General features: G+C 72.8%; 58 protein-coding genes and 1 pseudogene (1 of these 59 only partly in view). 24 read left to right on the forward strand and 35 right to left on the reverse strand.

The window, feature by feature from the left end:
- Positions 1-126 precede the first annotated feature (126 nt).
- The 3 genes from AB0O21_RS31475 to AB0O21_RS31485 all read left to right on the forward strand — a co-directional run bounded on the left by AB0O21_RS31475 (position 127) and on the right by AB0O21_RS31485 (position 5,142).
- Positions 127-1,251, forward strand: a complete 1,125-nt coding sequence (locus AB0O21_RS31475; protein WP_365176422.1) for a serine hydrolase domain-containing protein — start codon at positions 127-129, stop codon at positions 1,249-1,251.
- A gap of 156 nt (positions 1,252-1,407) precedes the next feature.
- Positions 1,408-4,395 (forward strand): carbohydrate binding domain-containing protein, encoded by a 2,988-nt coding sequence (locus AB0O21_RS31480; protein ID WP_365176424.1) that lies wholly within the window; start codon positions 1,408-1,410, stop codon positions 4,393-4,395.
- Positions 4,396-4,449: 54 nt separating this feature from the next.
- A complete protein-coding gene (locus AB0O21_RS31485) occupies positions 4,450-5,142 on the forward strand; it encodes a ribonuclease H (RefSeq protein WP_365176426.1) in 693 nt (230 codons plus the stop codon).
- A gap of 22 nt (positions 5,143-5,164) precedes the next feature.
- On the opposite strand, the gene AB0O21_RS31490 is transcribed toward AB0O21_RS31485, so the two are convergent.
- Positions 5,165-5,890: a beta-glucanase gene (locus tag AB0O21_RS31490; RefSeq protein ID WP_365176428.1), complete on the reverse strand. Its 726-nt coding sequence runs from the start codon at positions 5,888-5,890 to the stop codon at positions 5,165-5,167.
- Between the two features lie 100 nt (positions 5,891-5,990).
- Here AB0O21_RS31490 and AB0O21_RS31495 point away from each other — a divergent pair, with 100 nt between their 5' ends.
- Positions 5,991-6,425 carry a MarR family transcriptional regulator gene (locus AB0O21_RS31495; RefSeq protein WP_365176430.1) on the forward strand — a complete coding sequence of 145 codons (435 nt, stop codon included), beginning with the start codon at positions 5,991-5,993 and terminating at the stop codon, positions 6,423-6,425.
- Entirely contained in the window at positions 6,422-6,838 is a 417-nt protein-coding gene (locus tag AB0O21_RS31500) for a hypothetical protein (protein ID WP_365176432.1), read from the forward strand. The genes AB0O21_RS31495 and AB0O21_RS31500 overlap by 4 nt, the downstream gene beginning before the upstream one ends.
- On the opposite strand, the gene AB0O21_RS31505 is transcribed toward AB0O21_RS31500, so the two are convergent.
- Complete coding sequence (locus AB0O21_RS31505; RefSeq protein ID WP_365176434.1) at positions 6,831-8,921, reverse strand: SpoIIE family protein phosphatase; 2,091 nt, start codon at positions 8,919-8,921, stop codon at positions 6,831-6,833. The genes AB0O21_RS31500 and AB0O21_RS31505 overlap by 8 nt on opposite strands.
- A 429-nt stretch (positions 8,922-9,350) precedes the next feature.
- On the opposite strand from AB0O21_RS31505, the gene AB0O21_RS31510 reads away from it, so the two are divergent.
- On the forward strand, positions 9,351-9,797 hold the full coding sequence (locus AB0O21_RS31510) for a hypothetical protein (RefSeq protein ID WP_365176436.1): 447 nt from the start codon (positions 9,351-9,353) through the stop codon (positions 9,795-9,797).
- Positions 9,798-9,817: 20 nt separating this feature from the next.
- On the opposite strand, the gene AB0O21_RS31515 is transcribed toward AB0O21_RS31510, so the two are convergent.
- Positions 9,818-10,348: an isochorismatase family protein gene (locus tag AB0O21_RS31515; protein WP_365176438.1), complete on the reverse strand. Its 531-nt coding sequence runs from the start codon at positions 10,346-10,348 to the stop codon at positions 9,818-9,820.
- A 39-nt stretch (positions 10,349-10,387) separates the two neighbouring features.
- On the reverse strand, positions 10,388-11,014 hold the full coding sequence (locus AB0O21_RS31520) for an L-threonylcarbamoyladenylate synthase (RefSeq protein WP_365176440.1): 627 nt from the start codon (positions 11,012-11,014) through the stop codon (positions 10,388-10,390).
- An 87-nt stretch (positions 11,015-11,101) separates the two neighbouring features.
- On the opposite strand from AB0O21_RS31520, the gene AB0O21_RS31525 reads away from it, so the two are divergent.
- A complete protein-coding gene (locus AB0O21_RS31525) occupies positions 11,102-11,893 on the forward strand; it encodes a class I SAM-dependent methyltransferase (RefSeq protein ID WP_365176442.1) in 792 nt (263 codons plus the stop codon).
- A gap of 2 nt (positions 11,894-11,895) precedes the next feature.
- Here AB0O21_RS31525 and AB0O21_RS31530 read toward each other — a convergent pair whose 3' ends face one another.
- Together AB0O21_RS31530 and AB0O21_RS31535 are read right to left on the reverse strand one after the other, a co-directional pair.
- On the reverse strand, positions 11,896-13,143 hold the full coding sequence (locus tag AB0O21_RS31530; protein WP_365176444.1) for a serine hydrolase domain-containing protein: 1,248 nt from the start codon (positions 13,141-13,143) through the stop codon (positions 11,896-11,898).
- 127 nt (positions 13,144-13,270) lie between these two features.
- On the reverse strand, positions 13,271-14,041 hold the full coding sequence (locus AB0O21_RS31535) for a hypothetical protein (protein WP_365176445.1): 771 nt from the start codon (positions 14,039-14,041) through the stop codon (positions 13,271-13,273).
- Between the two features lie 110 nt (positions 14,042-14,151).
- Between AB0O21_RS31535 and AB0O21_RS31540 the strand changes: the two genes are divergently transcribed.
- The 3 genes from AB0O21_RS31540 (at position 14,152) to AB0O21_RS31550 (ending at position 16,759) form a co-directional block, all read left to right on the forward strand.
- Positions 14,152-14,550 (forward strand): RidA family protein, encoded by a 399-nt coding sequence (locus tag AB0O21_RS31540; protein WP_365176447.1) that lies wholly within the window; start codon positions 14,152-14,154, stop codon positions 14,548-14,550.
- Between the two features lie 140 nt (positions 14,551-14,690).
- Positions 14,691-16,106 carry an Ig-like domain-containing protein gene (locus AB0O21_RS31545; protein ID WP_365176449.1) on the forward strand — a complete coding sequence of 472 codons (1,416 nt, stop codon included), beginning with the start codon at positions 14,691-14,693 and terminating at the stop codon, positions 16,104-16,106.
- Between the two features lie 56 nt (positions 16,107-16,162).
- Positions 16,163-16,759, forward strand: coding sequence for a hypothetical protein (locus tag AB0O21_RS31550; RefSeq protein ID WP_365176451.1), 597 nt, complete (start codon positions 16,163-16,165; stop codon positions 16,757-16,759).
- On the opposite strand, the gene AB0O21_RS31555 is transcribed toward AB0O21_RS31550, so the two are convergent.
- Positions 16,698-17,240: a 2'-5' RNA ligase family protein gene (locus tag AB0O21_RS31555; protein WP_365176453.1), complete on the reverse strand. Its 543-nt coding sequence runs from the start codon at positions 17,238-17,240 to the stop codon at positions 16,698-16,700. The genes AB0O21_RS31550 and AB0O21_RS31555 overlap by 62 nt on opposite strands.
- A gap of 68 nt (positions 17,241-17,308) precedes the next feature.
- Positions 17,309-17,893: an RNA 2',3'-cyclic phosphodiesterase gene (gene thpR, locus AB0O21_RS31560; protein ID WP_365176455.1), complete on the reverse strand. Its 585-nt coding sequence runs from the start codon at positions 17,891-17,893 to the stop codon at positions 17,309-17,311.
- Positions 17,894-18,086: 193 nt separating this feature from the next.
- Between thpR and AB0O21_RS31565 the strand changes: the two genes are divergently transcribed.
- The gene (locus AB0O21_RS31565; protein WP_365176457.1) at positions 18,087-19,415 is read left to right on the forward strand and encodes a phytase; all 1,329 of its coding nucleotides are present in this window, start codon (positions 18,087-18,089) and stop codon (positions 19,413-19,415) included.
- Positions 19,416-19,455: 40 nt separating this feature from the next.
- Here the strand turns inward: AB0O21_RS31565 and polX are convergent, their stop codons facing one another.
- The 6 genes from polX to AB0O21_RS31595 all read right to left on the reverse strand — a co-directional run bounded on the left by polX (position 19,456) and on the right by AB0O21_RS31595 (position 24,365).
- Positions 19,456-21,171 (reverse strand): DNA polymerase/3'-5' exonuclease PolX, encoded by a 1,716-nt coding sequence (gene polX, locus AB0O21_RS31570; RefSeq protein ID WP_365176459.1) that lies wholly within the window; start codon positions 21,169-21,171, stop codon positions 19,456-19,458.
- Positions 21,172-21,211: 40 nt separating this feature from the next.
- Positions 21,212-21,778: a hypothetical protein gene (locus AB0O21_RS31575; RefSeq protein WP_365176461.1), complete on the reverse strand. Its 567-nt coding sequence runs from the start codon at positions 21,776-21,778 to the stop codon at positions 21,212-21,214.
- Positions 21,778-22,350 carry a M57 family metalloprotease gene (locus AB0O21_RS31580; RefSeq protein WP_365176463.1) on the reverse strand — a complete coding sequence of 191 codons (573 nt, stop codon included), beginning with the start codon at positions 22,348-22,350 and terminating at the stop codon, positions 21,778-21,780. Before AB0O21_RS31580 ends, AB0O21_RS31575 begins: the two co-directional genes overlap by 1 nt.
- A gap of 75 nt (positions 22,351-22,425) precedes the next feature.
- Positions 22,426-23,247, reverse strand: a complete 822-nt coding sequence (locus AB0O21_RS31585; protein WP_365176465.1) for a methyltransferase domain-containing protein — start codon at positions 23,245-23,247, stop codon at positions 22,426-22,428.
- Positions 23,207-23,599 (reverse strand): hypothetical protein, encoded by a 393-nt coding sequence (locus AB0O21_RS31590; RefSeq protein ID WP_365176467.1) that lies wholly within the window; start codon positions 23,597-23,599, stop codon positions 23,207-23,209. Before AB0O21_RS31590 ends, AB0O21_RS31585 begins: the two co-directional genes overlap by 41 nt.
- Before the next feature lie 280 nt (positions 23,600-23,879).
- Entirely contained in the window at positions 23,880-24,365 is a 486-nt protein-coding gene (locus AB0O21_RS31595; RefSeq protein ID WP_365176469.1) for a VOC family protein, read from the reverse strand.
- Between the two features lie 217 nt (positions 24,366-24,582).
- On the opposite strand from AB0O21_RS31595, the gene AB0O21_RS31600 reads away from it, so the two are divergent.
- Positions 24,583-24,999, forward strand: a complete 417-nt coding sequence (locus tag AB0O21_RS31600) for a VOC family protein (protein WP_365176471.1) — start codon at positions 24,583-24,585, stop codon at positions 24,997-24,999.
- Positions 25,000-25,083: 84 nt separating this feature from the next.
- On the opposite strand, the gene AB0O21_RS31605 is transcribed toward AB0O21_RS31600, so the two are convergent.
- The 8 genes from AB0O21_RS31605 to AB0O21_RS31640 form a co-directional block, all read right to left on the reverse strand.
- The gene (locus AB0O21_RS31605) at positions 25,084-26,472 is read right to left on the reverse strand and encodes an aldehyde dehydrogenase family protein (protein ID WP_365176473.1); all 1,389 of its coding nucleotides are present in this window, start codon (positions 26,470-26,472) and stop codon (positions 25,084-25,086) included.
- A 39-nt stretch (positions 26,473-26,511) separates the two neighbouring features.
- Positions 26,512-28,299, reverse strand: a complete 1,788-nt coding sequence (locus AB0O21_RS31610) for an asparagine synthase-related protein (RefSeq protein WP_365176475.1) — start codon at positions 28,297-28,299, stop codon at positions 26,512-26,514.
- Between the two features lie 110 nt (positions 28,300-28,409).
- Complete coding sequence (locus AB0O21_RS31615; RefSeq protein WP_365176477.1) at positions 28,410-28,949, reverse strand: hypothetical protein; 540 nt, start codon at positions 28,947-28,949, stop codon at positions 28,410-28,412.
- Between the two features lie 43 nt (positions 28,950-28,992).
- Positions 28,993-29,883: a hypothetical protein gene (locus AB0O21_RS31620; RefSeq protein ID WP_365176479.1), complete on the reverse strand. Its 891-nt coding sequence runs from the start codon at positions 29,881-29,883 to the stop codon at positions 28,993-28,995.
- On the reverse strand, positions 29,880-31,007 hold the full coding sequence (locus AB0O21_RS31625; protein ID WP_365176481.1) for a hypothetical protein: 1,128 nt from the start codon (positions 31,005-31,007) through the stop codon (positions 29,880-29,882). The genes AB0O21_RS31620 and AB0O21_RS31625 overlap by 4 nt, the downstream gene beginning before the upstream one ends.
- Entirely contained in the window at positions 31,004-32,083 is a 1,080-nt protein-coding gene (locus AB0O21_RS31630) for a hypothetical protein (protein ID WP_365176483.1), read from the reverse strand. The genes AB0O21_RS31625 and AB0O21_RS31630 overlap by 4 nt, the downstream gene beginning before the upstream one ends.
- Positions 32,080-32,844, reverse strand: a complete 765-nt coding sequence (locus AB0O21_RS31635; RefSeq protein WP_365176485.1) for a cupin domain-containing protein — start codon at positions 32,842-32,844, stop codon at positions 32,080-32,082. The genes AB0O21_RS31630 and AB0O21_RS31635 overlap by 4 nt, the downstream gene beginning before the upstream one ends.
- Positions 32,845-32,969: 125 nt before the next feature.
- Positions 32,970-33,377, reverse strand: a complete 408-nt coding sequence (locus tag AB0O21_RS31640; RefSeq protein WP_365176558.1) for a DUF3224 domain-containing protein — start codon at positions 33,375-33,377, stop codon at positions 32,970-32,972.
- Between the two features lie 57 nt (positions 33,378-33,434).
- Here AB0O21_RS31640 and AB0O21_RS31645 point away from each other — a divergent pair.
- From AB0O21_RS31645 to AB0O21_RS31670, 6 genes and pseudogenes are all read left to right on the forward strand, one after another.
- Positions 33,435-33,761 (forward strand): annotated as a pseudogene (locus AB0O21_RS31645) (VOC family protein); the annotation flags it as partial.
- Between the two features lie 60 nt (positions 33,762-33,821).
- Positions 33,822-34,211 (forward strand): GntR family transcriptional regulator, encoded by a 390-nt coding sequence (locus AB0O21_RS31650; RefSeq protein ID WP_365176487.1) that lies wholly within the window; start codon positions 33,822-33,824, stop codon positions 34,209-34,211.
- Positions 34,208-35,098 (forward strand): ABC transporter ATP-binding protein, encoded by an 891-nt coding sequence (locus tag AB0O21_RS31655; protein WP_365176489.1) that lies wholly within the window; start codon positions 34,208-34,210, stop codon positions 35,096-35,098. The genes AB0O21_RS31650 and AB0O21_RS31655 overlap by 4 nt, the downstream gene beginning before the upstream one ends.
- Entirely contained in the window at positions 35,095-36,021 is a 927-nt protein-coding gene (locus AB0O21_RS31660) for an ABC transporter permease (RefSeq protein WP_365176491.1), read from the forward strand. The genes AB0O21_RS31655 and AB0O21_RS31660 overlap by 4 nt, the downstream gene beginning before the upstream one ends.
- A 54-nt stretch (positions 36,022-36,075) precedes the next feature.
- Positions 36,076-38,136, forward strand: a complete 2,061-nt coding sequence (gene ligA / locus AB0O21_RS31665) for an NAD-dependent DNA ligase LigA (RefSeq protein WP_365176492.1) — start codon at positions 36,076-36,078, stop codon at positions 38,134-38,136.
- A 96-nt stretch (positions 38,137-38,232) separates the two neighbouring features.
- Positions 38,233-38,883 (forward strand): CatB-related O-acetyltransferase, encoded by a 651-nt coding sequence (locus AB0O21_RS31670; protein ID WP_365176493.1) that lies wholly within the window; start codon positions 38,233-38,235, stop codon positions 38,881-38,883.
- Here AB0O21_RS31670 and AB0O21_RS31675 read toward each other — a convergent pair.
- The 4 genes from AB0O21_RS31675 to AB0O21_RS31690 all read right to left on the reverse strand — a co-directional run bounded on the left by AB0O21_RS31675 (position 38,880) and on the right by AB0O21_RS31690 (position 40,670).
- The gene (locus AB0O21_RS31675) at positions 38,880-39,143 is read right to left on the reverse strand and encodes a hypothetical protein (RefSeq protein WP_365176494.1); all 264 of its coding nucleotides are present in this window, start codon (positions 39,141-39,143) and stop codon (positions 38,880-38,882) included. The genes AB0O21_RS31670 and AB0O21_RS31675 overlap by 4 nt on opposite strands.
- A complete protein-coding gene (locus AB0O21_RS31680; RefSeq protein ID WP_365176495.1) occupies positions 39,130-39,423 on the reverse strand; it encodes a DUF6400 family protein in 294 nt (97 codons plus the stop codon). Before AB0O21_RS31680 ends, AB0O21_RS31675 begins: the two co-directional genes overlap by 14 nt.
- Positions 39,424-39,533: 110 nt before the next feature.
- Complete coding sequence (locus tag AB0O21_RS31685) at positions 39,534-40,151, reverse strand: TOPRIM nucleotidyl transferase/hydrolase domain-containing protein (protein ID WP_365176496.1); 618 nt, start codon at positions 40,149-40,151, stop codon at positions 39,534-39,536.
- Between the two features lie 51 nt (positions 40,152-40,202).
- On the reverse strand, positions 40,203-40,670 hold the full coding sequence (locus AB0O21_RS31690; RefSeq protein ID WP_365176498.1) for a hypothetical protein: 468 nt from the start codon (positions 40,668-40,670) through the stop codon (positions 40,203-40,205).
- Positions 40,671-40,825: 155 nt separating this feature from the next.
- On the opposite strand from AB0O21_RS31690, the gene AB0O21_RS31695 reads away from it, so the two are divergent.
- The gene (locus AB0O21_RS31695) at positions 40,826-41,284 is read left to right on the forward strand and encodes a hypothetical protein (protein ID WP_365176500.1); all 459 of its coding nucleotides are present in this window, start codon (positions 40,826-40,828) and stop codon (positions 41,282-41,284) included.
- A 57-nt stretch (positions 41,285-41,341) separates the two neighbouring features.
- On the opposite strand, the gene AB0O21_RS31700 is transcribed toward AB0O21_RS31695, so the two are convergent.
- Positions 41,342-41,683, reverse strand: coding sequence for a hypothetical protein (locus AB0O21_RS31700; RefSeq protein WP_365176502.1), 342 nt, complete (start codon positions 41,681-41,683; stop codon positions 41,342-41,344).
- A 46-nt stretch (positions 41,684-41,729) separates the two neighbouring features.
- On the opposite strand from AB0O21_RS31700, the gene AB0O21_RS31705 reads away from it, so the two are divergent.
- A complete protein-coding gene (locus AB0O21_RS31705) occupies positions 41,730-43,268 on the forward strand; it encodes an immunity 49 family protein (RefSeq protein ID WP_365176504.1) in 1,539 nt (512 codons plus the stop codon).
- Between the two features lie 17 nt (positions 43,269-43,285).
- Here AB0O21_RS31705 and AB0O21_RS31710 read toward each other — a convergent pair whose 3' ends face one another.
- Positions 43,286-44,902, reverse strand: a complete 1,617-nt coding sequence (locus tag AB0O21_RS31710; protein ID WP_365176506.1) for an FAD-binding oxidoreductase — start codon at positions 44,900-44,902, stop codon at positions 43,286-43,288.
- A 64-nt stretch (positions 44,903-44,966) separates the two neighbouring features.
- Here AB0O21_RS31710 and AB0O21_RS31715 point away from each other — a divergent pair, with 64 nt between their 5' ends.
- Positions 44,967-45,644 (forward strand): TetR/AcrR family transcriptional regulator, encoded by a 678-nt coding sequence (locus AB0O21_RS31715; RefSeq protein WP_365176508.1) that lies wholly within the window; start codon positions 44,967-44,969, stop codon positions 45,642-45,644.
- A 51-nt stretch (positions 45,645-45,695) separates the two neighbouring features.
- Here AB0O21_RS31715 and AB0O21_RS31720 read toward each other — a convergent pair whose 3' ends face one another.
- On the reverse strand, positions 45,696-46,154 hold the full coding sequence (locus AB0O21_RS31720) for a MarR family winged helix-turn-helix transcriptional regulator (RefSeq protein WP_365176510.1): 459 nt from the start codon (positions 46,152-46,154) through the stop codon (positions 45,696-45,698).
- A 98-nt stretch (positions 46,155-46,252) separates the two neighbouring features.
- Between AB0O21_RS31720 and AB0O21_RS31725 the strand changes: the two genes are divergently transcribed.
- The 3 genes from AB0O21_RS31725 (at position 46,253) to AB0O21_RS31735 (ending at position 49,822) form a co-directional block, all read left to right on the forward strand.
- Complete coding sequence (locus AB0O21_RS31725; protein ID WP_365176512.1) at positions 46,253-47,119, forward strand: SDR family oxidoreductase; 867 nt, start codon at positions 46,253-46,255, stop codon at positions 47,117-47,119.
- A 617-nt stretch (positions 47,120-47,736) separates the two neighbouring features.
- Complete coding sequence (locus AB0O21_RS31730; RefSeq protein WP_365176514.1) at positions 47,737-48,504, forward strand: NPP1 family protein; 768 nt, start codon at positions 47,737-47,739, stop codon at positions 48,502-48,504.
- A 136-nt stretch (positions 48,505-48,640) separates the two neighbouring features.
- Positions 48,641-49,822: an FAD-dependent monooxygenase gene (locus AB0O21_RS31735; protein ID WP_365176516.1), complete on the forward strand. Its 1,182-nt coding sequence runs from the start codon at positions 48,641-48,643 to the stop codon at positions 49,820-49,822.
- Positions 49,823-49,841: 19 nt separating this feature from the next.
- On the opposite strand, the gene AB0O21_RS31740 is transcribed toward AB0O21_RS31735, so the two are convergent.
- The 6 genes from AB0O21_RS31740 to AB0O21_RS31765 form a co-directional block, all read right to left on the reverse strand.
- Positions 49,842-50,369, reverse strand: a complete 528-nt coding sequence (locus tag AB0O21_RS31740; RefSeq protein ID WP_365176560.1) for an NUDIX hydrolase family protein — start codon at positions 50,367-50,369, stop codon at positions 49,842-49,844.
- Between the two features lie 75 nt (positions 50,370-50,444).
- On the reverse strand, positions 50,445-50,963 hold the full coding sequence (locus AB0O21_RS31745; protein WP_365176518.1) for a hypothetical protein: 519 nt from the start codon (positions 50,961-50,963) through the stop codon (positions 50,445-50,447).
- A gap of 81 nt (positions 50,964-51,044) precedes the next feature.
- Entirely contained in the window at positions 51,045-52,637 is a 1,593-nt protein-coding gene (locus AB0O21_RS31750; protein ID WP_365176520.1) for an FAD-dependent monooxygenase, read from the reverse strand.
- Positions 52,628-54,106, reverse strand: coding sequence for a methyltransferase domain-containing protein (locus AB0O21_RS31755; protein ID WP_365176522.1), 1,479 nt, complete (start codon positions 54,104-54,106; stop codon positions 52,628-52,630). Before AB0O21_RS31755 ends, AB0O21_RS31750 begins: the two co-directional genes overlap by 10 nt.
- Positions 54,107-54,276: 170 nt before the next feature.
- The gene (locus AB0O21_RS31760; protein ID WP_365176524.1) at positions 54,277-54,708 is read right to left on the reverse strand and encodes a DUF5958 family protein; all 432 of its coding nucleotides are present in this window, start codon (positions 54,706-54,708) and stop codon (positions 54,277-54,279) included.
- Positions 54,709-54,989: 281 nt separating this feature from the next.
- Positions 54,990-55,221: the 3' portion of a hypothetical protein gene (locus AB0O21_RS31765; RefSeq protein WP_365176526.1), read on the reverse strand. The gene runs 95 nt beyond the window's last position; 232 of the gene's 327 nt are visible here — the last part of the coding sequence; its start codon lies off the right edge, out of view; the stop codon is at positions 54,990-54,992.

The raw sequence follows: 55,221 nt of genomic DNA on the forward strand, positions 1-55,221 counted from the left end.
AAAAACCCCCCACATTCCCCGCGCGCGCGCTAAAACTTTTCTCCCAACAAATCCCCCCAAAAATAAATCACCCCCCGGGGGGGGGGGCCCCCCCCCCCCCCCGGCCCCGGTGCCATGATGGCGCACGTGAAGCGCAGGGCGAACGCGGACGTACGGGCGAAGGTCGACGCCATCCTCGCGGGCCTCGTGGAGTCGGGGGCCGAGAGCGGCCTCCAGGTCGCGGCCTACCTGGACGGCGAGCCGATCGTGGACGCGTCCGCCGGCTGGGCCGACCGGAGCGCGGGCCGCCGCCTCGGCCCCGACGTGCCGATCCACGGCTTCTCGACCGGCAAGGGCTTCACCGCCACCCTCGTCCACGTGCTCGCCGAGCGCGGGCTGATCGAGTACGACACCCCGATCGCGCACTACTGGCCCGAGTTCGGGGCGCAGGGCAAGGAGCGGGCCACCGTACGGCACGCCCTGACGCACACCCTCGGCATCCCGCAGCTGCCCCCCGCCCTCACCCCGGCCGAGCTGTGCGACTGGGACACCATGTGCGCCTTCGTCGCCGGGGCGCGGCCCTTGTGGGAGCCGGGCTCCGCGAGCGGCTACCACGGCTGGACCTTCGGCTGGATCCTCGGCGAGACCGTGCGCCGGATCACCGGCCTGACCCCGGCCGAGGCTCTGCGCACGTACGTGAGCGAACCGCTCGGGGTGGGCGGCGAGCTCTACTTCGGGCTTCCCGCGAGCGAACTCGACCGCGTGGCACCTCTCGTGGAGGGGAACTGGGCCGCCTGGCTGGAAACCCTCCCGGCCGACGCGCCCTTCCGCCGGTTCGTCGTCCCGAACCGCGCCGTGTGGACGACGGCCGATCTCGCCAACCGCCGCGACTACCTCCTCGCCGACCTGCCCGCCTGCGGCACCACCACCGCGCGCGCCGCGGCCCGGATGTACGCGGCGCTGCTCGGCGAGGTGGACGGGGTGCGGCTGCTGTCCCCGGAGCGCGTGGCGCTCGTCGCGGAGGCCGCCGTCGACGGCAAGGACCGGATGCTGCTGGGCCGGTACGCCAAGGGGCTCGGGTACTTCCTCGGCATGCCCGAGATGGCCGGGGAACCGACCTCCTTCGGCCACCACGGCAGCGGCGGCAGCATCGCCTTCGCCGACCGCGCACGCGGCCTGTCCTTCTGCCTCACCCGCACCCGCCTGGTCGCGGGCCCGCAGGCCGCCGCGGCCGGGCTCCTGGCGGACGAGATCCGCTCCGCCGTCTCCTAGCGCAGGCCCTTTACGGCGTTGTCATGTGCGGGTAACTTCCTGCCGCAGACCGCAAGAACTTGCAGCAACATTCCGGCTGGCATTTCACTCCAACCATCCCCGTCCGCTTGGCCCTTGAGGCGTGTCAGGGACCAGGCGGGAAGCCTGGAGACACGAATGAAGCGCACCCCCCACCGGCCGCTGAGACGGGCCCTCGCGGCCGCCACCGCCGCGACCGGCCTGCTCGGCCTCCTCGCGGCGCTCCCCGGCGCCGGAGCCGCCGCGGCGAACGCCCAGGTGAACGCCGCGGCCGCCGAGACCTCGGCCACGGTCTTCTACTACACGAAGACGAAGAACTGGTCCGCCTACAACCTCCACTTCGCACCGGACGGCGGCTCCTGGACCTCCGTCCCCGGTGTGGCCATGGAGGCCGCCTGCACCGACTGGGTCAAGAAGACCGTCCCGTTGGGTACCGCGGCCGGACTCCAGGCCACGTTCAACAACGGCAACGGCGTCTGGGACAACAACGGGGGCCGCAACTACGCCCTCGGCACCGGGGTCATCACCGTCAAGGACGGGGTCGTCGCCCACAGCGACCCGTGCGCGGGCGGTGGCGGCGGCACCGGCACGAACACCGCATCCGTCTACTACTCGACCGCGACCGTCGGCTGGACCACGACGAACCTGCACTACAAGCCCGAGGGCGGCGCCTGGACGGCCGTCCCGGGCGTGGGCATGGAACCCGCCTGCACGGGCTGGGTGAAAAAGACCGTCGACCTCGGCGCCGCCACGAAGATGCAGGCCGCCTTCAACAACGGCAACGGCGTCTGGGACAACAACAACGGCGCCGACTACACCGTCCCCACCGGCCGCAGCACCCTCAAGGACCGCGTGCTCGTCCCGAACGCCGCCGACCCCTGCGCCGCCGAAGTCCCGGACGTCCAGGCCCCGACGGCCCCGACCCAGGTCACCGCGAAGGCCGACGGCGTGGCCGTCATCCTGACCTGGGGACCCTCCACCGACGACAAGGCCGTCACCAAGTACCAGGTCACCCGCACCGGAGGCACCAGGGGAACCGTCGTCACCGACGTGACCTCGACCGTGCTGACCGAGTCGAACCTGGAGGAGAACACCGCCTACGCCTACACCGTCAAGGCGGTGGACGCCGCCGGCAACACCTCCGCCGCCTCGGCCCCGGCCACCGCGACCACCGGGGCCAAGCCGCCGGCCGCGCCCGCCGGCACCCCGCTGGGCACCGACCCCCGCAAGGACCCGATCTACTTCGTGCTCACCGCCCGCTTCAACGACGGCGACGCGAGCAACAACCGGGGCGGCAGCCAGCACGTCAAATCCGGCAACGCCGTCAACAACGACCCCATGTTCCGAGGCGACTTCAAGGGCCTGATCGAGAAGCTCGACTACATCAAGAGCCTCGGCATGTCCGCCGTCTGGATCACCCCGGTCGTGCTGAACCGCTCCGATTACGACTACCACGGATACCACGGCTACGACTTCTACAAGGTCGACCCCCGCCTGGAATCCGCCGGCGCCTCCTACCAGGACCTGATCAACGCCGCCCACGCCAAGGGCATGAAGATCTACCAGGATGTCGTCTACAACCACTCCTCGCGCTGGGGCGCCAAGGGCCTCTTCACCCCGACCGTCTTCGGCGTCCGGGACGCGTCCTGGTCCTGGTACTACGACGAGAAGAACGAGGGCTTCGAGTACGACGGCCTGACCGTCGACCCGAAGAGCGGCAAGTCGTACTACAACGGCGACCACTGGTCCACGCAGGCACCCGCGGGCAACACCTGCGTCGACTGGGGCAAGGCCACCCCGTACACCTCGCCCGAGGGCTACCGCATCTACAACTGCCAGTGGCCGAGCCCCACGTCCGGCATGTTCCCGAAGCAGTACTTCCACACCTGCTGGATCGGCAACTGGGAGGGCGAGGACTCCCGCTCCTGCTGGCTCCACGAGGACCTCGCGGACCTCAACACCGAGTCCGCCGCCGTCCAGAACCACCTCATCGGCGCCTACAACAAGTACATCGACATGGGCGTCGACGGCTTCCGCGTCGACACGGCCGTGCACGTGCCCCGCACCACCTGGAACCGCCGCTTCCTGCCCGCCATCCAGGAACGCGTGACCCAGCGGTTCGGCGCGGAGGCGGCGAAGAACTTCCTGGTCTTCGGCGAGGTCGGCGCCTTCGTCAACGACAAGTGGAACCGCGGCTCCGTCAACCACTCCGCCCAGTTCTTCACGTGGAAGGAGCGCAAGGAGTACAGCGCGGACGACGCGACGGCCGCCCTGGAGATGTACGCGTACGAGAACGGCGCGGGCCCGGCCGGCCAGCCGGTCTCGACGAACGCCTTCCTCGACGGCAACGACTACCACGCTCCCGACCACAGCGCGTTCTCCGGCATGAACATCATCGACATGCGGATGCACATGAACTTCGGCGACGCGGCCAACGCCTTCACCAACGGCAAGGACTCCGACGACTCCACCAACGACGCCAGTTACAACGTCGTCTACGTCGACAGCCACGACTTCGGCCCCAACAAGAGCTCCGAGCGCTACGCGGGCGGCACCGACGCCTGGGCCGAGAACATGTCCCTGATGTGGACCTTCCGCGGCATCCCCACCCTCTACTACGGATCCGAGATCGAGTTCCAGAAGGGCAAGAAGATCGACTGCGGTCCGAGCTGCCCGCTGGCGGGCACCGGCCGCGCCTACTACGGGGACCACCTCGCCGGCGACGTACGGGCCTCCGAGTTCGGCCGGGCCGACTCCGCCACCGGCGAGGTCGCGAACACCCTCGCCATGCCGCTCGTCCGGCACCTCCAGCGCCTGAACGCGATCCGCCGGGCCGTGCCCGCCCTGCAGTCGGGCCAGTACTCCACCCAGGGCATCTCGGGCCAGATGGCCTTCAAGCGCCGCTACACCAGTGCCGGCACGGACAGCTTCGCGCTGGTCACCGTCACCGGCGGGGCCACCTACACGGGCATCCCCAACGGCACCTACCGGGACGCCGTCACCGGGGACACCCGCGTCGTCACCGACGGGAACCTCACCGTGGCCGCCCCGGGCAAGGGCAACCTGCGCGTCTACGTCCTGAACGGACCCGGCCGGATCGGCGACGCCGGGCCCTACCTGAAGTAGGACCCCACCCGGACCGGGAAACCGGGCCCCGTCCGGATGGGGCATGATCGGGGGATGTCCGAACGCATCATTGCCGCCTGTGACGGAGCGGCGAAAGGTAATCCCGGCCCCGCCGGATGGGGCTGGGTCATCGCCGACCCCCAGGGCCGCCCCGAGCGCTGGGAGGCGGGCCCGCTGGGCCGGGCCACCAACAACATCGGGGAGCTGACCGCCCTCCAGCGCGTGCTGGAGGCGGTCGCTCCCGGGACGTCGATGCAGGTACGGATGGACTCGCAGTACGCGATGAAGGCCGTCACGCAGTGGCTCCCGGGCTGGAAGCGCAACGGCTGGAAGACCTCCTCGGGCCAGCCCGTCGCGAACCGCGAACTCGTCGAGCGCATCGACGAGCTGCTGGCCGACCGCGACGTGACGTTCCTCTACGTCCCCGCCCACCGCGAGGACGGCGACCACCTGAACGCCATCGCAGACCAGGCCGCCAGTGACGCGGCGGTGACCCAGCAGGCCGCCGGCACCGCCCACGGGCACGCGGACATGCCGGTCCCCGCGCCGGTCGCACCCGCGCGCCGCAAGTCCGCCGCGCCGAAGAAGCGTACGTCCGACGGCACGTCCACGGGCCGCGCGTCCCGGGCCATCAAGGCGAAGTTCCCGGGCAGCTGCCCGTGCGGGAAGCCCTACGCGGCCGGAGACATGATCGCCAAGAACGGCAGCCGCTGGGGCCACGAGGCCTGCGCCACGGCCGCGTCCTGAGGTGCTCTGCCCAGGGGCGCCGCTACGGCCGGCGCACGCGCAGGTGCGCCACCTCGAAGGACATCCGTGACACGTCCGCGTCGGGCGCCGGGTGGTAACGCCCGGCGCACACGGACAGGTTGACGATCAGGTACGCCCGCCAGTCGCGCCCCACGCCCCGCCGGTCGGCGAAGACCCGGGAGCCGTCGACCCACCACACCACCGAGCGCGCACCGAACTCGACCTCCAGGTCCACCCAGCCGCCGGGCCGGACGGCGGGGTCCCGGTGGTAGCGCTGCCCCCCTCTGACGTGGTTGGAGAGTTCGAGCAGGTCGGGGTTGTCGGGGTGGTATTCGAAGACGTCGACCTCGTTGCCGCCGTCCCGCCAGGTCCAGACCGCCGGCCAGGCCCCGGTCTCGACGGGCAGCCGTACCCGGGTCTCCAGCACGTCCCCACTGAGGACCATGAAGCCCTCCTCGCTGTCCTCCGTCGTCAGCAGGCCGGCGTCCCAGTCGCCGTCCGTCCGGCGGGTGGCCAGGAAGGTGCCGGTGCGGCTGTAGGAGGGGTCCTCCACCAGGTGGTCGAGCTTGTTGTCCCCGGGGTTGGTGGGCCCCCCGTCCGGATAGGCCCAGGAGCGGCCGGCGACCCACTGGGCGGTCGAGGTGAAATCGGCGGTGAACACCACGGCGCCGCGACCCCGGCGGGGGCGGCCCCCGAGTCGTCGGACGAGACGGGCGAGGAGCTGAGCGGCCATGGCGTTCCCTTCCATGCTGCGGACGCCTTCGTCATGCCCGGCCCGCGTGGGAGCGCATACCGGCGCACGGGTGCTCGCTTGCAGCAGATGGTACGAAATCGTATAGTCCGAAATTATGCATTCCGAATTCGTGCCATCCGGCTGGTCGGCCCTCCTCGCCCTGCAGAGGGCCACGCACGCCACCTTGCAGGTGCTCGCCGCGGAACTCGTCGACCTGGACCTGACCGCGTCCGAGATCAACGCGCTGGCCAACCTGGCGGACGGCCGCGGCCGGACCGTGTCCGAACTCGGTGCGGCCGTCGGTACCCGTCCCACGACGCTGACCAGCGTCCTCGACCGCCTGGAACGGCGCGGCCACATCACCCGCGGCACCCGCCCGGGCGACCGCCGCGCGGTCCTGATCGAGCTCACCGACTCCGGGCGGGCGGCCGCCGCCACCATCCGGGAGACCATCGCGGCCCTGGAACAGCGCGCACTGGCCGCCCTGCCGCCCGAGGCGCTCGCCGGTCTGCGGGCCGCCCTGCAGGCCCTGACGGAGGTGTCCGCATGACCGCCGGAACCGCCGCGTTCGACGCGCTGCTGGCCGAGGTCACCGCCGCCGCCGGACGCTTCGGCCACCGCGAACACGTCCACCTCACCTGGCTCGCGGTACGGCGGTTCGGCATGCCCGATGCGCTGCGCCTGATCGACGAAGGCATCCGGAGCACCGCCGCCAAGGCGGGAGCGCCGGAGAAGTACCACGTCACGCTCACCCGGGCCTGGGCGGAACTGGTGGCCCACCACGCGGCCGGGAGCGGCGAGGGCGACTTCACCGCCTTCACCGACCGCCACCCCGAGCTCCTCGACAAGCACCTGCCGGCGCGCTTCTACCGCCCCGGGACACTGGCCGCACCCCGCGCCAGGACCGACTGGGTCGAGCCCGATCTTGCCCCGTTCCCCTGGCAGCAGCCGGGTCTCAGCTGACCTCCGCCGCATGCGTGCGGGCGATGAGCAGGGCCACGTCGTCGTGGGTGTCGGGGCGGCGCAGGGCCGCGAGGAGGAGGTCGCAGGTCTCCTCGATCGGGCGTTGCGGGCCCGCGAGGAGATCCGTCAGGGTCTGGATGCGGGCGTAGATGTCCTGGTCGCGGGTCTCGACGAGCCCGTCGGTGTACAGGACGAGCCCGTCCCCGGGCCCCAGCCCGATCGTGGTGGTGCTGAACGGGATGCCTCCCACGCCCAGCGGAACCGCCGTCGCGATCTCCACGAGCTGCGGCTGGCGCCCCGAGAGCAGGTGGATCGGCGGCAGGTGCCCGGCGGTGGAGATGTGGCAGAGCCGGGTGTGCGGGTCGTAGACGGCGTAGATGCAGGTTGCTATCGCGTCACCCAGGTCGGCAGTGGCCTCGTCGAGGTGGCTGAGCACCGTCGCCGGCTCCAGCCCGAGCCGCGCCAGGGTGCGGGCGGCCGTGCGCAACTGGCCCATGGTGGCCGCCGCGTTGATGCCGCTGCCCATCACGTCCCCGACGACCAGTGCCGTACGGTCGCCGTCGAGCGGGACGACGTCGAACCAGTCCCCGCCGGTCTCGTCCGCCGCGCCGGCCGGCTGGTAGCGGTAGGCGATGTCCAGCCCGGCGGCCGTGGGCGGGGGCTGCGGCAGGAGGTGGCGCTGGAGGGCGAGCGCGGTGTGGCGCTGGTGCTGGAACCAGCGGGCGTTGTCCACCGACACCGCGGCGCGGGCGGCGAGTTCGGAGGCGAGCAGCACGTCGTCCGGGCCGAACGGCTCCGGATTGCGGGCCCGCTTGAGGTCCAGCGCGCCCAGCACCTGGCCGCGCGCGATCAGCGGCACCGCCAGGTACGAGTGGACCCCGGCCTCGGCGAGGAGCCGCACCGCGTCCGCGTCGCGGGCGATGCGCGGCAGGTCCTCGGGCCGTACGCGCGGCACCAGTACCGGACGGCCCGTGCTCGCGCAGCGCGACACCAGCCGGGTGGGCCCGTACAGCGCCACGTCCCCGACCGGGTCCGCCGCGTCCTCGGCCGGGGTGCGGTAGGCCGATTTCACCGCCAGCGCCCGGAACCGTACGGCCTCGCCGTCCGCTCCCTCCCCGGGCCGGGGGCCCGCGAGGACGGTGTCGAGCACGTCGACGGCGGCGATGTCGGCCACCTCGGGGACCGCCACGTCCGCGAGCTCCCGGGCGGTCACGTCCAGGTCGAGGGTGGTGCCGATGCGGACGGACGCGTCCGCGATCAAGGACAGCCGGCGGCGGGCATGGGCGGCCGACACGGCGGCCAGGTGCTGCTCCGTGACGTCCACGACCGAGACGGCCACCCCGATCACCCGGGAGGCCTGGTCCTCCAGCCGGTACACCGAGGACAGCCAGGCGTGGTCACTCTCCGCCTCCGGGGAGATCCGCCCGGTGGTGAAGTCGTCGAGCAGCGGCACGCCCGACTCCATGACCTCGCGCATCCGCGCCTCGATGCCCGCCCCGTCCAGGAACGGCAGGACCTCGGTGATCCGCCGCCCCAGGTGCCGGGCGGCCGGCACCCCGTTGATCCGCTCCAGCGCCGGGTTCACCAGCACGTACCGCAGGTCCGTGTCCAGGACGGCCAGCCCGATCGGGGACTGGTCGACCAGGCGCAGGGAGAGGGCCAGGTCCCGCTCGACCCGGAGCAGCGTGGCCCGGTCGGAGGCGAGTCCCAGCGCGAAGGCGGCGCCGCTGTCCGCCTCCAGCCGCATGTTGCGGAACTCCACCAGCACGGTCGTCCCGTCCCGGCGCCGGACGGGGAAGGCCCCGGCCCACGCGCCGTGGCCCGCCATGACCTGGCCGAACAGACCCAGCACCACGTCCCGGTGCCGTTCCTCGACCAGCAGCTGCGCGGCGTACTGGCCCCATGCCTCCTTCGCGGAGTAACCGAACAACTGCTCGGCCTGGGGGCTCCACAGCGTGATCCGCCCCTCACCGTCCAGGACGATCGCCGCCACTCCCAGTACGTCGAGGAGGCCGCCCGCCTCGAGCGCCACGTCCCCCGCCCCGGAGCCAGGGGCCGACGGAAGGGACTGGTCAGCGGCCATCACCGGCCTCCTCACCCGAGCGCGCCGGGCAGCCCGGACGGGCCCGGGCCTCCTTCCATGCTGCGACCCCGCGCAAGGCCCCGCGACCTAGGGACGTCCGGCGGATCACGGCCCGGGCCCGGGCTCCCGACGCCCGGCGTCAACGCGGCGCCCGGCGTCGTCCCCTTCGTACAGGACCGCACCCCGCCGCCGGCCATGGCGTTCACCGTCCGGGACGGCAGGATCACCGCGCTGGACATCCGCGCCGATCCGGAGCGCCTCGCGCGCATCGATCCGGGCGTCCTCGACGGCCGGCGGCCCGGGCCCGCGCCCGCCCGCCCCGCGCCGCCGGAGCGGGCCCGGCCGCCGGACGGGAACGCGGACAGTAGGGTCCGTCCCGTTCCGTGCCGTTCCGCTCGGCGCCGGTCACCCACCCATCAGGGGAAAGACATGACGATGCGCAACCCGAAGCTCAAGGCGGTGCTCGTCACCGCGGCCGCAGGTCTCGGCATCCTCGCCACGGCGGCGTGCGGAAAGGACGCCGGGGACTCCGGGCCCCCCGCCCCCAGCCTCGGCACGCCGCCCGCCGCCTCGCCCTCGGCCTCTTCCCACTCCCGGTCCGCGGCCCCCGCCACCACGGCGGCGGCCGCGCCCACCGGCGACAGGCCGCAGGTCAAGCTCACCGACGACCCGGACGCGGCCGGCGACGAGCTGGTCCGGCTCCGGAAGGCCGGCTGGTTCAACCCGAACAAGATCGAGTACGCGGACGACGCGGTCATCGCCCTCCAGCAGTTCAAGCGCTGGCTCGACGCGGGCTACATCGCGCGCGACGGCGGCTGGACCCCCGAGGGACTGGCCGCGGTGGAACGCGCGAACAAGTCCGGCACACCGCTGTAGCGAGCGGGCCGACGGCCGGGCTAGAGGCTGCCGCCGCCCTCGGCCGCGCTGGTGTACGAGGCCGTGTCCCGTACCTCGCCGAACCGGGGGAAGATCCGGCTCACCGCGAACTCGTGCTCGTCCGCGGCCATGGCGGACATGGCGTCCTCGACGAACTCGAGCTCGTAGCCGTGGTCGCTCGCCGCGCGCGCGGTGGACTCCACGCCCATCGTCGTCACCAGCCCGGCCAGCACGAGCCGGTCGACGCCGAGATCCCGGAGCTTCTCGTCCAGGCCCGTTCCGTGGAAGGCGCCGACCGTCCGCTTGACGATCTCGATGTCGCCGGGGCGGGCGAGACCCTCCACCAGGCCGCTGCCGGGCGGCTGTTCAGACACGTTCGGCCGCTCCACCCGCACCAGCACCACGGGCCGTCCCGCGGCGCGGAACGCCGCGGCCAGCCGCGCACAGCGGGCCGCGACCTCCTCGCCGGAATGGGGAGCCACCGGTTGGGCGATGATGCGGGGCATGAGGTCCACGAGGACCAGTGCGGTGTCGGCCGAGGTTTGCGTCACGCGGTGATCGTACTCAGCGCCACCGCACGGCCGGAACGATTATTCGGCCTCGAACCGCGAGGTGTCGCCCGCCCCTCGGCGTACGATCTCGGCCTCGCCGCTGGAGAAGTCGATGACCGTGGTCGGCCTGGTGCCGCAGTCGCCCGAGTCGACCACCGCGTCCACCACGTGGTCGAGCCGCTCCTTGATCTCCCAGCCCTGCGTCATCGGCTCGTCCTCCTCGGGCAGCAGCAGCGTGCTGGACAGCAGCGGCTCCCCGAGCTCCGCGAGCAGGGCCTGGGTGACGCCGTGGTCGGGGATGCGGACTCCGACGGTCTTCTTCTTCGGGTGCAGCAGCTGGCGCGGCACCTCCGAGGTGGCCGGGAGGATGAAGGTGTAGGGACCGGGCGTCGCCGCCTTGATCGCGCGGAACACGTCGTTGTCGATCTGCACGAACTGGCCCAGCTGAGCGAAGTTCTGACACACCAGGGTGAAGTGGTGCTTGTCGTCGAGGCTGCGGATCGAACGGATCCTGGACACGCCCTCGCGATTGCCGAGCCGGCATCCCAGAGCGAAACAGGAGTCCGTCGGGTACGCGATGAGCGCGCCGGAGCGGATGCTGTCTACCACGTTGCTGATGGTGCGCTGCTGAGGGTTCTCAGGGTGCACGTCGAAGTACTTCGCCATCCGCCGAGACTACGTGATCCGCCTCCCCCGCCCGACACCTCGTGTCGTACCGTGCGCGGGCGCGGCGACAGGTCGATAGTGGGGCCCGTGAGCGACTCCTCGCAGGGCCCGGGACAGGACGGCGCCGGACCGGGAACGGACTGGTCGGGACGTGACGGGGCGCGCGCCTTCGCCGCCGTGGAGGCGGCCACGGACTGGCTCCTCGGATACCCGTTCGTCTTCCGGGAGCTCTCCCGCCGGATCGGCCCCGGAATGGTCCTCGTGGACTACGGGTGCGGACCGGGCAAGGTCGCCGACGAGGCGGCCCGCCGGCTGGGCGCACGCGTCCTGGGCGTCGACACCTCCCCCCAGATGCTGGAGCTGGCCCGCGCGTCGACGACCGCGGTGGCGGAGTACCACCTCGTCGAGAACGGGCGGGCGACCGGCCTGACCGACGGCTGCGCGGACGCGGTGATGTGCAACCACGTCATCGCCTCGCTGCCGACCCAGGAAGCGCTGCTCGCCGTGTTCACGGAGATCCGCCGACTCCTGCGCCCCGGTGCCCCGTTGGTGCTGCTCACCACCGACCCCGGGTGCGCCGGCACCGAGTACGCCTCCCTGCGGATCGGCGAACCGGGCCGGGTGTACGCGCCGGGCGAGCCGTTGGCCGTGGGCCTGCGGCGAACGGACGGCTCCTGGCAGGAGGTGCGCAACCACGCGTGGCCGGTCGACCTCTACCCGGCGCTGCTGGGGAGCGCCCGCTTCCGGGACGTCGTCCAGCTGCGCCCGACGGTGGAGGAGGCCCTCACGGTCGCCGACCCGGAGTTCGTGCGCGGCCGCGCTTGGCCGGCGGAGCGGTCCAGGCCGCCGCTGGTGGTCACCGCGGCGACGGCGGCCTGACCTCAACCGGCCTTGGGCGTCGCCGGCTTGTGGCCGGGGTACACGTGGTCGGGGGTCACGATGCTCGTGATCGCCTCGCCGAAGAGCGTGCTCGGCTCCTGCCCGTCGGTCGTGATGTCGGTGTTGAGCAGTACAACCATCGTGGCCTGCTCTTCCGGCAGGTAGACGGGCAGCACCTCGTACCCGGGCAGTGAGCCGTTGTGCCCGATCCAGCCCTGGACGTTGAAGATGCCCAGCCCGTACCCGTCGCCGGGGATGTCCATCGGGAAGGTCTTCAGACGCTCGGCCTGGGTCTCGGGCGTCAGCAGGGTGCCGGTGGCCAGCGTGCGCGCCCAGCTGCGCAGGTCCAGCAGATCGGAGATCATCGCTCCCGCGGCCCAGGCCCAGGAGGGGTTCCAGTCGGTCGAGTTCACGACCTTGCCGGACGCCGACTGGTCGGTGTAGCCCTGCGGGTGCGGATCGGGGAAGTGGGCGTCGACGGGGAACACCGTGCGGCGCAGCCCGGCCGGCTCCAGCACCTCCTGCCGGATGAACTCGTTGAGCGGCTTCTTCCCGATCTTCTCCACCACGAGCCCGAGCAGGATCAGGTTGGTGTTGGAGTAGTCGAATTGGGCTCCTGGCTCGAACTGCACGGGATGCTTGAAGGAGAAGTCGAGCAACTCCCGTGGCGGGAAGTACTTGTCGGGGCTGGTGGTCAACGCCTTGTCGAAGTCCGGGTCCTCGCTGTAGTTGAACAGGCCGCTGCGCATGCCGGCCAGGAACCGCAGCGTGATGCGGTCGCCGTTCGGAACGCCCTCGATGTACTTGCCGATGGGGTCGTCCAGGGCGAGCTTGCCCTGGTCGACCAGTTCGAGCAGTGCGGTGACCGTGAACGTCTTGGTCTCGCTGCCGATACGGAAGTTGAAGTCGGTCTCCATGGGAGCGCCGGTGGCCTTGTCCGCCACGCCGAAGGTCCTGACGTAGCTTCCCTTGCCGGGCGCCCACAGTCCCACGACCACGCCCGGCACCTGTGTCTCCCGCAGCACCTTCTGGATGGCGGCGTCGAGTCGGGCCGCGACGGCGGGGGTGAGCTCCGGGAATTCGGAGTCGCCGTCAGCCGTGGGGGTGGGGGTGGGGGCGGGTGCGACGGAGGCGGACGGGCTCGGCGTGGGCGCTCCGTACGAGGTGCCCGCGGCGGCCGGGATGACGAGCAGGCCCGCGGCGGTAGCCGCCACACAGGCCCGGCGAAGTCGCTTGTGCGTCGACCTCACGGCGTGCCTCCTGTCGTACGGGAGTACCAGGGCAAGGCAGTGGCACAAGCCTAGACCTGGCCCAACCGGCCCGCGACCGCGGACGGAGCGGAGCCGCTCGTACAGATGGCGCCGCCGCCGGGCTGAGTCAGCTCCTGGTCTCGTAGGCACCGACGTTCTTGGAGACCGCCTCCAGCAACGGCCCCATCCGGTCGACCAGCCTCTGGTACTCGCCGACCCGGCCGTCCGACCACTGTCCGAGCCCCACCACCATGGCCCGGCCCTGGCCCGTGAACGCCTGCACCATCCCGCTGTCGGGCGGCAGGGTCCGCAGCCCGGAACCGGGCGGCGGGGCCTGCGCGCCCACCTGGTAGTCGTCGAAGGCCATCGAGAGCCGGGTCACCAGCGTGAGGGTGTCCCGGGGGTCCTTCATCGTGAAGACGGCCAGGTTGAACTGGTTGTTCTGGGCGTCCTTGTAGAGCGCGACCTGCTCGCCGACGCAGCCCTTGCTCCCCTCGATGAGCTCCGCCAGGGCCGGTCCGACCGAGTCGGGCTCGGTGCACGACTTCAGTACGACCGAGCCGACCCGGCTGAAGGTCGCGCCGGAGCCGTCCTTCACCTGGGCCGGAAAGGCCTCGGCCAGCGGGACCATCGGCCGGCCGGGGGCGCCGGCCGCGGGCGTGGCCTTCGACGGGAGGGGGGAGGGGGAAGCGGGAGCCGGAGCCGGAGCGGCAGCCGAAGCGGCCGTCGCGGCCGCCGCGGGAGTGCCGGAGCCGGCCGCGCCTTCCGCGGACAAGCCCGTGAGCTTCCACGTGACGCCGGCCAGCGCGGCTGCCGTGACCACGAGCACGGCGGTCAGCAGCCACACCCGCTTGCGACGTGCGGGGACGGCGGGTCCGTACGGTATTTCATCGTTCATCGACACGGTGTGACCCTAGTGATCAGCGCCGTTCATCTGAACGTCCCCAGGTCACAGCCTCATCACTATGCGGATGGACGGCCCGGTCGGGGTGCTGAAACCATGCCGCCATGGAGAACACACGACAGACCGTCAGCTCAGGATCACCCCTCGAACCGCAGATCGGCTTCTCTCGCGCGGTCCGCACGGGCAACCACATCGCGGTCGCCGGGACGGCTCCCATCGCCGACGACGGCTCGACCGCCGCGCCTGGCAACGTCTACGCCCAGACGGTGCGGTGCCTGGACATCGCCGAGCGGGCGCTGCGCGAGGCGGGGGCTTCGCTCGAGGACGTGGTGCGCACGCGCATCATGCTGACCGACGTGACGCGGTGGAAGGAGTCCGCGCGGGCCCACGGCGAGCGGTTCGCTTCCGTCCGGCCCGTCACCACGTTCGTGGAGGTGTCCCGCTTCATCGATCCCGCGTGGCTCGTCGAGGTGGAGATCGACGCCGTGGTCCGTGCGGGTTGAGTTCGGGGTCTCGTTCGGCGGCACGGCCGAGTTGGTGATCATCGTTCTGACGTCTTGTCCGTTTTGATGCCGTCTCCGGGCTCAGGCGGTTCAGGGAGGGTTGTGTGGTCATGCGGCGGGCGCGACGGACACGGATGGCGGTGGCGGGTGCAGGTGCGGGTGTCCTGCTGATGGTCGGTGCGGCGGCCCCCGGCCGGGGGCACGGCGCGGACGAAGCACGGCGGTTGCCCGGCGTTCCGGTGGTCGGTCTGCTGGTGGGCCGGGTGGTGGACGAGGGCGGCGCGGTCGTCCGGCCGGGCGGGGAACGGTGCGCGGCCGAGGTGTTCCGGCTGGGCATGTGCCAGGGCTGGCGCGAGGAACGGGTGCTGGCCACCGCGGGCGGGCAGGGAGCCGTGCTCCCCCCGCCGCTCCTCGGCGGCGTGCCCCGCCGGGTCGCGCGGGGCACGGACGCCGGCGGGCCGCTGGAGATCGCCGTGGCCGGGCCGGGACAGGGCTCCTTGACCGACGTCTCCGTCACGGACGGGCACGGCCGCCACGTGGCGGGCGCGCTCGGCGCCGGGGGCGGGCGCTGGGTGAACGCGGAGTCCCTGCGCGCGGGGGAGTCGTACACGGTGCGGATCGGCGCGCAGGACGCCGCGGGCAACGCCGTGGGCGCGACCCTGGAGTTCCGTACGGCGCCGGGGCCCGCCCCGGACGAGGGCCGGCTGACGGCGGACTTCGGACCGCGCCCGGGCACCTACGGCGCGGGGGAGATCGTGACGGCCGAGCTGAGCCACCCGGTGCCGGCCGACGACGGACTGGCCCGGACCCGGGTGGAACAGGCGCTGGAGGTGACCTCCCGCCCCCACGTGGAGGGCGCCTGGCACTGGGTCGATTCATCGACCCTGCACTACCGCCCGCGCACGTACTGGCCCGCCCACACGACGGTGAGCGTCCGCAGCGGGCTCGACGGGGTCGAGATCGGCGGGGGCCTCTACGGCGGGCCCTCCGAGGGCGTCGAGTTCACCGTCGCGGACCGGATCGAGGCGGTCACCGACTCTGCCGCGCACACGATGACGGTACGCCGCAACGGACGGGTCATCAGGACCATCCCGGTCACCACCGGCAAGGCCGGATTCAGGACCCGCGCCGGCGTCAAGGTCGTGCTCCGCAAAGAACCCAAGGTGCGGATGCGCGGGGACTCCGTCGGCATCAAACGCGGCACGAGCGAGTTCTACGACCTCCCGGTCCTCTACGCGACCCGCGTGACGTGGAGCGGAGAGTACGTGCACGCCGCGCCCTGGTCCGTGGACGCGCAGGGCGAGGAGAACGTCAGCCACGGCTGTACGGGCATGAGCACCGAGGACGCGGCCTGGTTCTTCGAGACGGTCCGCGAAGGGGACATCGTCGAGGTGGTCAACAGCGGCGGCCCGCGCATGGAGCCCTTCGGCAACGGCATCGGCGACTGGAACATGGACTGGCCGGCCTGGCGGGCGGGCAGCGCCCTGACCACCGGCTACGGCGCCCCCGCGCCCGGGGTCCCGCAGGCGCCGCCGAGGCTGTCGCCGACCACCTGAGGCTCGGCCGAAACCGGGGGAGGGGCGGCGGGCGTCCCCCTCCGGGGGTGGTGTTCATGTCAGAGCTGGAACCACGCGAGTGGGGGCTGGACGCGGCCCTGCCGGGCGCCGCGGCGGCGGCCGTCCTCGCCTGGACGTACTGGTGCTTCACGGCTCCGTCGGCGCCGTCGACCACCGTTGCGGTGACGGGTGTGGCGGTGCTGCTCCTGGCCGCCTGCGCGGTGTACTTCGTGCGCGTGGGCGGCAGCGGCGGCTTCTTCGGCACGCTGTTCCTGGGCTTGGGGCTGCTGGCGACGGTGGCGACGGCGGACCAGACGGCGGCGCGCGGAGAGGTCGCCGCCTGTGTCGTACGGGAGGTCCGGGCGACGGACCAGCATTCCGTCGGCGAGGGTCCCGCGGAGAAGACCCTGTACCGGCTCGGGCTGGACTGCCCCGGCGGCTACCCGACCGAGGTCAAGGACGGCCCCGAGGCCGCGGTGGGTGCGGAGATCCGGGTCACCTACGACCCCGACCGCCGAGTGGACCCGTCGGTGGAGGGCGGCACCTCACCGTGGACGACCGGGCTAAGCGCCCTGCTCCTCCTCGCCGCCGCTACCGGCCTCGCAGGGCGAAGGAGGCCCGCTCCTGGAACTTCGCCCCGTCGTACACCATGAGTTCGACCGACGAGACACGGGCCGTGAACGGAAGCCGTCCGGCGAAGTCGGCCTCGACCTTCTCCAGGACCTCGTCCGCCTGGTTCTGGGCGACGGTCAGATGAGGTACGACCTCGGCGAACCGGCCGCCGTACGGCGGAGCTTCCGGCCAACGGGCGACGATCGCCGCCGTGAGCCGTTTCACGGGCGTGTCGGGTTCGGGTACGAGGTACAGCGCTTCCGGGAGCCGTCCGGATCTTTCGAACCGCAGGTCGAAGGCCTCGTGGGAACCCAGTACCCCGGCGAGGGCGGAGTGGACGGGTGCGCCCAGTCGGCTCTCGTCGAGGAACGGGAAGATCACGGTGACATGTGCGGGCACCCCGGCCCACGCCGAGGGGTCGAGCCGTTCGCGCCACGCGCGGACGGCCGGCTCGGCCTCCGGGACCTTCACGACGAGTCCCGTTTGGCCCGCCTGGAACGTGGTACTGCGCTCGTCCGCCATGACCTCGCATGGTGCCACGGCTGACACCGGCGTCCCAGCTCCTTTCCCACCCACGGGCACAGGCGCGTTCAGCGCCCGCCGGCGAAGGGCCAGGCCTCGATGTCGCGGTAGTGGATCGGGCCCGGGCCGCGGCCGATGTTGCTGCCGACCAGGTGCAGTCGTTCGGTGTGCCAGGGGCGGCCGGTGAACGCGGCGAGGCCGGCGGCGGCCTCCACCGCGTGGGGCGGTTCGTTCCGGCGGGAGCGGGCCAGGGTCAGGTGGGGGCGCAGGGGGCGGCCTTCGTAGGGGATGCCGCACTCCTTGACCAGGGCGCGTACGTCGTCCGCGAGGAGGTGGAGCTCTTCGAGGTCCCCGTCGATCCCCGTCCACAGCACCCGCTCGTCGAAGTGCCCGCCGCCGCGCAGCGCCAGTCGCAGGGGCCGGCGCGCCGCCACGAGCTCCGCGAGCGGTGGGCGCAGCAGGGGGACGGCCGCGACCGGGAGCTCCCCCAGGAAGGCCAGCGTGATGTGCCAGTCCTCGATCCGGTTCCACCGCATCCGCGGGTACGCCGCGTAGGCGGGGCCCAGCACCCGCTCCAGTTCCTGCTTGGCGTCGTCGGGCGGGGCGAGGGCGATGAATATCCGGACGGTCGCGGCGTGGGTCTTTTCCTTCACACAGCACTTAGTACCGTGCCGCGGGTGGTCCAGTCACCTCTCGCACTGCCGCGGCCCGGCACGGCACCCGCGGGCCCGAGTTCACCGTGAGCACACCCGGCGGCCGCCCGGCCAACAGGCCGCGGCCATCCGGCGGCCCGACGCTCAGCGGCGACCAATCTCTCATCATGCACCTGACATTGGAGTCCTTTTCGTGACCCTGCCACGTCAGACCCGCCCGGCGGCCACCCTCGCCCTGGGCGCGACCGCGCTGCTGCTGGCCTCCGGCGTCACCGCGCCGGCCCACGCCGCCCCCTCCCCCCGTCCGGCCGCCGCCGGCTCGCTGCCCGCCGTGACGCCCGTCGCCGAAACCGCACCGCTCTTCGACGACGAGGAGGGCGGCAACGCCAACGCCGACGACCCCGCGATCTGGCGCAACGCCGCCGATCCCGCCCGCAGCCTGGTCATCGCCACCGCCAAGGAGGGCGGCCTGCGGGTCTACGACCTCGACGCGGCCCAGGTCCAGGCCCTGCCCGCACCCGCCGGCCCGGGCCCGGACGACGCGCCCGGCCGGTTCAACAACGTCGACCTCGTCCACGGCATGCCCCTGACCGCAGGTCCCGCGGACATCGCGGTCGTCACGGACCGGGGCAACGACCGCCTGCGCGTGTACCGGATCGACCGGAACCGGCCCGACCGCCCGCTCACCGACATCACCGACCCCGCCGCAAGCCCGGTCTTCTCCGCGGACCAGGCCGAGATCAACGACCAGCGCACCGCCTACGGCCTGGCCACCTGGACCGACCCCGCAACCGGACGCTCGTACGCGCTGGTCAGCCGCCGCCACGAGACGACCGTCGCCCTGCTCGAACTCGTCGCCACCCCCGGCGGCACCGTCGGATACCGGAAGATCCGCAGCCTGGACCTGCCGGCCTCCTTCCGCATGCCGAACGGCGCCTCCTGGACCCCCTGCGCCGAGCCGGGCGAACGCCCCCAGATCGAGGGCATGGTCGTCGACCCGGCCACCGGCACGCTGTACGCGGGTCAGGAGGACGTCGGCATCTGGCGGGTCCGCGCCGACCTCGGCGGCCGCCCCCAACTCGTCGACAAGGTCCGGGAGTACGGCGTACCGGCCACCTACGACGAGCAGACCGAGGAGTGCGTGGCCGGCGCCGACCCGGGCTACGGCGGCCGCCGCCTCTCGGCCGACGTCGAAGGGCTGACCCTGATCACCGAGCCCGACGGCGACGGCTACCTGATGGCCTCCAGCCAGGGCGACAACACCTTCGCCTTCTACGACCGCGAACTCGAGGACGGCAACGAGTACGAGGCGGGTCTGCGGATCACGGCCCGCTCCCGCGAGATCGACGGCTCCGAGGAGTGCGACGGCGCCGCCGCCCTGAACCAGCCCCTCGGCCCCAAGTTCCCGCACGGCCTCCTCGTCGTCCAGGACGGCCACGACGCCCCGCACGACGGCGAGCGCACCGCCACCAACTTCAAGTTCGTCGACCTCGGCAAGGTGATGAGCCGCATCGACGACTGATCCCCGGGGGCCGGCCGGACGAGGTCAGGAACGCAGGAGCTCAGGGCCGCAGGAACCGGCGCAGCCGGGTCAGCGGCCACGCGTTGATGACCTCGTCCTTCGTCAGCCAGCCCCGCTGGGCGGTGCCCACCCCGTAGCGCACGTACGGCAGGTGGGTGGGGGAGTGGGCGTCGGAATCCACCGCGAAACGCACCCCGAACCGTTTCGCCCGCAGGACGTCCTCGTCGCACAGGTCGAGCCGCTCCGGATGGGAGTTGACCTCCAGGGCGGTCCCGGTCCGTGCGCACGCCCGGAACACCTCGTCGAAATCGGCCTCGATGCCCGGCCGGCGGCCGATCCGCCGCGTGGTGGGGTGGCCGATGACGTGTACGTACGGGTTCTCGCAGGCCCGCACCAGACGACGGGTCTGGGCCCGCCGGTCCAGCCCGAAGTGCGAATGCACCGAGGCCACGCACAGGTCGAAGCCGGCCAGGAACTCGTCCGGCCAGTCCAGCTCGCCGTCGGGCCCGATGTTGAGCTCCGTGCCGTGCAGCAGCCGCATCCCGTGGTGGGTCCGGTCCAGCGCGCGCACCCGCTCCCGCTGGGCCAGGATCTTCTCGTCGGTCATCCGCTGCATGTACAGGTTCGGTGCGTGATCGGTGACCGCGTAGTACGCGTACCCGCGCGCGGCCGCGGCCGCCACCATCTCCTCCAGCGGAGCCAGCCCGTCGGTCAGGTCGGTGTGGGTGTGCAGGTCGCCCCGCAGATCGCCCTCCGCCAGCAGTTCCGGCAGCTCGCCGCGCAGCCCGGCCGCGATCTCCCCGCGGTCCTCGCGCAGCGGCGGCGCGATCCACGGCAGGCCGAGCCGGGCGTAGACCTCCTCCTCCGTCCCGCCCGCCCGCAGCTCGCCGCTCTCGGCGTCGAACAGCCCGTACTCGGACAGCTTGAGCCCGTGGCGCACCGCGAGCTCCCTGGTGCGTACGTTGTGCGCCTTCGACCCGGTGAAGTACTGCATGCCCGCGCCCCAGGACGCCGGCGGCAGCACCCGCAGGTCCACCTGGAGGCCCTTCGTCGTCCGGACGGAGGTCTTCTTCGGCCCGTGCGCCAAGACCTCGGCCGTGGACGGCAGTCCGACGAGCGCCTCCATCACCGGCGCCGGCCGCTCCGACGCCACCAGTACGTCGATGTCGCCGATGGTCTCCCGCATCCGCCGCAGCGACCCGGCGTACGCGCACCGGACGACGCCGGGCACCGACGACAGCTCGCCGGTGATCCGCTCGGCGATCTCGGTGGCGGCGCTGATCAGGATCCGGCTGCCCGCCTTCTGCATCAGCGCGATGCCGGCGAGGATGTTCTCCTCGATCTTCTCCCCGAAGCCGCGCAGGTCGCGCAGCCGCTCCGCGTGGACCGCGTCGAGCAGCTGGTCCACCGTGCCCACCCCGAGCCGCTCGTGCAGCAGCATGGCCCGCTTCGGCCCGAGCCCGGGGATCCGGGTCAGTTCCCGCACCCCCGCCGGAACCGCCGCCCTGACCTCGTCGATCGCCGGGACGTGCCCGGTGCGCAGGTAGTCCAGTACCTTCTCGGCGATCGACGCGCCGACGTTGGGGATCTCCTTCAGCCCCTTCGCGTCCAGCTTCGCGACGTCCAGCGGACTGCCGCCGATGGAGCGGGCCGCCTTCTCGTAGGCACGCACCTTGAAGGCGTCCCCGCCGCTGATCGCGATCAGGTCGGCGTACTCCTGCAGGAGCGCCTCGACCTCGTCATTGGCCCGGCCCATACGTTCAGGGTGCCCCCGCGTCCCGGACGCGGCGAGCGGGTCAGCCGACCGTACGCACGTCGTCGCACACCGCGAGGGCGGCCGCCTCGGGGGCCTGCGCCACCGTCTGCTTCCAGTACGCGATCTCGCCCTCGACGCCGCGCCGTACGGGCTGGGCGTACGACACCCACGCCTCCGTGCCCGGCTCGCCCATCGTCGACCCGAACCGGACGGCCACGACGTACTGCCGCCCCGGCTCCAGGACCGCGTTCCGCCCGGGCTCCCGCGACACGTAATGACCGGGGCCGCTGCCCTTGAGCACGCTCTGGGTGAGCGCCAGGGACGCGGGGAACCGCCCCTTCACCGTGCCGAGCACCTTCACGTCGGTGACGAGGAAAGCGCCGGGCTGCGTCGACTCGTCGTCCTGGTGGCGGACGTTCCGTACGGCCTCCACGACCGCGATGCCCCGCGCCGCCGAGGCGACGCCGGCGTCCGTGGACCAGTCCGTGCCGCTGTCGCAGACGGCCGACACCGTGACTTCGCCCGTTCCGGCGGCCGCGTACCAGCCGCCCGCCGTGATCCCCCCCGCCACGGCCAGCCCGGCAACCGTCCAAACCCCTGCGCGCATCAGCCCCACAGCTTTCGGTAATTGGCCTTGTCGACGTCCTGCGGTTCCGCGAAGAGCGAGTGCGCTTCGGTCCACATGATCGAACGCACGTAGCCGGAGCCGCCGTTGCTCTTGTGGCACAGGCCGAGCGCGTGTCCCAGCTCGTGCGTGGCGACCTGGCGCCTCGTCGCGGTGTCGTAGCCGTCCATCTTCGCCTTGTTGAACCGGATGTAGTCGGTCGCCCCGATCTGCGGTCGCCGCTGCCAGTTGCCGGCGGCCGCATCGGCGGCGTTCGAATAGTCCACGAACTCCAGGTCGTTGACCGTCGTGGCGGAGTCCGCCACGATCTTGATTCTCGCTCCCGCGTACTGCCAGCGCTTGATCGCCCACTGGAACGCGTCGTCGTACTTCGTCGACTCCGTCCACCGGATCTCGCCCTCGTCGACCGAGGAGTCCTCACGGGTCTCCGTCGCGTCGCTCCCGCTCCTGGCGATGCAGGGGGCGGGGTTCACGGCGGCGGCGGCCGCCGGAGGCGGCGCGACCAGCACGACCGCGGCCACCAGGGCGAGGCCGCAGCGAAGACTGTTGCTCACGGCCCCGTGATACCGCCCCGCCCGCCGCCGGCTCGACCACCTGCCGGGTCAACTCACCCGCACGGGTGGCCGGATTCACGGGGAAGGGGCGCTCTCCGGCTTCCACCCCCAGGCCGTGAGCATCCCGGGCGACAGTCCGGTGCACCCGGGGGAGTCCAGGTAGCGCACGGCCTCGTCGAGTCGGGCGTCGTCGACCAGCCCCGTCGCCACCATGGCCGTGCGGGCCCGGTCCCAGGTGTCGGCCCAGAAGCGGCTGATCGCGCTCCCCGGCAGGAGCGGCGGTACGTGGATCTCCGCGGCCACCGGTTCCAGCCCGGCCGCCCGCAACTGATCGGGGCGCCGGGGCACCTGGGAGACGTCGGTCCCGATGCTGTCGCGCAGCCCCTGCCACATGGCCGCGATGGCCTGGGTGTACGGGGTCACGGGCGCCGAGTCCGTGGTCAGGTCGACCGCGTCGCTGACGACCAGGACCCCGCCGGGGGCGAGCAGACCGGCGAGCCGGGAGACCAGCCGCTGCGGGGAGGGCAGGTGCATGAGCACGAACCGGGCGTGGACCAGCCGGAAGAGCCCGGGGGAGAAGCCCTCGGCGGTGATGTCCGCCTGGAGCGTGCTGAGCCCCGGTACGGGGTGCGCCGCGAGGAACCGTACGTCACGGTCCACCGCGAGGACCCGCTCCACCCCCGCCTCGCCGAGCAGCCGCCGCGCCACCGTGCCCGTCCCCGCACCCACCTCCAGGCAGGTCCAGCCGGGCCCCACCCCCAGCTGCCGCAGCCGGGCCATGGTGGTGTCGTCGTAAGTGAGGGCCCCGAGGTCGATACGGTCGTCCTCGCCCCGGTCCCCGGGGCGGAAGACGCGCTCACCGTAACGGCCCTCTTCCGGGGGCCCTGTACCGGCCATGTGGCCATTGTGGCAAGCGGGGGCGGATGCCACATGTCGTACGGCCGGTGCCCGCCACCATGGCCAGGGTGCCGGCCCGGAACGGCAGCACGAGGTACGCGGCGGGGGAGAGCAGCACCGCGAGCGCGTAACAGGCGAGGGGCAGCAGGTAGCCGATGCCGCCCTCGGTGAGGGACGCGTACGCGCGGTCGCGGTCGGCGGCGGCCAGCAGGGCGCCGCCCACCGCCAGGCCGCGCAGGGAGGCCCGTACGACGGCGCGGCGCTTGCGGATCCGGGCATCGCGCCCGGCGTAGGCGCGGAACCCGCTGAACGCCGAGTCCACCAGCCCCAGCGCGCCGAGCGCCACGGCCACGCCAACGGCCGGGGCCCGATGACCGGCCGCAGGGTGGGGCAGAACGGGTTGGCCAGCCCCCGCGGCTCGTACAGCGGCCCGAGCAGGTGGACGAGCCGCTCCCCGATGCGCAGCTCCTCGCTGAGCCGCTGCAGCTCGGTGTGCGCGTCGGTCATCAGCCGGTCCACGGCCCGCCGGTCGAGCACGCCCTGCCGGTCGGCGTCGCACCGGCGGATCACCTCGGCCCGGCGCACGGGCAGGCGCACGCCGCTCCCCGGCCCCGCACCGCGGGCTGCTCCTCTCACCCGCCGTCCGGCGCGGAGTCCATGGACCGCATGGCTTCCTCCGACCGCTTCGCCATCTCGTCCGGCGGGACGTCCTCGATGTGCGTGGCGACGTTCCAGCGGTGGCCGAACGGGTCCTCGAACTGGCCCGTGCGGTCGCCGTAGAACTCGTCCTTGACCGGCGACACCTCGGTGGCGCCCCGGGCGATGGCCTCGGCGAAGACCGCGTCGACGTCCTCGACGTACACGTGAAGGGTGATGGGCGTGCCGCCCACGGCCTTCGGCGAGCGGAACCCGATGTCCGGGAACTCGTCCGCGAGCATGATGACCGACTTGCCGAGCTCCAGCTCGGCGTGGCCGATCCTGCCGTCGGGCGCGGCCATCCTCATCCGTTCGCGCGCGCCGAGCACGGAGACGTAGAAGTCGATCGCGGCCGAGGCCCCGTCGACGCAGAGGTACGGCGTGACGCGCGGATATCCCTCGGGAACGGGCTGGACAGTCACCGGGCTCCCGCCTTTCCGGACCGGGGCGGTCACCGCCGACCGCCGTCTGCGACCACAGATAGCCCTCGCCCGCGGCACGCGCGCGGGCGCCGCGCGGTGGCAGGGCACGGGATGCCCCGAAGGGCCGCGGGCACCACGCCCGCCAGGTCGTCCGGCCCGCGGCCCCCGGGCGCGTAGGCTGCGGCCGAACCGACCATTCGTCACGAAGGGAGTAAACGTGGCCTCTCGTCTCAATCCGTACATCAGCTTCGCGGGTGACGCCAAGCAAGCCATGGCGTTCTACAAGGAGGTCTTCGGCGGCGACCTGGCCGTCCACACCTACGGCGACTTCGGCTCCGAGGCGCCCCCCGGATACACCGACAAGATCATGCACGGCATGCTGGAGACCACCAGCGGATTCACGCTGATGGGCGCCGACAACCCGCCCGGCACGGAGCACAATCCCGGGAACAACATCGCGGTGAGCCTGAGCGGCGACGACGCGGCCGAACTGCGCGGCTACTGGGACAAGCTGTCCGGCGGCGGCACGGTGTCCGTCCCCCTGGAGAAGCAGATGTGGGGCGACGTGTTCGGCATGTGCACGGACAAGTTCGGCATCACGTGGATGGTCAACGTCAGCGAACAGCAGCGCTGACGCGCCGTTGACGCGTCGGCGGCCCCGTGGGCCGTCGACGCGCGTCCGCCGCGACCTCCCGCAGGCACGGCAGGCCGGCCGGCGCTACCGGGGCACCCGTACGGTCACCGTCTTCGGCCGCTGGTACTCGTGCAGTGCCAGAACGCTCAGGTCCGTGCCGTGGCCGGAGCTCCCGCGGCCCCCGTGCGGGAGTTCGGCCGTCTGCACCAGATGGCAGTTGAGCCATGCCTCGCCCGCGTTCAGGCGGGCGACCAGGTCGAGACCCGTGGCCAGGTCCGTCGTCCACACGCTCGCCCCGAGTGCCTGCGGGACGCCGTTCGCCAGGGCCAGGGCCGCCTCCGGGCCCTGCGCCTGCTGGACGGTCAGGAGGGGCCCGAACACCTCCTCGGTGACCGCCGGATCGTCGTCGGGGAGGTCCGCCAGCAGGCGTGCCGGACGCCAGTGGCCCCGCTCCCCGTCGGCTCCGGGGGCGATGTCGGCCGCGAGGTTCCGCTTGGCGGCGGAGGAGGCGACGAGGCGGTCGTAGCGGGCCGCCTGGTCCGGATTGTTCAGCGGCCCGAAGTCCCGGCCGGCCAGCCGCGAACGCAGTGCCGCCGCCAGCCCGGCGACGGTGGCCTCGTAGTTCTCCGCGAGGGTGATCACCCGGGCCGGAGCCGCGCAACTCTGGCCCGCGTTGTACGTGGCGGCCTCCGCGAGGGCGGCGTACGTGTCGGCGGGGGAGTCCGGGAGGACGATCGCCGGAGCGTTGCCGCCCAGTTCCAGGCTGACGCGGCGGGTCCCCGCCCGGGCCGCCACATCGGCTCCGGCCCGGCCGCTGCCGGTGAACGCGACCATGTCCACCGCCGACTCCACGAGCAGCCGGCCGGTGCGCCGGTCGCCCGGGAGGCACGTGAGGACGCCCTCGCCCAGCACCCGCGCCGCGTGCTCCGCGAGCAGCTCCAGGCTGTCGGGGGTCGTCTCGGCGGGCTTGGCCACCACCGTGTTCCCCGCCGCGAGGGCCGGCGCGCAGCGCCAGGCGGCCATCAGGAGCGGGTAGTTCCACGGCACGATCACCCCGACCACGCCGACCGGCTCCCAGCGGACCCAGCTCTCGTGGCCCGTCACCAGGTGCCCCGAGGCCGGGGCGGTCCGGGTGCGCGCGGCCGTCGCGTAGAACCGGAACAGGTCGGCCACCTGCTCAAGTTCGCCCGCCGTCTCCGACCCGGGCTTGCCCGTACCGGCCTGCTCGCGGGCCGCGTACTGCTCCGCCCGGTCCTCGACGAGAGCCGCGAGGCGGTCGAGGCGACGGCCCCGCTCCTTCGGCGTCAGGGCGCTCCAGCCGGGGAGGGCGGCGCGGGCCGTCGCCACGGCGGCCGCCACCTCGCGCTCCCGGGAGAGGGGGGCACTACGGCGCGTCCGCCCGGTGCGGGGGTCGCTCAGCTCGGTCGGCTCGGTCGGCTCGGTCGGCTCGGTCAGCTCGGTCAGCTCGGACAAGGGCGGACGCCTTTCGCGGATCGGGGGTTTGCTCGGAACTCATACGTCGTACGACCTCAGCCACAGCTCCAGCGTCAGCACCAGCCACAGCTTGCCGCCCTGGCGGGGCAGCAGCGCTCCCTCGCCCTTCAGCCAGGTACGGATGGTCTCCGGGCGGAACAGGCCCCGCTGCCGGGAGCGGCGGCCGAGGAGGAGTTCGTGGCCGAGGTCGCGCAGCGGACCGGTCAGCCACTGCTGGACGGGGACCCGCATCCCGCTCTTCGGCCGGTCGACGACCGTGCCCGGCAGCAGGTCCCGCACGGCCTCCTTCAGGATCCACTTCTCGGCCGTGCCGCGCAGTTTGTACGACGGCGGGGTGGCGAAGGCGTGGTCGACGACCGACCGGTCGAAGAGCGGGGAGCGGCCCTCCACGCCCTGGGAGGAGGTGAGGCGTTCCACCTTCGTGAGGATGTGGTGCGCCCCCTTGGTCCGCAGGTTGCAGTGGAGGAGCCGGTTGAGGAGGTGCTCCATGGCGTGCGGGCCGCCGCCCTCGGCCTCCGCGAGCAGGTACGGCTCCACGTGCCGCTCCAGCCGCGGGGCGTCCCGCAGGGCGTCGAGCACCGGCGCCGTCAGCAGGACCGGGAGGTCCGTCCAGCACTTGCGGTACGAGCGCAGGTACGCGGTCGCCCGGTCCTCGTCCCAGGGCGCGCCCGGAGTCCGGTGCATCTCCTGGACCAGCATCGGGAGGTTCTTGGGCCCGCCGAAGACGGGGTCGCCGCCCTCGCCGTTGAGGACCACCGAGGCCCCGTCCGCGGCCACGGCCTCGGCCAGCATCAGGTTCGGCACCGTCAGCGGGTCCCCCACGGGGCTGTCCAGCAGCGCGGCGGCCTCGGCCAGCCGCGCCGCCACGGCCTCTCCCGACACGTTCAGGATCCGGTGCCGGGTGTGGCAGTGGGAGGCCACCAGGCCGGAGTAGCCCAGCTCGTTGGGGAGGTCGTCGCCGAAGCTGATCGAGTACGTGTGGACGGGGTGGGAGTGGAGCTTCGCCGCCAGGGCGGTGACGAGGGAGCTGTCGATGCCGCCGGAGAGCAGCACCGCGGCGGGCTCCGCCACGGGCAGCCGGGCCGCCGTGGCCTGCTCCAACAGGGCGCGCAGGGCCAGGACATGCCCGGTGGGGTCTGCGGGGGCGGGGTCCGCGACGTGTTCCCGGGGCTCCCAGTGGACCGTCTCGGTGACCCGGCCGTCCAGGGCGAGGCGCAGGACCCGGCCGGGCAGCACCTCGCGGACTCCGGTGAGCAGGGTCTCTTCGCCGGGCAGGTATGCGAAGGTGAGGAAGGAGCGGACCGCCGACAGGTTCACGGACGTGCCGAGCGCCGGCCAGCGACGCAGCGCCCGCAGGGACGACGAGGCGGCCCAGGCGCCGCCGGCCCGCGCGTAGTAGAGGGTGCGGGCGCCGACGTGGTCGCGGATCAGGACCAGGTCGGGGCCGTCGAGCACGGCCAGCGCGAACATCCCCTCGGCGCGCGCGACTCCGGCCTCGCCGAGCAGCGCCCAGCAGTGCAGGAGGAGTTCGCCGTCGGAGCAGTCGGGCGGGGGTGGCGCAGCGGCCGCCCCGGCTCTGAGCGCGGCCAGCAGTTCGGGGCGGTTGTGGAGGGTGACCTCGCCGACCGCGGTGCGCCCGAGCGCGGTGAACGGGCCGGTGGCCCGGCCGGGTTCGCCGGCGATGAGGGCCAGCCCGGCGCCCGGGACGTCCGCCGGGACGGGTCCCCGTGCCGGGGCGCCCATCGCCGCGAGGTGGGCCAGGGCCTGCCCGGTGCTGTCGGCCAGGCAGGCGGAGAAGCGTGCCACGGCTGGCTCCTTTCCTTGGTGCTGGAGTACTGCTCGCGTACTGCTTGCCTACTGCTCCGTGCTCCGTGCTCCGTGCTCCGTGCTTTGCGTCGCGGGCCGCGGGCCGCGGCTCAGCCGAAGTCGTCGTCGCTCCAGGGGTCCTCGTCGCCGTCCCAGCCCGCGTCCCAGCTGTCGTCGCCGGAGTCCGTGTCGGCCCCGGCGTCCCCGCCCCCGCCGTCGCCCCCGGAGGACGAGGCCTGGCTCTGCTGGCGGCGCAGGGCCTCTTCCTCCGCCAGGGTCATGTCCAGCGGCGGCAGGTGCGCGGCCGTGATGGCGAGGGACGCCACCCCCAGTCCGGCGAGGAGCACTCCCATCCGGCCCCCGAAGGAGCTCCGGTTGACGGTGACCCGCTCGCCGCGCGGCCACACGGTGCGGCCGTAGCCGATGTCCCGCGCGTAGGTGGCGGTGCCGTCGGCGAGGGTGCGTTTGATGACGCGGTCGCCGAGCAGCTCATCGGTGCCCGAGGCGCCCCGGTTGTCGTGCCAGCGCACCAGGTGGGGGCGGCCGGCGGTGCGGCTGCGCCACTCCTCCAGGCCGTCGTCGTACCTGCGGTGGACCGTGCCGTCGGCGAGCAGTTCGTCCGTGTAGCCGATCTCTTGGGGCCGGATCATCGTCTGCGTACCTCTGGTGTCTGGAAGGGGTCACGGGGGCCGTTCACGCGGCGGGCCAGGTCATGAAGCCGGCGGTGCGCAGACCGCTCAGCTCGCCCCACACGGAGTCGCGGGGCGGCCGCGGCCCCCGCGTCAGCCGCAGTACCGTCCGTACGAGCCTGGCCGGCGGTACGGCGGCCACCTCGGCGAACCGGCCCCGTGCCAGCCACGCGGCCTCGCGGGGCCGCAGCGCCGCCGGCCAGTCGGAGCCCGCCGCCGGGGCGGGCGCCGGGCCGCGCCCGGAAGGCAGCCGCAGCGCGGCGGCGTGCCGCGGGACGAGCCCCAGGGAGCTGACCCGCACTCCGGGTACGGGCCCGAGCGCGGCCCGTACCCGAGCCGGGAGCGTCACGCCTTCGGGGCTCGCGTCGTGCAGGACGTGCACCGTGGCGCCGTCCGCCCGCTCCAGGGCCGCGAGGAGCCGGGGCGGCAGCGCGTCGGGCACGGCGAGGACGGGGCAGGCCGCCTCCAGGTGGACGTGGTTGGCGAGCAGCATGGCGGCGATCGAGCGGTCCTGGCACAGCAGCAGCCGGGGCAGCCCGTAGTCGTACAGGTCGGGTTCGGACGGCGGCCGGGACCGCGCGGGATCCGCCGGGGCGGCCGCGGCCGGCAGCAGGCCCGGCACGCCCTCCCGGCCCCGCGCGTCCAGGGCGCGGGTGAACGCGGGCAGGCGCAGCGCGGGCGGTGGCGAGCCGGGGATCCGGCGCAGGAGCGGGGCGGCAGGGCTGAGGACCCGGCAGGTCTCGTAGTAGAGCTGGCGCTCGGTGAACCGCAGCCCGCCGGGGTCGGCCGCGCGGGCGATGGCCGCGCCGATCGCCAGGTCGAGCAGCCGGCCGCCGGACGCGGGGGTCCCCGGGCGGGCCGAGCGGGAACGGGACAGTTTCGTACGGGTGCTCACGCGGTGGTCGTGCCCTTCTTCCGGGAGGTGTCCTCGTCTGCCGCACCGTCCGCGTCCGGCCAGGTCAAGAACCCGTACACCGGGGCGGATCCGGCACGCGCGGCGCCCTCGGCCACCGCCCGTTCCACCGCCTTCTCGACGACGCCGGCGAGCAGCGGCGGGTGCACGGCCGCGATCGGGCTCCAGAACCCCTCGGCCAGCCAGGCGGCGTCGTCCTCGGAGAGGCCCGCCACGGCCCGCAGTTCCGCGGGGTCCACGCCCCGGACGGGCGTGACGCGGTGGACGGCGCCCTTGCGGCGCCGGGCCGCGGGGACCGGGAGTCCCGCGTCGATGACGGCCCGGTCCGGGTGGGCGATGCGCAGGAGCGGTGCCAGCAGGGCGCCCAGCGCGCTCGCGTCGTGCAGGACCACCAGTGGCAGCCTGTCCGGTACGTCGACGAGGGATTCGTGAGCGGCCCCCGGTTTCGCCTCCACCAGCACGGCTCGCAGGCGCAGCGGGATGTCGTTGGCCCGGAGGAACACCGCTACGGCGCGGTCGGTGCACAGGATCACGGCCCTCGGCCGGGACGGCTCGGCCCGGGACGGCTCGGCCCGGGCGGGCCGGGGGGTGTGCCGCACGTCGTTCACGACGCCCGCGGGCAGGGCCCCGTACGCACTCTGCCACTCGCCGGTCATCAGCTGCCGGAACCGCTCCTCGGGGGGACTGAGGTACGAGCCCGCGGTGAGTGCGCTCTGGTACGGGAAGAGCTTGGGCGCCGCGATGAGGACGGCGACGGCGGCGATCACGGCCAGGTCGGCGGGGATTCCGCTGTTGAGGGCCCAATACACGAGGAGCCCGGCGCTCACCGGCAGCGTCACGAGCCGGCGGATCCAGGGAGGGACCCCGCGCGCCTCGCGCGCCTGCCAGGCCCGGCTCTGCGTACGGGCGCGGTACCAGAGCTGGGTGAGGGTCACCGTGAGCCGGCCGCCGTCGGTGAGGGACTCCGCGCAGCGGCGGATCCGCAGGTCGTGCATGCCCTGGCCGTGCACCTTGGGGTCCAGGGCGAAGCGGCGGTGGCAGTGGGAGCACACCTGGCCGGTGCGCTCCGTGCGCTTCAGCGAGGTCGAGCAGTTCGGGCAGATCATGGCGCACCCGCCGGTTCCGGGCCGTCCCCGGGCGCAGCCCCGGGCCAGGTCATGAAGCCGGTCTCGGCGGCCTTGCCCCGTTCGGCGTCGCCCCTGCGGGCGGCCTGTTCGGCGAGCCGGTCCACCACGGCGAGCAGCCGGGCCGGGGGGATGCCGACGAGTGGGAACCGCCAGCCCCGCGCCAGCCACTTCAGCTCCTCCTCGGTGAACTCGCCGAGGGCGGTGAGCCGTTGTATCTCCTCCGGGGCCGGCTTGTGCAGGGGATCGCGGTACGGCACCGCCTTCGGCAGGGCCCGGACCGTACGCAGCGACACACCCGCGTCGACCACCGGGCGGCCGGGGAGGCTCGCCCGGAGGTGCCGCACCAGCAGCTCGCCGCGCGCGTCGGCGTCGCGGAGCACCAGGACCGGGCCGTGCGGCGGCAGCGCGGCCAGCAGGGACGACCGTACGTGCTCGGGGCCCTGCACCAGGGCGATGCCGTGGCGCTCGGGCAGTCCGTCGGCGGTGAGGAAGGCGGCGACGGAGGGATCGGGGCAGACGAGCACCGCGTTCGGCGGCGGAGCGTCGGCCGCCCGCTCGGGCCAGGGTTCGCCGGCTTCGTCGATCACGCCGGGCGGCAGGGCCCGGTACACCCGCTCCCACGGGAGGAGCACCGCGTCGCGGAAGGCCGAGCGGGACATGGGCGCGAAGCCCTTGTTGAGCCCCATCGACTGGACGATCAGGATGCCGAACCCGAGTGCCAGCAGGGCTCCGCAGGCGTACCTCATGAACGGCAGCTCGCCGAAGCCGGCCAGCAGACCGGAGATCACGGCGCCGACGATGGCGGCGCCCGCGCAGCCGGGATCGGGCTTGCGGTCCCTGATCGGCTTGCGCGACAGCGCGTACCACAACTGGTCCGGGGCGATGCGGATCCGGCCGTCGTCGGTCAGCCCGGTGGCGATCCGTCGTACCCGGAGGTCGTTGAGGCCCAGCTGGTTGGTTTTGGGGTCCAGTGCGTATTCGCGCTGGCAGTGCCTGCAGACGTTGCCAGGGCGCTCCTTGCGGAGCAGGTTGCGTTCGCAGTGCGGGCAGATCACCGGGGCACCTCCAGTGCGGCCGCCACACGGCGCAGGCGTGCGGCCAGCCGCTCGCGCACGGTGGTTCCGGGGATGCCGTGGACCCGCTGGGCGCGCTCGATGTCGCGCAGCGCGGCGGCGAGGACCCGGTAGTCGGTGGTGGCGACGGCCACCGGGGAGGCGAGCCGCGAGGGGCCGGACGGCCCGGCGGTGGGGGCGGCCCCGGCCTCGGCCCGGTGCTCGGCTTCCGCCGCGGTGATCGCGTAGTCCTCGTGGTCGATGCCGTATCCCGTGTTGGCGGCGAGGATGGTGAGCGGGACGTCGCCGCGGTTCGCGAAGGAGTGCGGCATCATCTCCGGGATGCGGATCAGCATGCCGGGAGCGAGCCGGACCTCGGTGACGCGGCCCCGGTCCGGGTCGTAGAGCCCGCAGGCGGCGTGGCCGAGGCTGAGGACGAAGTGCTCGCCGCCGTGCGCGTGCGGGGTGAAGGCACTGCGCGGGCCCACCACCCCGAGCTTCACGGTGGCGTTGGACGGCCGCTCCGGCGAGGTGCCGGCGTCGCCCACGAGGTAGTGCGCGAACTGCCCGTCGTCGATGAACCGCAGGAAGTCCCGCTCCGGCCCGAGCTCCCGGGCCCCCTCCCGGTCCGCCAGCACGATGCCGCCGTCCGGCTGGAGCCGGTACAGCTCCACCCCGCCCGGCAGTCCGCGTCCTGCGCGCTCCAGCGGCTCCTCGGACAACTCGCGCGGTCCGGACGTGCGGTCGTACGGTCGTGCGGCCATCGCGCCTCCCCCTGACGCCATGCAGTGCGCTCCATCGCGCCTCGCACGGGCATCGTAAGGCCCTGATCGCCACGAGCGGGAGGACTCGGGACGTACTCAGGACAACCGGCAGATGACGGCCGGGTTCAGCCGACCCGGTAGTCGAACCAGATGCGATGCGTGCCGTCGGCGTCGACGGCCATTCCGCCGGCACCGGAGATCCCGGCCAGCTCGCCGGTGCCGCTCGAAGGCAAGATCGTGAAGAACTCCGCCGAGCGGTCGGTGCCGGAAGTCGTCGCGGAGTGCACGAAGTTGAAGGAACCCTCCCGTCCCTGCACCGAGCCCTCGAACGACTCCATGGCCACATAGGTGCCGACGCCGGTCGACTGGTCGAACGCGGAGGTGAACAGGGTCGCCGAGCGACCCGCGACCTCTCCCGCGAACTGCTTCTCCATCGTCGCGACCCCCACGGGCAGCCCGGTGGGCACGGCCGGCTCGGGCTTCAGATCGGTCGGGACGAATGCGGTGACGGTGAATGTTGCCGTAGCTCTCATACGCCGACGGTACCGAGGGGGTCTGACAATCGCCGCCGCCCCGGCCCACGACCCGCGGCCACCGGCTTTGAACCCCACCCCAAGTCCGACGCCGAGTTCGCGGGGCTCACCCGTGGGGACGGACTGTTCATCGGTTTCCAACGGGTCGACGGCCACCGGGCTCCGACGTGGCCGGACCAGGCCGTTCCGCAGCAGCTCCACCTCTGCTTCGAGGTCGAGGACGTGGCGGAGGCCGAGGCCCGGCTGCTCGAACTGGGCGCGGGCAGGCCGGATCACCAGCCGAACGAACGGTGGCGGGTGCTCACCGATCCGGCCGGGCATCCGTTCTGCCTCGTCGGGGCCGGAACGATTGATCCGAACCAGGCGGTGCCCGAGGGAAGTTGACAGGAGCCCCACCTCTGCACCACCCTTTCACTACTTACCTAGTGAAAGGGTGGTGTTGGCGTGCTGGAATACCGGATCGACCGGCGCAGCGGCATCGCCACGTACCTCCAGATCGTCCAGCAGACCAAACAGGCCCTGCGCCTGGGCCTGTTGGAGCCCGGCGACAAACTGCCGACGGCACGCGAGGTCGTGGAAGCCACCGCCATCAACCCGAACACCGTCCTCAAGGCCTACCGCGAGCTGGAACGCGAAGGGCTCGTCGAGGCGAAGCGGGGCCTGGGCACCTTCATCCGGAAGTCCCTGGGCAGCGCCCCGGCCGACTCCCCGCTGCGCGACGAGCTCGCCGACTGGGCCCTCCGGGCCCGGGAATCCGGGCTGGAGCGGGACGACGTGGCAGCGCTCTTCACATCCGTACTGGAACAACACTTCAAGGAGGACGGCACCGCATGACGCAAACCGTGATCGAGGCGGAAGGCCTCGGCCTGCGCTACGGACGCCGGGGAGGCTGGGCACTGCGCGACTGCTCCTTCCAGCTGCCCGAAGGCCGGGTGTGCGCACTCGTCGGCCCCAACGGGGCCGGAAAGTCGAGCCTGTTGGCCGTCGCCGCAGGGCTCGCCCTCCCCACGGAGGGCACCCTCCGCTCGGTGCCGCGCGAGGAACTGGCGTACGTGGGCCAGGACAAGCCCCTCTACCCGCAGCTCACCATCGGCGAGACCCTGCGCATGGGCGCCGAGCTCAACCCGGGCCGCTGGGACGCGCAGACGGCGCAGCGCATCGTCGACGGCGGGGGACTCGACCCGCACGCCAAGGTCCGTACGCTCTCCGGCGGCCAGCGCACCCGGGTCGCCCTCGCCCTGGCCCTCGGCAAGCGCCCCGGCCTGCTCCTCCTGGACGAGCCGATGGCCGACCTCGACCCGCTCGCCCGGCACCAGCTCATGGGCACCCTGATGGCCGACGCCGCCGACAACGGCACCTCGGTGGTGATGTCCTCGCACATCCTCACCGAGCTGGAGGGCGCCTGCGACCACCTCCTGCTCGTCGACGGCGGCCGGGTCCGCCTCTCCGGCCCCGTCGACGAGGTCGGCGCGGCCCACCGGCTGCTCACCGGCCCCGCCTCCGCCTCCGCCGAACTCGCCGCGCACACCGTCGTCGAGACCCGTACGACGGGCCGTCAGCTCACCGCGCTCGTGCGGCTGCGCGGCCCCGTCGACAGCGCGACCTGGCAGACCTCGCACCCCTCCCTGGAGGAGCTCTTGCTCGCCCATCTGCGTTCCCCCGACGCCCCGTCGTTCACCGCTCCCGACTCCCTCGCCGGCGCGGGGGTGGTGCGCGCATGAGCACGCTCACCTTGAAGGGCCCGTACTGGCTTACGGTCCGCCAGCACCGGCGCGCGCTGTGGGCGCTGCCCGCCATCGCGGTGGCCGGCCTCGCCGCCGTGATCGCCCTGCGCGCGTGGGCGGCCGACCCCTACTCCGTCCCGACCCCGTTCCCGAACCGCGGATACAGCGTGCTGCGGCTCTCCATGGAGTACGCGGGTACGGGCCTGCTGTTCCTGCCGATGCTGGTCGGGGCCTTCGTGGCCGGCCCGCTGACCGCCCGTGAGCTGGAGAGCGGCACCTGGCGGCTCGCCCTCACCCAGTCGTCCACCCCGAAGGCCTGGCTCGGTGCGAAGGTCCTCGTGGCCGCGGTGGTCACGGTGCTCGGCTCGGCGGCCCTCGCCGGCGTCTACCGCCTCGGCTGGGCCGAGGTGTCCGGCACCTGGCAGCTCCACTGGGCCGACCGCGGACCGTACGAGGCCGCCGGCCCGGTGCTCGCCGCGTACTGCCTGCTCGGCGTGGCCCTCGGCGTCCTCGTCGGCCAGCTGGTCCGGCGCACCCTCGTGGCCATGGCGGTCACCGGCTTCCTCACCGGGCTGACGCTGCTGGTCCTCGGCGCCCTGCGGTGGTCCTTCCTCTCCCCGGTCGTCGCCACCATGCCCTTCCCCGGGAACACCGCCTCGCTGATGCCCCACTCCGCCCTGCTGATGGACACGGGCCTCATCACCGCCTCGGGCGAGCGGCTTCCCGAATACGCCTGCATCGAACGGACCGGGAACCTGGGCGTCTGCCCCGCCGACATGAACGTCACCTCCTGGTACCTGGAGTACCACCCGGTCTCGCACCACTGGCCGACGCAGCTCATCGAGACCTCCCTCGTGCTGGCCCTGGCCGCTGCCGCGCTCTACGCCGCGTTCCGGATCGTGGGCGCCCGGCACCGCTGAGCACGCCGACGGAGTCGGGGCCCGTTGTCAGACCCCTCGGCGAGGATGATCCCCATGAAGAGCATCCACGCCGAAGAGGCGCTGTCCGCCATGTCCGGCCGCGAAGAGTACGAGGCCGCCCTCGCCCGCCTGCGCGAGGCCTCCCGGGCCTACTACGGCGAGGGCGACAGCCCGCTCGACGACGCCGGATACGACCGGCTCCGGATCGCCGTGCTGGCCTGGGAGCAGGCCCACCCGGACGAGACCGCGGCGGATTCCCCGACGGGCCTGGTCGCGGACGGAGCCGCCCCGGCGGGGGACGTCGCGCACACCACGCGACTGCTCAGCCTGGACAACGTCTTCGACCCGGCCGGCCTCGTCGCCTGGGGAGCCTCGCTCCAGCGCCGCCTGGGCCACGCGCCCGCCGGCGGGTTCACCGTCGAGCCGAAGATGGACGGCGCGGCCGTCGCCGCCCGCTACCGGGGCGGGCGGCTGGAGCAGATCGTCACCCGAGGCGACGGCACCCATGGCGAGGACGTCAGCCACGTCATGGGCACGGTCGAGGGCCTGCCCGAGCAGCTCCCCGTACCGGCCACGTTCGAGGTGCGCGGCGAAGTCCTCTTCACCCGGCAGCAGTTCGAGACCGCGAACGAGATCCGCACCGCACACGGCGCGCAGGCCTTCGCCAACCCCCGCAACGGCACGGCCGGCACCCTGCGCGCGAAGGACCGCCCCTACCGGCTCATGATGACGTTCTGGGCGTACGCAGCGGTCGAGCTCGACGGCGTCCCCTTCGCGTCCCCCGGGGCCACGCACGCCGAAGTCATGGCCGCCGTCGCCGAGTCGGGAGTACGGACCACGGCCGACACGCCCGCCGGCCTGCACGTGGTCGAAACCCTAGAAGAAGCCCAGCGGAAGGTCGACGAGATCGCCGCGCTCCGCCCCGGCCTGCCGTTCGGCATCGACGGCGTCGTGATCAAGGCGAACGACGCGGGGGAGCAGACCGCGGCCGGGCTCGGCAGCAGGTTCCCGTACTGGGCGATCGCCTTCAAACTCCCTGCCGTCGAGCGCCAGACCGTCCTGGCGGACGTGGTCTGGGAGGTCGGCCGCACCGGAGTCCTCGCCCCGACCGCCATTCTCGAACCGGTCGACATAGACGGCTCCACGGTCACCCGGGCGACCCTCCACAACCCGGCCGACATCCGCCGCCGCGACCTCCACCTCGGCGACACCGTGACGGTCTACAAGGCGGGCGACATCATTCCGCGCGTCCAGGCCGCCGTCATCGCACTGCGCCCGGACACCGCGCGGGAGGTCCCGCTGCCCACCGCCTGCCCCAACTGCGCAGGGGAGATCGACAAGAGCCAGGAACGGTGGCGCTGCGCGAAGGGAAGCGGCTGCGCCCTGCCCGCGCTGATCGAGTACGCCGCCGGCCGGGACATGCTCGACATCGACGGCCTGGGCAAGACGTACGTCAACGCACTGATCGAGGCCGGTGCCGTCACCGACGTCGCCGACCTGTTCACCCTCACCGAGGAGCAGCTCACCGAGGCCTCCGGCAGCGCCAAGCGCGGAGCGAAGCTCGCCGAGCAGATCGCGGCCGCCAAGTCCCGCCCGCTCAGCCGCGTCTTCTGCGCCCTCGGCGTCCTCGGCACCGGGCGCAGCATGTCCCGCCGCATCGCCGCGCACTTCGGCACCATGGACGCGATCCGGCAGGCCGACGCCACGCTGATGCAGGAGGTCGAAGGCATCGGCGAGGAGAAGGCCCCGGTCATCGTGGAGCAGGTCGCCCTCCTGGCCCCGGTCATCGGCAAACTGGCCGCGGCCGGGGTCAACATGGAGGAGCCGAAGGCGCCCGAGGCGACCGGCGGCGGCCCGCTGGCGAACGCGACCGTCGTCGTCACCGGCAAGATGAGCGGCCCGCTGGAGAGCCTGGGACGTTCCGGGATGAACGCGCTGATCGAGAAGGCCGGCGGCAAGGCGGGCAGCAGCGTCAACTCCAAGACGACCTACCTGGTCTGTGCGCCGTCCGCGAGCGGAAAGCCGAGCTCCAAGGCCGTCAAGGCCGCGGAGCTGGGCGTCACGGTCCTCACGCCGGAGGCGTTCGCCGAACTCGTCACCGACCACATCGGCTGACGGCGGTGTCGTCCAGCGATCCGAGGATATTTGCGATCATCGACAGCGATTCGCCCGGAATGCACGAGAAGCCGATGCGCGAGGAGCCGATGCGTGATGCCAGCAGCCCTTCCCGACCCGACCGCGGTTCATCCGATGCCCGATCACCCGCGTGTGGTCCTGCTGCGGCCGTTGATCACCTCGCCGCTGATCGAGGTCGGCGAGTTCTCGTACTACGACGATCCGGACGACCCGACGGCGTTCGAGACCCGGAACGTGCTGTACCACTACGGTCCCGAGAAGCTCGTGATCGGGAAGTTCTGTGCGCTGGGTGAAGGGGTGCGGTTCATCATGAACGGTGCCAACCACCGGATGGACGGTCCTTCCACGTACCCGTTCCCGATCATGGGTGGCGCGTGGGCCGACCACTTCGACCTGATCACCGGCCTGCCGGGCCGGGGGGACACCGTCGTCGGCAACGACGTTTGGTTCGGGTGCCGCTCCTTGGTGATGCCCGGCGTCCGCATCGGCCACGGAGCGGTCATCGCGTCCGGGTCGGTGGTCGTCGACGACGTGCCCGACTACGCCGTCGTGGGAGGCAACCCGGCCAGGGTTATCCGCCGCCGCCACGGCGATGCCGACATCGCCCGCCTACTGGAGCTCGCCTGGTGGGACTGGCCGCTCCCGCACCTCACCCGGCACGTGCGCACGATCATGTCCGGCAGCGTCGAGGCCCTCCAGGCCGCCGCCCCCGCGCCCTCCGACTAGGCCGAGAAGCGGGGCAGAGCGCCGGCGACGCGGTTCCACACGGAGCGCGTGGCCCCGAAGCCGCTCTCGTGCACCCAGACGTGCGTGCACGCGGGGCACTGGAGGTGGAGCAGGCTGCCGGTGTTGGTCAGCAGGTAGCGCCAGTGGCTGGAACAGGTCCGCCGCTGTTCGCAGGGGTCGCAGCCCTGGGCGTCGTCGCACTTCGGGCAGGCCACCCAGGCACGGCGCCCGGGGTCGGCCTGCGGGTCAAGCGGCAGCACGGCCGTCTCCCCTCGCGGGCAGCACACCGGCCGCGACCAGGTCGTCGTACACGCGCTGCTGCTGGGCGTCGAGCCCGGAGTACAGCAGGTCGTACGCGGCCTCCTCGCCGAGGAGCACCTCGAGGGGATCCCAGTCCGGGCCGAGGGCTTCCATCACCTGCGCGCGCCGGAGCACCTCCTGGGAGGTGAGGTCCACCGCGAAGTCGACCAGCGCGGACGGGTCGGACGCGCCGGACGCGGCGGGCTCGTCCGGGGAGGGGATGGGGTCGTGGGGGGCCATGGCATCGAAGTTAGGTAGCCCTTGCTTCCCAGGTCAAGAGGGGGTGGGCGGAGTCACAGACCGGACGCCCCGCGCCGCGCTCCGCCCCGGCGCTCGGCTCGCGGGCACGCTCACAGGCTCGTGAGGAGCCCGTCCAGGGGGGCCGGTACCCGTGCGTGGTCGAGGGCCTCGACGAGGAGGTGGCCGTAGCGGATCTTGCGGCCCTTCTTCGTGCCGAGGAAGCGCCGCAGCTGCTGCTGCCGGGGCCGGCCGTGGTGTGCGGGCTGACGCAGGAAGGTCTGCCAGGCCCGCAGGTCGCCCTCGGTGCCGATGATCTCCTCGACCCGCTCCGTGCCCAGCGCGCGTATGAGTTCCTCCTCCAGGTCCGCGACGCACACGAAGACGTCCTGGTGCGGCGCCCGGGCCCGCTTCAGACCGCTGTCGAAGTAGCGCTGCTCGCGCTCGTCGCACAGCCCCACCAGGCGCAGGCCGATACCGGGCGGCCCGAGGAGGCCGGCATAGCGGCCGATGTTCATCGCCCCGCCCATCGACACCACGCACACCCCCTCGGCGGCAAGGTCCCGGCCACGCCGCGCGGCCAGCGCCTCCACGGCCGCGAGGTCACTGGCCCCTTCGAGCAGCACCGCCGTCCGCACCCCCAGCTCCTCGGCCATGTCGCCCGCCGGCCCGCCGGGGCCGCCGGCTGCCTGGCGGCCGATCTCATCCTTGAACGCTTGCATGTCGACCATGGAGCGAGTCTGCATCTCCACCGGCGCCCCGGCACCGGAATTTCCCCCGCATCACTGGATCTGGGCGGCGGCCGCCGTGATGAAGGCGTCGAGGGCGTCCTGCACGTCCTGCTCGCGATCGGACAGTTCGGTTGCGCTGGATGCCGTGCGGAGGGGAGCGGTGGCGTCGAAGGCCGCGGCGGCAAGAGAGGCGAGCGCGGAGTCGTCGGCGAGGAGGCGGACGTGGAACAGGGCGTTCTCCGCGGCGGCGCCACATCGGTCGCACTCCGCGAAGGCCTGTCGCGCCTCGGCGCCGTCGGGGGCTTCCCGCAGCCGCAACCAGAGGGCGACGGTCGCTTGCTTGAGCGCGGTGACCGCTCCCGCGTAGGCGCTGTAGGTCGCCAGCCGTTCCTGCCGGAGCTGCTGCGCGTGCGCGAACGCCTCCGCATGTGCACTCGTCCGGCGCTGGACGGTGAGGGTGATGATCGAACCCAACAGGGTTCCCGATACGGCGATCAAGCTGGCCAGCACAGCCTCCATGCCCGCATCTCACCACACGGGCCGGCGCCCGGACAGTACGAGCGAGACGAGAACGCGCCGGAAGCCGACATGTCCACCAGGCCGGGGATGCACGGCAGTTCGACCTACGATGACCGCTGCGGACCCGGCGGGGCCTGCGCCGGAAGGGGGGACGAGTGACCGAGTCGGATGCTCCGCAGCGGGAGCCGGTCTGGTTGGTGGCCGCGAACGTCGTGGCCTGGCGTCGGTGCGGAGCCGGCGGCCAGGAGCTGCGCCCCGGGACGAAGTGCTTCAAGGGCGGGGCGAAGGTGTACGTGGCCGACGCGTACTGGGGTCCGGGCGGTGATCGGGTCACGGTCGTGGGACGTGAGCGGCACACCAGCCGGTGGATCGTCATCGACACGGCGACGCGCCACCTCCACAGCTTCCGTCCGAAGCTGGTCCACACGCCGCGGGTCTTGGAACGGCTGAGCGAGGCACGCCGCGCACGGGGGTTCAGCTCGGCGGACTACGCGACGGAAGTCTCCGCGAGGCTGGAGCGGTACGCGGGTCAGTACCGCGCCGAGACGGCGCCGCGCAGTCCGCACCCGGACCGGTGCCTCTGCCACGCCTGCCTCACCGGCGAGTCCGCGTAGCGGGTGTCCCTTCGACGGATCGGCCGGCTGACGCGAGCCGCACGGCGGTGAACACGGTCACCCCACGGTGCCAGGCCGATCCGGATCGAGCGCGGACGCAGGACCCAGTTCGAAGTCGCAGATCTCCATCCCCGCGAACGAGGCGTCGTCCTGGTCGAGTTGAAGCCACACGCGAGGCGTCTCCCCGTCATCGAGATGGATCCAGGCGTTGGCGGCACGGAGCGCGGGACCGGTGCGAAGGTAATTGCAGGTCCGGCTGCATCCGCACCAGCCGTGGAACCTCAACCGCCGTACAGCCTGTGCCAGCGCCGGCTCGCCCTCCTCGACCAGCGCCGCATCCAGGAACGAGACCAGCGCGGGATAGACGTCCGCAAGCAGCGGAGGCTCGATGTCGTTCACTCGGCCAGGCTAGAGGTCCGCGCACGCATCTCGTAGAGTGGAGGGGGTGAATCGAGACAACTCCCCTGAATCCACCGGCATTCCGGACCCCCGCGTGCAGTGGGCCGGCCTCGGCGGCGAGAGCGCCGAGGAATTGCTGCGCGGGGCCCTTGCCCGGCTGCTGCCCGTCGAGTCGTTCACCCCGGAGATGGCCGGGAACCTGCGGCACGCGCGCCTCGTGGCCGACGGGCTCGTCCTCGCCTACGCCCTCGACGGACCCACCAGCGTACGCATCCTCACCGACGGCGACGTGGCGCGCGCCGGGCTCCAGGAGCTCTCACAGGCCGCGCACGCGAACCTGATGCGCATGCCCGTCACGTACGAGGAGGTGCCCCTCGAGGGGCGGGCGACGCTGCACTCCGTCTACGGCGACTCCCACTTCGTCGCCGGCACGGCGCTGTACCTGTCAGAGCTGGCGAGGCAGGTCACCGGCGAGTCGCTCCCGGCTGCCGGCGCACTCGTCGTCGTCCCCACCCGGCACCTGCTGGCCTACCACCCGATCGCCGACGGCTCGGTGGCCGATGCCGTCAACGACCTCGCCGCGTACGCCCTGGGCGCGTACGAGGACGGCCCCGGGTCCCTGTCGCCGCGGGTCTACTGGTGGCACCGGGGCGCCCTGACCTCGCTCACGGTCATCGACGAGGACACGCTCACGTTCTCGCTGCGGCCGCCGCAGCAGCTGCTCGGCCTGATGAAGGGGCTGGTCCGCCTCGACCGCGCCGGCCGGCTCTCCACCCGCGCCGCGGACCGGGCCCCCGACATCGCCGCGCTCACCCGCACCACGGCCGAGTCGATAGCCCGCCTCGCGCAGGAGCCGTCGGGACTCGGCGACGCGTTCGCCTCCGCCCTGGCCCTCGCCCACGCCCACTGCGCCACCGATCCCGACGTGTCGGGCATCGACGCCTGGGACGCGTGGGCCACCGCCCTGCAACTCGGCTCCGCGCTGTTCACCGGAGCCCCGCCGACGCAGTGTCACCTGGGCGAGGACCACGTCGTACAGCTGCCCGCCACGCCCGCCGCCCCGCCCGCGGACGCCCGGGCCTGGCTCGACGCCCTCTACCTCGCGGTCGTGTGCCGCGAGCACGAGCGGATCGCCCGGCTGTGCGGGGTCCCGCTGGAGACGCTGCGACAGGACGACTCCGTCGACACCTACGTCCTGCACTGGATCGACACCCTGCAGAGCTGCTTCTCCGACGGCTCCACGGACACGGTCGTGGAGAAGCTGCTGGCCACGATGCAGACCTCCATGCCCGAGGCCCTGACCCACGCGCCGGACGACTTCGTGAACCGGATCGACTACCAGCCGGTCGCGATCTTCCACCGCCTCGTCGCGCGGGACCACGAGGCCTTCGGCAAGGAGCTCGCCGAGGCCCTCGCCGAGCACGGCGGCTACTGGGGCGGTTCGGCGGCGCCGCGGGCCCGGGTGGCCCTGGGCCCGCTCGCCATCGCCTGCCTCGCCCACGACCAGGGCTTCCCGGTCGACCCGGCGCAGCCGCACCTGCCCACGTACCTCCTCAACCGCCAACGGATCGAGACGATCCCCTGACACCGGCCCGGCCCCGGTCAGTCCACGAGCACGCCGGGGTTGAGGATGCCGTGCGGATCGAGCGCCCCCTTCGCGGCGCGCAGCGCGAGGGCGAAGGGCTCGGGGCGCTGGCGGTCATAGCCGGCCCGGTGGTCGCGGCCGACCGCGTGGTGGTGGGTGACGGTCGCCCGGTGGCGGTGCAGGACCTCGACCGCGACGGCCTTGAGGTCGTCCCAGAGGGCGTCCTCGTCGCCGGCCCGGCCGGCGGCGAGGACGGTGAAGTACGGTGCCGCACCGTCCGGATAGACGTGGGTCAGACGGCAGTTGACGGTCGCCGGGTGCCCGGTGGCCTTGAGCGCCGCCGCACCGACCTCCGTGCGCACCGCGTCGATCAGACCGGGGATCCGGTCCCAGGTGGCCGCCGTCTCGAAGGTCTCCGCGACGGCGCCCATCCGGGCCAGCCCGTCGCGGAGGTAGGGCATCCGCAGGAAGGCCGACCGCCACGCGCGCACGGCCGCGTCGGGGGACGAGTCGGGGGACGCGTCGGGCACGTCACCGTGCCGACCGCCGTGCCGACCGCCGTGCGCGCGGGCAAGGCCGACGGCCCGTTCGAGCCGGGCGGCCACCGGTTCGTCGGCCGACTCGAAGCCCAGGACGAGCACGGCGGAGCCGTCCTGCGCCGCGCCCGACAGTGCGGCCTCACCGGAGTCCAGCAGACGGCAGTTGGCTGGGGAGAGGTCGGACTGGGCGATGGCGCGCACCGCCCCGAGCGCGTCCCCGAAGTCGGTGAACGCGACCGCGGCGGACGCCTTGTGGCGGGGGCGTTCCTGCAGCCGGACCCATGCCTCGGTGATGACGCCGAGGGCCCCTTCGGACCCGAGGAACAGCCGGTCGGGGGAGGGGCCGGCCCCGGAGGCGGGCAGCCGCCACGAGCTGCTCGTACCGGCCGGGGTCACCACGCGCATCGACTGCACGAAGTCGTCGATGTGCGTGCGGCCGGTGGCGTAATGGCCGCCGGCCCGGGTGGCGAGCCAGCCTCCCAAGGTGGAGAACTCGAAGCTCTGCGGGAAGTGCCGCAGGGTGAGGCCGTGGGGCCGCAGCTGGTCCTCCAGGCTCGGACCGAGGGTGCCCGCCTGGATGCGCGCCGCCCGTCCCGTGGCGTCGACTTCCAGGACGCGGCCCATGGCCGTCAGGTCGAGGGACAGCACCGCCCGGTGGGCGTCGCCCCGGTACTCCACGCCCCCGGTGACCGAGGAACCCCCGCCGTACGGGACGACGGCGACCTGCCGGTCACCGGCCCACTCCAGCAGGTCGGCCACGCCCCGGTCGTCCGTGGGGCGGGCGACGAGATCGGGGATGCGGCCGGGCCGTCCGCGCAGGGCGCGCACCACGTCGCGGTACGCCTTCCCCATGGCGTGGGCGGCGCGGTCACCGGGGTCGGCGGTGACCAGGTGGGCGAGGCTGCGCGGGGGTTCGACGGCGGGGCTGCCGATGCCCAGGTCGCGTACGTGCGGGACGGGGAGCGGGCGGTCGAGGGTGCCGGGGAGCAGCGCGCCCATCGCGGCGCATTCCGCGTCGTCGGGATGGGCGTCCGCCCAGCCCCAGCCCCACCAGGAGCGGGTGCGGGACGTCGGCTGCGGGGTGGTGCGGGCCATGGATGCGCTCCAGAGGTCGCAGGAATTTACCTAGAGGTAAATTACCTACTGATAATATCGGCTCATGGCAACCCCGACGGCAGGATCAACGCCAACCCCGGCGGTCACCCCACCCTCCAAAGCCGGCACCAAGGGAGTCCCGCGGGAGCACCGCCGGCGGCAGCTGCTGGAGGCCGCCACGGAGGAGTTCGGCACCCGCGGCTACGCCGCCGCGTCGCTTCCCGCGATCGCCGCGCGCGTGGGCGTCACCAAGACGCTGCTGCACCAGTACCTCGGCACGAAGGAGGATCTCTACGTCGCCTGCCTGGTGCCCGTCGGGGACCGCATCCTGGACGCCATCCGGACGGCGATGGGCGCCGAGGGGACCGCCCCGCACACTCCGCTGCGCGTGCTCGACGCCATCTTCACGGCCCTGGAGGGGCGGCGAGAAGCGTGGTTCGTGCTGTACGACACCACCCTGCCCCCGGGCGGGGAGGCCGCCCGCCGGGCCTCGGAGTACTGGTCGGCCATCGACCGCCTCGCCGCGGGCGGTACCGCCGAACTGCTGAGCGCGGCCGGATCCGCCGACCCGCTGGACGCCGACGCGCTCAAGTACGTCTGGCGGGACCTGGTCGCCACCCTCGTCCGCTGGTGGGTCAAGCACCCGGAGCAGACCCCGGAGGCCATGACGCGGCGCTGTGCCCGCCTCTTCGCGGCGGCCGCCACGCTCACCTCCGGCACCGCCGGCACCTCTGGCGGCTGAGGCCGGACCGGCGCGCGGCCCTACCGCCGGACCGCTGCCGCCCTGCTGCCCCTACTGCCCCTTCGCGGCCTTGAGCTTGCGCCATATGGTCTCCAGCGCTTCCAGATCCTGCTGGTCGAGGAGCTCGGTGAAGACCGGCGCGAGGGCAGCGCGCCGGGTGGCGTCGGCCTCGGCGAACACCGCGCGGCCCGCCTCCGTGAGGGCGACCTCCACCGACCGGGCGTCCCGTGCCGAGGGCGTACGGGTCACCAGGCCCCGGGTCTGGAGTGCGTCGACGACCCGCGAGACCTGGCTGCGGCTGAGCAGCGTGCTGTTGCCGAGGACGGAGGCGGGGACGGGCTCGGGGCTGGAAGCCAGCCACAGCATCACTTCGAACCAGGACACCGGGAGGTCGTGGGCCTTCACGAGGGCCCGGTCGACCCGGTCGGTCAGCACGGTGCCGGCCCACACCAGTCCGTAGAAGGCGTAGTCGGCCGTCGGCATCTCGGTTTCGGTGAGCTTCTTCGGCATACCGACAGTCTAGGGGGTTGCGTGCACACGCACATAATCTGTAGTGTGTGTGCACGCACATAAATCACGTTCCGTGAAGACCTCGAAAGGCGCCCGCCATGCAGACCCTGCCCAACACCCCCGCCACGCCCCTCCGCACCGTCCTCGTCACCGGCACTTCCTCCGGCATAGGCCTGGCTGCCGCCATCGCCGCCGCCCGCGCCGGATGGCGCACGGTCGCCACCCTCCGTGACACGACCCGGGCCGACGCCCTGCGCAAGGCCGCAGCCGAGGCGGGCGTCGAGCTCGACATCCGGCAGCTCGACGTCGTCGACGAGAGCTCCGTCGCCGCCGCCGTCAACGGCGTCATCGCCGACTACGGCCGGCTGGACGCGGTGGTGAACAACGCGGGCGCCGGGCACGTCGGCACCCTCGAGCTCGAGTCCGTCGCCGATGTCCGCGAAGTCATGGAGGTCAACTTCTTCGGCGTACTGAACGTCTCCAAGGCCGCGCTGCCGCACCTGCGGGCCACCGGAGGCCGCCTGATCACGGTAACCAGCGTCGGCGGTGTGATCGGCCAGCCCTTCAACGAGGCGTACTGCGCCGCGAAGTTCGCCGTGGAGGGGTACATGGAGAGCCTGGCCCCCGTCGCGGGCGCCGTCGGAGTGAGCGTGTCGGTCATCGAGCCGGGCGCCGTGGCCACGGAGTTCGTCAACAACATCGGACTCGACATCGAAGCCCGCATCGCGGCCGCCGGCCCCTACGCCGACGCGATGCGCCACTACATCGACCGCACGGTCGGCCAGTTCCTGGACGGCGCCCAGACCCCCGCCGGTGCGGCCGAGGCCGTCATCGAGGCGCTGACCGCCGAGGAGCCCGCATTCCGCCTGCAGACCTCCCCGTGGGCCACGGGGTTCACGGCGACGAAGCTGGCCGACCAGGACGGCGCGGCAGTCCTCGGCATGACCGGATCCTGGGTCTCCTGACCGACCGCCACCGAAGCCGCCCCCGTGCGCTCGAACTGTGCTCCGTAGGAAATCGGGTCATCATGGGTGAAGACCGGCCGGGCCTGCGCCCGGCCGCGTGGCCTCCGCATGCCGGCAGGCCCTTATCGGGAGGTGGCTGGTGGGCATGGACGAATCACGCAGGGCCTGGATCATGATCGGCGTCGTCGTTGCCGTCATCCTCCTGGACCTCGCGGCCATCGTCCTGATGAACACCGTCTGACCGTGCCCGCGTGAAGTCCGCCCGCGGCACCTCGGAGTCCACGGCGTAGCGCTCCTTGCCCGAGCCGCCACCTGCCCGGCCTGGCCCGACCGGCCGCCCATGCCCCTCCGGCACCGCCTGCCGGTATCGCTGCGCGCGCTCGCCGACGAACCCGTACCTCCCGACCGTACGAGTCGACCGCGCCCGCCCTCCCTCCTGCCCTCCCGTCCAACTGCCCCCGCATCACCACCAGTTCAGATACATCCGCGCGGTGAAGAGAAGCTGCTCCAACCCTTGCTGTGCCGCCCCGGTTCGCGAATGATGCTCCCGGCGCGTCGGCCGACGGTGGTCGCGATCCGCCCGCCACGTCGAACCCCGGCCGGCCAGGAGGCATGCTTTGCGGACGAACCGTCACATCCGGAGATCCTTAGTGGTCGTCGGCACCACGCTCGCGCTGGTCGTCGGGGTTTCCCAGGCGGCCTTCGCGGCACCACCCCAGGCCCTGCCCAGTCAGGCCGAAGCGATCGAGCTGACCTTCCAGCCGGCCTACGACTACGACACCGACGGCTGCTACCCGACTCCCGCCATAGGCCCGACCGGAGTGCTCAACGGAGGCCTCAGCCCGACCGGCGCCCTCAACGGCAGCTGCCGGGACTCCTCGGACCTCGCCAACACCAACGGCTACTCCCGCTGGACCTGCAACAACGGCTGGTGCGCCGTGATCTACGCCCTGTACTTCGAGAAGGACCAGGCCATCCCCGGCATCAGCCTCGGCGGCCACCGCCACGACTGGGAACACGTGGTGGTGTGGATCCAGGGCAACGAGGCCAAGTACGTCGCGACTTCCGCCCACGGCGACTTCACCCTCCACACCCGTGACCAGATCCGCTGGGACGGCACCCACCCCAAGATCGTCTACCACAAGGACGGCGTCGGCACGCACTGCTTCCGCGCGGCGAACACCAACGACGAGCCCCCCGAGAACCACCGTCAGGCGTGGCAGTTCCCCGCCCTCGTCGGCTGGTCCGGCTACCCGCCGACCCTGCGGGACAAGCTCAGCCAAGCCGACTTCGGAAGCGCGCACTTCGGCCTGAAGGACGGCTCCTTCGCCCCGCACCTGGCGGAAGCCAAACCGGCGGGCATCCCCTTCGACCCTTACCTGTAGCCACGCCGCCGGCTCGCTCACGCCGAACCGACCGCTTCCGGGGTCAGTCCTGATCCTGTGCGTACTGAGCTGCGTACCAGCCCGAGTCGATGGCGGGGTGCCGCACGGGGTGTTCGACCCGAACGGAGGGGTGTCCATGACGGAGCGTCACGGGGTGGTGGCCGGAGCCGGAATCGGCGGGCTCGCGGCCGCCATCGCACTGCACCGCCGTGGCTGGCGCGTCACCGTGTGCGAACGCGCCCCCGAACCCCCCACCACCGGCGCCGGCATCGGCCTCGCCCCCAATGCCCTGCGCGCACTCGAAACCATCGGCGTCGATGCCGCGCACGCGGCGGGCAGCGCCGTACCCGCGGCCATGGGCGTGCGTCGTTCGGCCGGCCAGTGGCTCACCCGCACCGCCACCGCGGACATGGCGGCCCGGTACGGCATCGCCCCGATCGCCGTCCCGCGCCCCGCGTTCACCGCCGCCCTGGCCGCCGCGCTGCCACCGGGGACCCTTCGCTACGGCACCACCGTGACCGGCGTCGACGACGCCGAGCGCCGCCCGACCGTCCGCACGGCGGCCGGCCCGGACCTGCCCGCCGATCTGGTGGTCGCCGCCGACGGCATCCACAGCCCGCTGCGCCGCGCGTACTTCCCCGTCCACCCCGGCCTCCACTACATCGGCGAGACCGCCTGGCGGACCATCGTGGACGCCCCGGACCTGCGGATACCAGCCATGAGCGAGACCTGGGGGAGGGGCGAGCGGTTCGGCGTGACCCCGCTCTCCGACGGCCGGTTCTACCTCTACGCCACCGCGGTCCTCCCGGCCGGCACCCGGTCAGCCGACGCCCGCGCCGAACTCCGCCGCCGCTTCGGCTCCTGGCACGACCCGATTCCGTCCCTACTGGACCGCGTCGGCCGCCTCGACCCCGCCGACGTACTCCAGAACGACCTCTACGACCTGGCCGCCCCGCTTCCCGCCCTGCATCACGGCCGTATCGCCTGGCTCGGTGACGCCGCCCACGCCATGGCCCCCAACCTCGGCCAGGGCGGCTGCCAGGCCATCGAGGACGCGGTGGTCCTCGCCCACCTCCTGCCCGCCGGAGCCGGCCCGGACGGCACGGACCCCGTCCCGGCCGCCCTCGCCGCGTACACCGCCGCCCGCCGCGACCGCACCGACGCCGTGCGCGTCCGCGCCCGCCGCGTCGGCCGCCTGGGCGCCCTCCGCAACCCCCTCACGGCGACGGCCCGCGACCTCGCGGTCCGTGCCACCCCCGCCCGCCTGGCCCTGCGCGGCCTGGACGACCTCTTCAACGGCTTCCGCATGCCCGGGTAGGCGGGATGTCGACACCGGTTCAGTAGGCGTGGCCCGCGTGTGCCAGTGCCTGCTTCAGCAGCACCCCGTGCCCGCCCGGCATCTCGCTGTGCACCGCCGGGGAGGCCGCCTCCTGCGGACTGAACCAGACCAGGTCCAGTGCGTCCTGCCGCGGCCGGCAGTCCCCGGCCACCGGCACGATGTAGGCGAGGGACACCGCGTGCTGGCGCGGGTCGTGGTAGGGGGTGACGCCCGCCGTGGGGAAGTACTCGGCGACCGTGAAGGGCTGGAGGGAGGCGGGGACGCGGGGCAGGGCCACCGGGCCGAGGTCCTTCTCCAGGTTGCGCAGCAGCGCGTCACGGATCCGCTCGTGGTGCAGGACGCGGCCGGACACCAGCGTGCGGTTGACCGTTCCGTCCGGACCGATGCGCAGCAGCAGCCCGATGCTGGTGACTTCGCCGCTGTCGTCCACGCGTACGGGCACGGCCTCCACGTACAGGATCGGCATCCGCGCCCTGGCCGTTTCCAGCTCATCCGTGGTCAGCCAGCCGGGCGAGGTCTCGGTCATGTCAGACATTGCTTGATCATACGTTCTGGGGCGCGGCCGCCGCAGGATCTGCGGGCGGGTTCGGGTCCGGGCGGTTCACGACGTCGTCTTCGACCCGAGCTCGCCGGGGTTCTTCGGTATCCAAGGAAGCACGGCGACGGCCGCCTTGGGATCCGGCTCGGCCATGACGACGCCCCAGCTGTCCTTGTTGCCGCCGTTCCTGGCCACGACCTGGATCTGCTTGATCTGACCGGTGTCGTGGAAGTACAGGACGACCGCCTGCCGGACCGATCCCTCGTCGTAGAACTCCGCCGTCACCTTCCCGCGGGCGCCCTTGCCGAACGCCGAGATCCAGTTCTCGGCGGTCTTCTCGGGAGGGCCGGCGTCCTCCTTGTGGTACGCGAGACCGGCCAGTTCACCGGCGTTGCCGTCGGCGATCTGCCACACCACCTCCTGGGTGATCCCCAGCGACCCGGTGGTCGGGTACCCGACCACCGCCAACGGGTGGTGGGAGCCGTAGCCGGTGGCATACCGCACGTCGTCGGCGTCGTACTCCGAGCAGCCGGTCAGGCCGCCCAAGGCCAGTGCGGAGGCGATGACGGCCCGCAGGGCCACGGCGTTGATGCGGTTGATGAGCGTGTCCTTCGAGCAGGTCCCGGCGATGACCGAGCTGAGTGTGTCATGCCGGGGACAAGCTCAGCGGCCCGTCGAGCCGGTGATCGTGGCGAGAGCGTGGCGGAGGGCGGAGTCGCCCGGTGGGCGGTCCCGCCAGCGGGCGCCGATGTGGCCGTCCGGGCGGATGAGCAGCGCTCCGCCCGGGGCGAGGCCGCAGAGGTCCGTCTGTTCGCCGGTCAGGGGCTCGATGCGCAGCGGCCATGACAGGGAGTCGCTGTCCCGCTCCCACCCGTGGGGGTCCGGGGTGAGCAGCGTGAACCATTCGCCGAAGGCGTCGAGCGAGGAGCGGTCGTGGCTGAGCCAGAGGTGCGGCATGCGGTGGCCGGGCTCCGGGGTGGGGACGTAGTCCGCGTCCGATCCCGCGTCGGACAGCGGCGGTGCGGTGCTGCCGTCGGCCAGCACGGCGTCGGAGTGGTAGACCACGCCGAGTACGAGGCCGAGCTGGGCGAAGTACCGCTCGGACCAAGGCAGTTCGACCCGGGCCGACGTCGCCGCGCCGTCGGTGTGACGCTGCTCGCGGCGCCTGTTCAGTACCTGGACCGCGAGCTGGGTGTTGGCCACCGCTTGACGGAGGGTCAGCTGTGCGACGGGTCGCCGTTCCGTCTCGTAGGTCTCCAGCATGCTCGGCCCGCTCCATCCGTGGACGAGGCCAGCCAGCTTCCAGCACAGGTTGTGCACGTCCGCGATGCCGGCGTTCATGCCCATGCCGCCGAAGATGGGGATCGCGTGCGCGGCGTCGCCGGCCAGCAGGATCCGGCCGTGCCGGAAGCGTTCGGCGACGAACGCGTTCATCACCCAGTGCTGGACCCGCAGCACCTCGGCCCGCGTGTCGGCCCCGGGGCCGAGGGCGCGCGAGACGAGGGCGGACCAGTCGGCACGCCCGGCGTCCTCGGGTGTGAGGCCGAACCAGGCCCAGCCCCCTTCGGGGTAGAGCGGGGCGAGCGATCCGTGCGCGGTGAAGTAGACCCCGGCGGGCTGCTCGGCGCACCACGGGCCGAGGTCGGCATCGAACACGACGGTGGTGAAGCCGCCCATCTCTCCGGGCCCGGTGGTGCCGATCCCCAGCCGCTGCCGCACGGTCGAGTTCGCTCCGTCGGCTGCGAGGACGTAACGGGCGCGGACGCGTGTCTCTCGACCGTGCTGATGATCGGTCAGCAAGGCCACGACGCTCTCGGGTTCCTCGTCCAAGCCGATGAGCTCGGCCCCGAACCGCACCTGCGCATCTGCCGCGCCGATCAGGGTGGGTTCCAGGCGGTCCTGCGAGGTGACCACGCCGATCACGGGGCTTTCGGGGATCGGCGCGTTGATCCCGACCATCGCCGCCGAGGCGAAGTCGCCGTCGTACAGGGTGTCGCGGAAGCGGATCCGGCCGAACTCCGGTGCGAATCCGCAGGCCGTGATCTCGGCCGCGAGACCGAGCTGGCGAAAGATCTCCATGGACCGTGCGTTGACCAGCCGGGACCGGGGGAAGGGTGACAGCTCGCGGTGCTTTTCGACCAGCAGTGTCCGTACGCCCCAGCGTTCCAGCAGCGCCCGGGCCGTGAGCCCGACCGGCCCACCGCCGACGATCAGTACCTCTACCTCTACCTCTACTTGCGTGTCGGCTACGGCCATGCCGCGATCCTCCCGTTCACGTGGCTACGCCGGGCGATGAGGAGGACCGCGTCTGCCTGGACCGTGTGCGGGCCGGAGGCGAAGGCCGGGGCGAGCTCGGCCCGGAGGCCTTCCCGCATGGCCGGACGGTCCGGGTGGCCGGTGTGCCAGAAGCCGCCGAGGACGTCGGCGAGGACGTCGGCCGCCGTGCGGGCGGAGTCGTCGGGGGCGGGCCGGTCGAGGGCGAGGCGTCCGCCGACGCGGCGGAAGGAGATGTCGTCCAGGCCGGCCGCGGCCAGGAGTTCGGCGGCGCGGGTGAGGAGGTAGCCCTGGTGGTCAGGCTGTTCTCCGGCGCGGGCGGTGCAGTGGGTGTTGAGGAGCCGGATCATTTCGTTGTCCGGGGCTCCTTGGGCGAGTACGACCTTCGCCGCCGGGTGTGAACGGTCCAGGACACGGAGCATCTCGGCGATCGCGGCGTCCGGGTCGTCGGTGTAGTGCAGGACCCAGGTGGCGACGACGGCGTCGAAGGAGTCATCGGCCAGCGGCAGGGCCTCGGCCCGTCCGGAGTGGACCTCGACGTCCGGCAGCGCGGCCCGGATCGTCTCCTCCAGGGCGGCGTGCGGCTCCACCGTGGCGCAGCGGCCGAGGCGGGCCGCGATGGCCCGTACCCCGGCGCCGGTGCCGCCGCCCACGTCCAGGACCCGCTCGTTGCCGTCCAGCGCGTCGACGACGGCCGCGATGTCCTCGCGTTCGAAGTACGGCTCGAACGCCGTCCACGACTCCCCGCTCAGCGTGTGGGCGCCCCGGTACGCACCGGGCAGGGGGTAGGGGCCGAGCAGGGCGTGCGCGGGCACCGGGGGTCCGCCGGGGCGGCGGGCGTAGCAGAAGAGGTGGTGCTCGGGTTCGGCCAGGTCGCTGTCGGGCGAGAAGACCGAGCGGGCCGAGTGGAGGACGCTCAGCCCCGTCCGCTCGATCTCGTTCAGGTACTGCTCGGCCGGGAAGCTGGTGACGAGCATCGGCATGCCCATCCACACCATGGGGCGGTCCTCCATGTCGCCCGGGACCGTGGCGGAGACGAAGAGACCGCCGGGGACCAGCCAGCGGGCGATGTGCTCGAGCACCGCCGTCTGCTCGGCCCGGGACATCCGCAGGAGCGGGAAGAACGCGCAGACCGCGTCGTAACTGCCGTCCGGCGCCTGGAAGTCCCGTACGTCGTGCCGTTCGAACCGGCCGCCGGGCACCCGGTCACGGGCCAAGCCGACCATCGTCGCCGACACGTCGATCCCGGTCACCCGGAAGCCGGCCCGGACCAGCGCCTCGGCCACCGGCCGACCGGTCCCGCTGCCGACATCCAGTACCCGGGCACCCTGCGGCAGCCGTGCCGCCAGCCATTCCAGGGCCGCGAGCTGCTCCGGCAGGTGCCCGAAGGCCCGCTCGTAGTCCGCGCCCAGCTTGTCGAACGGCTCCGCCGCCGCTGCCAGCCGATCCATCGCCGCCGTCCCCCGCGCACGCCATCGCTACCCAACGTATCGTTCTGGTAACGTAACGTAGCGAACGAGTGCGGGGCGCGGCCGGCGGCTCGCCCGCAGACCGCACCCCCGACGCCCGATCCGGAGCCAGGCGCCCCCCGGCGCCCGGTCCGCAGCGGGCGCCGTCCCTGCTACGCCTCCTCGGCTTCCGCGGGCAGGCGGTGCCACGGGTGCGAGCAGGTGCCCTTGCAGTACGTCTCCCGACGGCGGGTGTCGGCGACGGCGAACACGGAGACCAGCACGCGGAACGCCTTCACGTGCTCGTCGGCGGGCAGGCGGTAGAACCCGTAGCGGGGCGGGTCCATGCAGATCATCACCGAAGGGTTGGCTGTGGGCTTCACCCCGGACCGCGCCACCCCCGCGCGGCCGTCCGCGGCGGTGATGTGCGCCTGCATCGCGTAGCCTGCGACCTCGCGCAGCACCTCCTGCCGGCCCGCCGGGGGGAGGTCGGAGAACCAGGCCGTCCCGTCGTCCAACGTGCGGAGTTCCTGCGCGATCTCATTGACGACCCGCTCGACCCGGCGCCGCCAGGAGCGCTCGTCCGCGTTGCCCGTTCCCGTCATCCTTCGGCCTTCCTTCGAGCCCTCGCCCGCTGTCGGAGGGTCACTTCGTACTGCACACCTGCGCAAGGTTGCCTCGGTCTACCGTTGGGCGATCGAACACAACATCCCGCCGCGCCGCGCCGCGCCGCGCCATCGCCACCCGCTGGGCCCGCTCCGAGGCCACGGCCGGCCGCTGGATCGCCTAAGCGAGAAAGAAGGGAGTGCTCCCCCCGTCCGGGAATTGACCCCACCAGCAGCCCGGGGCCACCCGCCCGCCTCGCCCCCGTCCGGCAGCGCGGCTCTCAGCCGGTCGTTCGACCTCCGCCGTCAGCGGGGGCCTGGTCACCGAGGACGGGGACGACCTGGGCGGTCCAGGTCCACGGTTCCCGGCGCGGATCCCAGATCACCTCGACGGTTGTGTCGTGGACATCGCGCGCGAGCTCCTCCAGCATCACCGTGGCGGCGGCCAGCGCCACTTCGGGATCGAGCGGCTTGTCGCTGAGGCGTCCGCAGAGCGTGGCACCGTCCACGGTG

The sequence above is a fragment of the Streptomyces sp. NPDC091371 genome (assembly GCF_040684275.1).
In the GTDB taxonomy this organism is placed as follows: Bacteria; Actinomycetota; Actinomycetes; order Streptomycetales; family Streptomycetaceae; genus Streptomyces.

Excerpts from the sequence above, each read along its gene's own strand:
- AB0O21_RS31480 (WP_365176424.1), top strand. The coding sequence starts at position 1,408 with ATGAAGCGCACCCCCCACCGGCCGCTGAGACGGGCCCTCGCGGCCGCC.
- AB0O21_RS31485 (WP_365176426.1), top strand. The coding sequence starts at position 4,450 with ATGTCCGAACGCATCATTGCCGCCTGTGACGGAGCGGCGAAAGGTAAT.
- AB0O21_RS31490 (WP_365176428.1), bottom strand. The coding sequence starts at position 5,890 with ATGGAAGGGAACGCCATGGCCGCTCAGCTCCTCGCCCGTCTCGTCCGA.
- AB0O21_RS31495 (WP_365176430.1), top strand. The coding sequence starts at position 5,991 with ATGCATTCCGAATTCGTGCCATCCGGCTGGTCGGCCCTCCTCGCCCTG.
- AB0O21_RS31500 (WP_365176432.1), top strand. The coding sequence starts at position 6,422 with ATGACCGCCGGAACCGCCGCGTTCGACGCGCTGCTGGCCGAGGTCACC.
- AB0O21_RS31505 (WP_365176434.1), bottom strand. The coding sequence starts at position 8,921 with ATGGCCGCTGACCAGTCCCTTCCGTCGGCCCCTGGCTCCGGGGCGGGG.
- AB0O21_RS31510 (WP_365176436.1), top strand. The coding sequence starts at position 9,351 with ATGACGATGCGCAACCCGAAGCTCAAGGCGGTGCTCGTCACCGCGGCC.
- AB0O21_RS31520 (WP_365176440.1), bottom strand. The coding sequence starts at position 11,014 with ATGGCGAAGTACTTCGACGTGCACCCTGAGAACCCTCAGCAGCGCACC.
- AB0O21_RS31535 (WP_365176445.1), bottom strand. The coding sequence starts at position 14,041 with ATGAACGATGAAATACCGTACGGACCCGCCGTCCCCGCACGTCGCAAG.
- AB0O21_RS31540 (WP_365176447.1), top strand. The coding sequence starts at position 14,152 with ATGGAGAACACACGACAGACCGTCAGCTCAGGATCACCCCTCGAACCG.
- AB0O21_RS31550 (WP_365176451.1), top strand. The coding sequence starts at position 16,163 with ATGTCAGAGCTGGAACCACGCGAGTGGGGGCTGGACGCGGCCCTGCCG.
- AB0O21_RS31555 (WP_365176453.1), bottom strand. The coding sequence starts at position 17,240 with ATGGCGGACGAGCGCAGTACCACGTTCCAGGCGGGCCAAACGGGACTC.
- polX (WP_365176459.1), bottom strand. The coding sequence starts at position 21,171 with ATGGGCCGGGCCAATGACGAGGTCGAGGCGCTCCTGCAGGAGTACGCC.
- AB0O21_RS31575 (WP_365176461.1), bottom strand. The coding sequence starts at position 21,778 with ATGCGCGCAGGGGTTTGGACGGTTGCCGGGCTGGCCGTGGCGGGGGGG.
- AB0O21_RS31585 (WP_365176465.1), bottom strand. The coding sequence starts at position 23,247 with ATGGCCGGTACAGGGCCCCCGGAAGAGGGCCGTTACGGTGAGCGCGTC.
- AB0O21_RS31615 (WP_365176477.1), bottom strand. The coding sequence starts at position 28,949 with ATGATCCGGCCCCAAGAGATCGGCTACACGGACGAACTGCTCGCCGAC.
- AB0O21_RS31625 (WP_365176481.1), bottom strand. The coding sequence starts at position 31,007 with ATGATCTGCCCGAACTGCTCGACCTCGCTGAAGCGCACGGAGCGCACC.
- AB0O21_RS31635 (WP_365176485.1), bottom strand. The coding sequence starts at position 32,844 with ATGGCCGCACGACCGTACGACCGCACGTCCGGACCGCGCGAGTTGTCC.
- AB0O21_RS31640 (WP_365176558.1), bottom strand. The coding sequence starts at position 33,377 with ATGAGAGCTACGGCAACATTCACCGTCACCGCATTCGTCCCGACCGAT.
- AB0O21_RS31655 (WP_365176489.1), top strand. The coding sequence starts at position 34,208 with ATGACGCAAACCGTGATCGAGGCGGAAGGCCTCGGCCTGCGCTACGGA.
- AB0O21_RS31660 (WP_365176491.1), top strand. The coding sequence starts at position 35,095 with ATGAGCACGCTCACCTTGAAGGGCCCGTACTGGCTTACGGTCCGCCAG.
- ligA (WP_365176492.1), top strand. The coding sequence starts at position 36,076 with ATGAAGAGCATCCACGCCGAAGAGGCGCTGTCCGCCATGTCCGGCCGC.
- AB0O21_RS31670 (WP_365176493.1), top strand. The coding sequence starts at position 38,233 with ATGCCAGCAGCCCTTCCCGACCCGACCGCGGTTCATCCGATGCCCGAT.
- AB0O21_RS31680 (WP_365176495.1), bottom strand. The coding sequence starts at position 39,423 with ATGGCCCCCCACGACCCCATCCCCTCCCCGGACGAGCCCGCCGCGTCC.
- AB0O21_RS31685 (WP_365176496.1), bottom strand. The coding sequence starts at position 40,151 with ATGGTCGACATGCAAGCGTTCAAGGATGAGATCGGCCGCCAGGCAGCC.
- AB0O21_RS31690 (WP_365176498.1), bottom strand. The coding sequence starts at position 40,670 with ATGGAGGCTGTGCTGGCCAGCTTGATCGCCGTATCGGGAACCCTGTTG.
- AB0O21_RS31710 (WP_365176506.1), bottom strand. The coding sequence starts at position 44,902 with ATGGCCCGCACCACCCCGCAGCCGACGTCCCGCACCCGCTCCTGGTGG.
- AB0O21_RS31715 (WP_365176508.1), top strand. The coding sequence starts at position 44,967 with ATGGCAACCCCGACGGCAGGATCAACGCCAACCCCGGCGGTCACCCCA.
- AB0O21_RS31720 (WP_365176510.1), bottom strand. The coding sequence starts at position 46,154 with ATGCCGAAGAAGCTCACCGAAACCGAGATGCCGACGGCCGACTACGCC.
- AB0O21_RS31725 (WP_365176512.1), top strand. The coding sequence starts at position 46,253 with ATGCAGACCCTGCCCAACACCCCCGCCACGCCCCTCCGCACCGTCCTC.
- AB0O21_RS31735 (WP_365176516.1), top strand. The coding sequence starts at position 48,641 with ATGACGGAGCGTCACGGGGTGGTGGCCGGAGCCGGAATCGGCGGGCTC.
- AB0O21_RS31740 (WP_365176560.1), bottom strand. The coding sequence starts at position 50,369 with ATGACCGAGACCTCGCCCGGCTGGCTGACCACGGATGAGCTGGAAACG.
- AB0O21_RS31750 (WP_365176520.1), bottom strand. The coding sequence starts at position 52,637 with ATGGCCGTAGCCGACACGCAAGTAGAGGTAGAGGTAGAGGTACTGATC.
- AB0O21_RS31755 (WP_365176522.1), bottom strand. The coding sequence starts at position 54,106 with ATGGATCGGCTGGCAGCGGCGGCGGAGCCGTTCGACAAGCTGGGCGCG.
- AB0O21_RS31760 (WP_365176524.1), bottom strand. The coding sequence starts at position 54,708 with ATGACGGGAACGGGCAACGCGGACGAGCGCTCCTGGCGGCGCCGGGTC.